We start from the raw sequence: 50460 nt of genomic DNA on the forward strand, positions 1-50460 counted from the left end.
GGCGCTCGACGACATCACCCGTCAGCGTCTGCTGGCCGCGCTGCATTCCGATGCACCGCAAGCCCCACGCGAGCGCCTGACCCCGCCACGGGAAAACCAGGAGCCGCCACGGGACTACGCGCCAAAATCGCCGAACGCTCCCGGCATGCTGGATGAGCATTATGGCTTGAAGAAGTAAGTCATTTTTCAAGCACACAAAAAGCCCGGCTGATCGCTGATCAGCCGGGCTTTTTGTTGGGTGCTCACTCTCAAGCACACCAGAGATCCACTGTGGGAGGGGGCTTGCCCCCGATAGAGGTCTATCAGTTACAGATGCTGTGACTGACCCACAGCCATCGGGGGCAAGCCCCCTCCCACACTGACCGAGTACGACCTTAAGCCGGTTGTTGTTCCCGCAGTTGCCCACCCTCGATCCGCACATGCCGCCCATGGAATCGCTTGAGGCTGCTGCGGTGGCCGACGCTGACGATGCTCAGGCCCGGCAGTTCATCGATCAGCGCTTGATAAAGTGTCGCTTCATCCTCTTCATCCATGGCCGAGGTCGCCTCGTCCATGTACAGCCATTGCGGCGCGAACAACAAGGCACGGGCGAAGGCCAGGCGTTGCTGCTCACCCGGTGAAAGCATGCGCTGCCAGTGGTTGGCTTCATCAAGGCGGTCGACCAGATGCGGCAAGCGGCAGGTTTGCAGCACCTGTGCATAACGTTCTGGCGGGTAGACGCTGTCGTCCTGTGGATAACTCAGTACGGCCTTGAGCGTGCCAATCGGCAAATAAGGCTTTTGCGGCAAGAACAAGTAACGTGCGGCCGGCAGGAGAATGCTGCCGTGGCCCGCCGGCCACAGGTGGCCCATGGCCCGCAACAGCGTACTTTTACCGCTGCCGGAACGCCCGCTGAGCATGACGCGCTGGCCGGGCTCCACGGTCATATCCGCATCAGTGAGCAGGTGACGGCCATCGGCCAGGTCCATGCCCAGGTTCTTCACCACCAAGCGTTCGCCTTCGGGGCGGACATCGATAGCGGGCGTACGTTGCTCGTTATCACTCATCGCCTGGTGGAAGCTCAGCAGACGGTCGCTGGTGGCGCGCCACGACGCCAGTTCCGAATACGCGCTGATAAACCAACTGAAGTTCTCTTGCACGTTGCCGAATGCCGAGTTGATTTGCATCAGCTCGCCCAGCTCGATTTTGCCGGCAAAGTAGCGCGGTGCAGCGACAATAAACGGGAAGATGATCGCGATCTGGCTGTAACCGGCGGTGAAGAAGGTCAGGCGCTTGGACACTTTCATGATGTCCCAGAAGTTATGCCAGACCTTGCCGAAGCGCGCGCTCAAGCGTTGATTTTCATTCGGCTCGCCGTTGTACAAAGCGATGCTCTCGGCATTCTCGCGCACGCGCACCATGGAGAAACGCAGGTCCGCTTCGAAGCGTTGTTGTTGGTTGCTCAGGCCGATCAGGCGACGGCCGATCAGATGCGTCAACCAGCTGCCGACGGCGGCGTACAGCAGCGCACACCAGAACATATAGCCGGGGATGGTGACGCCGAACACTTCGATGCTACCGGACACGCCCCACAGGATGATCGAGAACGACACCAGGCTGACCACGTTGCGCAACAGGCCCAGGCCCAGGCTCAAGGTGCTGGAGGTGAAACTGTTGAGGTCTTCGGAAATCCGCTGGTCCGGGTTATCGGTGTAACCGCCCTGCTCCAGTTGGTAGTAGTTCTTGTCGGCGAGCCAACGTGCGAAGTGTTTTTCGGTCAGCCAGGCACGCCAACGGATCGTCAGCATCTGAGTCAGGTACAGCCGATACACCGCGCCAAGAATCGCCACGGCGGCGATGCCGCCGAAATAGCCGATCAATTGCCAGAAGGCGGCCGTGTCCTTCTTCTCCAGAGCGTTATAGAAATCCTTGTACCAGTGGTTGATCCACACGGAGATGGCCACGCTGAACAGCGACAGGCCGATAACTGCAGCCAGCAACAGCCAGGCCTTGCCCTTCTCTTCACTGCGCCAATAGGGGGTGATCATCGCCCAGGTTCGGCGAAAAAAATGCCCACGCACCGCGTCGTTGACCGCGCAATACTCAGCGTTCTGGTTCATTGTTCAGGCTCGGTAGGAAAAAAATGACAGGCGTTTGAACCGATCTTAGACGATCGGTTCAGGGCTCCGTGCAGCCTGAAGCAGATTGTTCAGACTTCGTTCAGCGCCGTACCGGGCGTTTCTGCAATTTGCGCTGCAGGGTCCGGCGGTGCATGCCCAGGGCGCGGGCAGTGGCGGAAATGTTGCCTTCGTGTTCAGTCAGCACACGCTGGATGTGCTCCCACTGCAAACGGTCCACCGACATCGGGTTTTCCGGCACCAGGGTGTCGAGGTCGGCGTGCTCGGAGAGCAAGGCCGCCAACACATCGTCGGCGTCCGCCGGCTTGCACAGGTAGTTGCAGGCGCCGCGCTTGATCGCCTCGACGGCGGTGGCGATGCTGGAATAACCGGTGAGGATCACTACGCGCATTTCCGGGTCGAGTTCCAACAGCTTGGGCAGCAGCACCAGGCCGGAATCGCCGTCCATTTTCAGGTCGAGCGCGGCGTAGTCCGGCAGGTCGGCCTGGGCAATGGTCAGGCCCTCTTCGGCGGAACCGGCAGTGCTCACGCGAAAACCGCGACGGCTCATGGCCCGCGCCATGACGCGGGTAAAGGTAGCGTCGTCATCTACCAGCAACAGGTGTGGCAGTTCTTCGCCTTCGACTTGGATCTCGTCACTCATCGATATCTCCTCGTGCGACACGCGGCAGGCGCAGCTCGGTAAGCGTGCCACCTTCCTCATGACTATAGAGCTTCACTGAGCCGCCCGCGCGGGTCACGCTGGCCTTGCTCAAAAACAGGCCCAGGCCGAAACCTTTGCCCTTGGTGGTAAAGAAGGGTTTGCCGATCTGCTCGGCAATGGCCAGCGGCACGCCCGCACCGTGGTCACGAATGCTGATGGTCACGTTTTCCGCATCCCAATCCAACTGTACGCCCAAGCCCTCGGGGCAGGCGTCGGCCGCATTGTTCAACAGATTGAGCAGCGCCTGGGTCAGGTCCGGCGGTGGCGCCAGGCGCGGTACGCTGCCCTGCCCCAGCAGATGAAAACGGTAACTGGCTTCGGGGCGCATCAAGTGCCAGCGGTTCAGAGCCTCGTCGAGCCACTGGGTCACATCCTGCATTTGCACCGCCATGCGACGATTGGCTTCGGCAGCGCGCACCAGTTGTTGCAAGGTCAGCTTGCACTGTTTGACCTGTTCGCGCAGCACACCGAGATCTTCTTGCAGTGCGGGGTCGTGGTGATCCTGGGTCATCTCGTTGAGCAGCACGCTCATGGTCGCCAGCGGCGTGCCCAGCTCATGAGCCGCACCGGCCGCCTGAGTGGCGACCGCCAGCAATTGCTGGTCACGCAGCCCCTCTTCACGACGAATGGCGCGCAGTTCTTCCTGGCGGCGCAGTTCCTCGGCCATGCGTGCCGCAAAGAAGGTGATGACCGCGGCGGACAATGCAAAGCTCAGCCACATGCCGTAGATCTGCAGGTTTTCCCGGGCGATGGGGAAGGTTTGCAACGGATAGAACTGTGCCAGCAACAAGGTGTAGAGCGTCAGCGCAATGCCCGACAGCACCACCGAGTAACGCCACGGCAACGTCACGGCGGCAATGGTCAGCGGCACCAGGTAATACGACACGAACGGGTTGGTGGACCCGCCGGAGAAATACAGCAACACACTGTGGATAAACAGGTCACAGGCCAGTTGCAGGGCGTATTCAAGCTCAGTCACAGGCCACGTGGTGCGCAACCGGATCGCGGTGAACGCACACAGCACCGTGGAGAAGCCGAGGGTCACGGCCAATTGCAGCCACGGCAACGGCAGCAGGTCGAACCAGTAGGCAAGCCCGACCGAGCCGGCCTGGGCGGCCAGCACCAAGGTACGAATGAACGTCAGGCGCCAGAGGTTCTGGCGGGTGGCGGAAGTCAGTTTTACGGCGGCGAGCATGAGCTCTCCCGATGAGCGCAGCAGGCGGATCGGCAGGAGTATAAACGAAGCGGACCGCCCGGCACGGCATCTGTGGCTCTTTGACGCAGGCCGGGCAAATGACCGTTCGTCGCCATTCCCCAACTTGTAGCGAATGTGTAAACCCGAAGAACCCGACGCCGCCGTCTACAGTCATACCGAACACGAGTATCCCAACACGACTCTCTCAAGGAATTTACATGTCACGTTTGACTCGCAGTGCAGCTGTTATCACCCTCGGTGTCGCCACCCTGGCCAGCCTTCCGGCCGTGGCCGCCGAAGGGCTGAACTACAACCAGATTTCCCTGCGCGCCGAGGCCAGCCAGGAGGTTGCCCGCGACAAGATGATCGTCACCCTCTACACCGAATCGCAAAACAGCGACCCCGCCAAACTCGCTGCCGAAATCACCACGACCCTGAACACCGCCTTGGGCCAGGCCCGCGAAGTCAAGGGCGTGACCCTGCGCCAGGGCAGCCGCAACAGCTACCCGATCTACGACAGCAAGAACCAGAAGATCACCGGCTGGCGCGAGCGCGCCGAACTGCGCCTGGAAAGCGCGGACTTCCCGGCGCTGTCCAAGCTCACCGGCGAACTGCTCAACACACTGAAAATGGAAAACATGGACTTCGCCATCGCCGATGCCACGCGCAAGGCCAGCGAAGATGCCCTGCTCAAAGACGCCGTGGCTGCCTTCAAGGCCCGTGCGCAACTGGCCACCGATGCACTGGGTGGCAAGGGCTACAAGATCGTCAACCTGAACTTCAATACCAACGGTTACCCGCAACCGTACGCCCGCAATGGCGGGATGATGATGAAAGCGGCGATGATGGATTCGGCACCGACACCGGAAGTCGAAGCCGGCACCAGCCAGGTCACCATGAGCGCGGACGGGGTCATCGAAGTGCTTCAATAACCGACGTTTTCCGACAGCAAGAACGGCGCGGCCTCAGGCTCGCGCCGTTTTTTTTGGGCAAGGGGATACACCCGTTTCGTCATATCCAGCTGTACACCCGATGGAATCAAACCATCGGTTCTCGCGACACAGATACCGCCAAGGCTCGCAGGGAGCGCATTGCCGGCTTGTATTTCACTGACGAGAATCGAACCCCATGCCAGTCTCCCTGAACACGCCCCACCTTGCTCTTATCCCCCCAATTTCCAGGCCACCCACTGCGCAGGCCTCGGCTCAGCCTGCAGTAGCGCAAGCCCCAGCGTCGGTGCACCCCGATGAAACAGCACTACTTGCTGCCTATCTCGCCGCCGTTCAACGCAAGGTCCTCCAGCAAAAAGTCGGATTGGTCACCGTTTCACCTCAGACCACCCTGGGGCAATGGCTGCAAGACTATCGCAATCAATTGGAACACCCTGTCGTAAGCGGCTGGATGCGCGATCAAAACATCGACATCGCGAGCGTGTCGATCAACCCCGCAACCGGAGCCCTCTCCGCCGAAGTCGAGGGCGTCAGGAAAACCTTTCTGCCCCGCGATAATAGTGGCTGGGGCCAGGTTTCAGGCCCGCTGCTGGCCGCTGCGAAGGTTATATGCCCCGTCCCTGGCAGCAGCCTGCAGTTGACCGTTGACGGTGAAACCCTAAAAGTGAAAGTCAAGCTGATCGCCGAGTTCTACGGCAAATACCTGCCTAAAAACGGCACCGAAGCCAGGGCACAGATCAGGCGACTCGAGCACAACAAAGCCTTCGACCCGATCGCCCCCAACGACCCGCTGCGCCCGGCTGCCAGCCGCTCGGCACAGGCGCTGGGCGTGCATAAACAGCATGCCGCGCAGTACTACGCGAGCGCTCCCCAGGCTTTGGCTTTCAAGCGTTTGGCCGTGGATGTCGCCAACAACCTGCCCAATACACGGGCGCAAGCCAAGCTGTGGGCCGAAACGCTGATCTTCCAATTGACGGGCAAACAGGTGGATGCCGATACGATCTACCTGAACCGCTTCAAGACAGCAAACACCCCATTGAGCGCCGAGACAGCCACCGCCACAGGCTGGGAGCACCCAGGCGAAGAACCTTACTCATCGTTGCGCCTGCCGGATGCGCTGCTTGAAAACTTCTCCGAACACGATGGCGTGCCAGGCAGCCTGGATCAGGAGGCCGGCTTGTACCTGGCGGGCCCGGGGCAAAGTGCGAAGGGTGGATATGGCGCGCACAACCAATTTCCCCTGGCTCCCTCCGCACTCATGCACGCCAGTTGGAAGACCGACTTCCAGGCAGGGATGACGCAAAAGATCGACAATTTCTGGAGCGCCCACACCGGGGACTACGAGACGGCAATCAGAGGCGAGTTCGCCTACCAGGCCCGCAAACAGTTGAAGGCTGCGCAAACCTGGCCACCGGCTGAACGCACGCTGCAGGCGCCCGAACACCGTTTCACCCGGGAGGATTACCGCCTGGTAATGGGGGCCGTACCCAACCTGCCGAGTGATGAAAACGCACCGCTCAGCGTTGAACAGCTCAAGACGAAGGCTACCGCCAACGGCCGCGTTCAGGCACATGCGCTGAACATTCACGGGTTCATGTCCAGCGATATCCTGCGCTTCAGCGCTGACGGCGGTCGACAAGTCCTCTACATACCAGGGGCGCAGCCCGCCTTCCTCAGATTCGACTCTCTGGAAAAGCTGAACCAATGGGTGACCGAGCAAACCAGGGATCCCAAAAAACGCGAGGCCTTGGTCGCTCACTTTCCGCTGATCTATCGCCAGGACCATGCGGCAAGTTTTGCCGAGAAAACGATAAGGGGCGTGCTGCCCATACTCTGGCTTACCCATGTGGGTGACAAGAAGGAAGGACTGGACACAATCTTCAAGAAAATGGCGACCGGCACGTTGAAGGGTCCGGCCATCAACGATGGTCATTCACCGATTGAAGGGGATGTGTTTTCCACACTCGCCACCGCCGCTAAAGAACGCATGGCGAGCGACGCTGACGTGGTGATCAAATCCAACAGTGAGGTCATTCGCGATACCTGGCTCAACGACATCACGGTAGCTGCCAGCTTACTGGCCAGACTCGCCCCCATCGCGGCACCGGTGGCCGCCCTTGCCGCCGTCACGGGCCTGGCCGAGGGCGTGCTGGGAACGGAAAAGGCCCTCTCCGGCGACACTGAGGCCGAGCGCAACGACGGTGCGTCCAAAGCCTTTGATGGCTTGCTGAATGTGTTGTTCTCGGTCGGGGCCAGCGGTTCTGTGGAGGACCCGTTCCTGCCGCCGGAAGATCAACCGATTGCTCCCGCCCCGGGCGAAGCCCCTGTGGTTGAAAGCCTGCAACCGCGAGTTCCGGTCAACCGTCTGCAACCCAGCCAAGCCGGTAACATCAGCGAACACGCGGTCGCGAACGGTGAGCAGCTCATCGAAAACGCCACGCGCAATGCCAAGGGTATCTACCAGGTAAAAGATCAGGTTTCAGGCTTGGACCACTGGTTTATCCGGTATACCGACACAACGGGCGTCGGCCGAGTGTATGAGGTCAGAGGCGACTTCAAGCTGAGTCATGATTATGTGCAGATCATCAACCGCGAGACAGGCAAGCCGGTAATGACCGTGCATGCCACGGCGGACGGCGAATGGGCTCGTGGTCTTGGCCCAGGCGGCAAGTGGCCGTGGAACAAACCCTCTGCACCACCGGGAAAAGAGGCCAAGCCCCTGTCGAAAGTCTCTGACGCGTTTGTTGATCTGGAAGGCCGAAAGCTTGAAGGCGCCGAGCAGATCGATGAATACCTGAAAATGGACGACAACATGGCTTACGAATACTCCATTCGTAACGTTGAGGAAAATGGCGTCATAAAATCCAAGATCGGTATTTCCTGGGACTTGGCTGAGGACGACTTTCAAATCTATGCGAGCGAGGCTGCCGGCCCGTCGGATTTCAGTTCAAGCGAGTATTCAGAACAGTTCACCAAAGACCTTCCGCGGTTCAATTACTCCGTGGTGGTCAAGAACGGCCTGACTGATACCCGCACGGTGCTTACGAGCACAGCGCAGGACGGCCTGGAAAATACCGCGGAAAAACTTCGCCAATTTGAAGCGCTGATTCCCAACCCGAAGTTGCGGGCGCGCATTTCCGAAGTGGCTCACCAAGGCTCACTGGCGCCGTCTACAAAGTACTTGAACGACGAGGCCACCGGTCTGTACAGCGGCTTTTACCTGGGTGGGAAAGACACCGAGATCATCATCGAATATGACGCCGTGACCCGCCAAGCCAAGGTCAATTTCGTGGGCAAGAGCACTATCAGCCAACCGGAAACTGAACGCTATAAAATTCCGGAGGTTGAAATCATCACCAAACGTACCCTCACGATCACCGAAAGCAATGAGACCCAAGATGCCGCCAACGTCTACGTTATCGACAAAAAAGCGCCATCCAACATTGAGTTCACGCTTGTACTGAAGTGATCACCTAAACAGCCCCTATCTGACAAACGTCAACGGCGGTAACCTCGGTTGCGCCGTTTTCGTTTGGGCAGCTTATATATGCCTGCCATTTCAGGGGTCTCTATGCAAAGAATCGCCTTCAAACCGCTCCTCCTCGCCGCAGGCCTGCTGGCCTTTATGCCCATCGCCCAGGCGGCGAGCACCCTGGTTTACTGCTCCGAAGCCAGCCCCGCCGGTTTCGACCCCAGCCAATACACCAGCGGTACCGATTTCGATGCCTCTGCTGAAACCGTGTTCAACCGCCTCACGCAATTCAAGCGCGGCGGCACCGAAGTGGAACCCGGCCTGGCGACGAGTTGGGAGGTGTCCAAGGATGGCCTGACATATACCTTCCACCTGCGCGAAGGCGTCAAGTTCCACACCACCGATTTCTTCACGCCCACCCGCGACTTCAATGCGGACGATGTGTTGTTCACCTTCAATCGCCTGCTGGATGCCGAAAGCCCATTTCGCAAGGCGTATCCGTCAGAATCGCCCTACTTCACCGATATGGGCTTGAACACCACGATCAAGAGCGTCGAAAAACTCGACGAACACACCGTGCGTTTCAACCTGAACAACGTCGATGCAGCGCTCGTGCAGAACCTGGCCATGAGTTTCGCCTCGGTGCAATCGGCCGAGTACGCCGCCCAGCTATTAAAGGAAGGCACCGCCTCCGACATCAACCAGAAGCCGGTGGGCACTGGCCCGTTTGTATTCAAGCGCTATCAGAAAGACTCGCAGATCCGCTACGCGGCCAATAAGCAGTATTGGAAGCCCGAGGACGTGAAGCTCGACAACCTGATATTTGCCATCACCCCGGACGCCGCCGCACGCCTGCAGAAACTCAAGGCCGGCGAATGCCAGGTCAGCGGTTACCCGCGCCCCTCCGATATCGAAGTCATGAAGCAGGACCCCAACCTGCGCGTGCTGCAACAAGCCGGTTTCAACCTGGGGTTTCTCGCTTATAACGTGACCCACCCGCCATTGGACCAACTCAAAGTGCGTCAGGCCCTGGATATGGCTATCGACAAGCCAGCCATCATCAAGGCGGTGTACCAGAGCGCCGGACAATTGGCGCAGAACGCCTTGCCTCCAGCGCAGTGGTCTTATGACCCGACCATCAAGGACGCCCCCTACGATCCGACCAAGGCTCGGGCGCTACTAAAAGAAGCAGGGGTTGCACCGGGTACCACCATCAATCTGTGGGCAATGACCGTCCAGCGCGCCTCCAACCCGAACGCGCGGATGTCCGCCCAGATGATCCAGCAGGATTGGGAAAAAATCGGCATCAAAGCCAATATCGTCAGCTATGAGTGGGGCGAATACATCAAGCGCGCCAAAAACGGCGAACACGACGCGATGATTTATGGCTGGACCGGCGACAACGGCGACCCGGATAACTGGCTTGGAGTGCTCTACAGTTGTGCCGCCGTCAAGGGCAGTAATTACGCCAAATGGTGTAACCCTGCCTACGACAAACTCGTGCAGCAGGCCAAGGTCAGCAACGACCGTGAGCAGCGTATAAAGTGGTATCAACAGGCGCAAAAAATTCTTAAGGAACAAGTACCTATAACGCCTATTGCAAACTCGACGGTTTTCCAACCGCTGCGCAAGGAGGTGCGGGACTTCAAGATCAGCCCCTTTGGCCTCACGCCTTTCTATGGTGTCAGCCTGGATAAGTAACAGCTGCGCCCCAACCAAGTGCGCCAGACGCCTTGGTTGGGCATTTTTGGTGCGCACCCTGCACCGAAAAAACCCTCTAAATGTACGCAATTATGTAGAAACTTTCAGATTTGCGACATTCCTGTACGTTCGTACCACACTTTCAGTCTCGCAACGGTTCTGCATCTTGCATTGGGTATGGCCCCTGCATAAGTATCCGCAGGCCGACTCACGAGGTCGCCCTCACCACCAAAAATGACAACAAATCATGAGGCCAACATGCTTAAACACGCAGTCATTCCGTTAATTGTGAGCGCTGGCCTTATGGCCGCAGCCCCTTTCGCCCAAGCGGCGACTAACCTGGTGTTCTGCTCCGAAGGCAGCCCCGCAGGTTTTGACCCGGGCCAGTACACCACCGGAACAGACTTCGATGCCTCGGCCGAAACCATGTTCAACCGCCTGACCCAGTTCGAGCGCGGCGGCACCGCTGTGATTCCTGGGTTGGCCACCAGCTGGGACGTGTCCCCGGATGGCCTGACGTACACCTTCCACCTGCGCGACGGCGTGAAGTTCCATACCACTTCTTACTTCAAACCTACTCGTACCTTCAATGCCGATGACGTGCTCTTCACGTTCAACCGCATGATCAACAAGGACGATCCGTTCCGCAAAGCCTACCCCACCGAGTTCCCGTACTTCACGGACATGGGGATGGACACCAACATCAAGAACATCGAGAAAGTCGATGACCACACCGTCAAGTTCACCCTTGGCACCGTGGACGCCGCCTTCATCCAGAACCTGGCAATGAGTTTCGCGTCGATCCAGTCCGCCGAATACGCCGCGCAGCTGTTGAAGGAAGGCAAGGCCGCCGACATCAACCAGAAGCCGATCGGCACTGGCCCGTTCGTGTTCAAGAGCTACCAGAAAGACTCCAACATCCGCTACACCGGCAACAAGGACTACTGGAAACCGGAAGACGTGAAGATCGACAACCTGATCTTCGCCATTACCACCGACCCGTCGGTGCGTATCCAGAAACTCAAGAAAAACGAGTGCCAGGTCACCCTGTTCCCGCGTCCGGCCGACCTCAAGGCGCTGGGCGAGGACAAGGATCTGAAACTGCCGCACCAGGCCGGTTTCAACCTGGGTTACATCGCTTACAACGTGATGCCGGTCCTCAAGGGCCAGACCGCTCCCAACCCGCTGTCCGACCTGCGGGTACGCGAAGCGCTGGACATGTCGGTGAACAAGCAGCAGATCATCGACTCCGTGTACCAGGGCGCGGGCCAACTGGCCGTCAACGCCATGCCACCGACCCAGTGGTCCTACGACACCACGATCAAGGACGCGAAGTACGATCCTGCCAAAGCCAAGGAACTGCTCAAGGAAGCCGGCGTTAAAGAAGGCACCGAGATCACCCTGTGGGCGATGCCGGTTCAACGTCCGTACAACCCGAACGCCAAGCTGATGGCCGAAATGCTGCAGAACGACTGGAAACAGATCGGGCTGAAGGTCAACATCGTCAGCTACGAGTGGGGCGAGTACATCAAGCGTTCCAAAGGCGGCGAGAACCAGGCCATGATCATTGGCTGGAGCGGCGACAATGGTGACCCGGACAACTGGTTGAACGTACTGTTCGGCTGCGACTCGCTGAACGGCAACAACTTCTCCAAATGGTGCGACAAAAAATTCGACGGCATCGTGAAAGAAGCCAAGGCCACATCGGACGTCGCCAAACGCACCGAGCTGTACAAGCAGGCGCAACATATCCTCAAAGATGCAGTCCCGATGACACCTATCGCGCACTCGACGGTGTATCAACCCATGCGCAACAACGTGCAGGACTTCAAGATCAGCCCATTTGGCTTGAACTCCTTCTACGGCGTCAGCGTAAGCGGCAAGTAAGGATCTATGACGGCGACGCTTCACGGCGTCGCCGTTATTGCATCCACCGAGACACTAGGAAACAGACCACAGCGAACTCATTGCCGTCCTACAGCAATGAACTGCGATCCGTGGCTCCGTTACCTACAAGGTCAGTCAGATTTGACGCATTTACTGCAGGATCCACGACCCATAACGTCGTAGGACCGCAGCAGCTTCATTCTGAGAAAGGCACTTGCTGCGTGTGGGATCAGTGAGGTTTCCCTTAGTCCCGGGAAATGGCTCGCTGGTTGATAACTACAAACAAGGATCGGGATCGTCATGCGCCATACCACCGTTCTATCCGCAATTTTTGGCACCAGCCTGCTGGCTGTGGCCACATTGGGCCAAGCCGCCGACAAGAAGAGCCTGGTGTTCTGCTCTGAAGGCAGCCCGGCAGGGTTTGACACCGCGCAATACACCACCGCCACCGACAACGATGCGGCTGAGCCGTTGTACAACCGCCTGGTTGAGTTCGAAAAGGGTGCGACCAATGTGGTGCCTGGGCTGGCAACCAAGTGGGATATTTCGCCAGACGGCCTGACCTACACCTTTCACCTGCGCGAAGGGGTGAAGTTCCACAGCAACAAGGAGTTCAAGCCGACGCGCGACTTCAACGCCGACGACGTGCTGTTCACCTTCAACCGCATGCTTGACCCCGACCATCCGTTTCGCAAGGCCTACCCCACCGAGTTTCCGTACTTCAACGGGATGAGCCTGAACAAGAACATTGCCAAGGTCGAGAAAACCGACCCGCATACCGTGGTGATGACCCTGAACACGGTCGACGCCGCATTCGTGCAGAACATCGCCATGAGCTTTGCCGCGATCCTTTCGGCCGAATACGCCGAGCAGTTGCTCAAGGAAGGCAAGCCCAGCGACATCAATCAGAAGCCGATCGGTACCGGCCCGTTTGTGTTCCAGCGCTACCAGAAGGATTCACAGATCCGTTATGTGGCGAACAAACAGTATTGGGACCCGAGCCGGGTCAAGCTCGACCAACTGATCTTCGCCATCAACACCGACGCCTCGGTACGCGTGCAAAAACTCAAGGCCGGCGAATGCCAGGTGACCCTGCACCCGCGCCCGGCCGATGTCGACGCGCTCAAGGCTGACCCGAAACTGCAACTGCTGACCAAACCCGGCTTCAACCTCGGCTACATCGCCTACAACGTGCGCCACAAACCTTTCGACCAGCTCGAAGTGCGCCAGGCTCTGGACATGGCGGTGAACAAGCAAAGCATTCTGAACGCGGTGTACCAGGGCGCCGGGCAACTGGCCGTCAACGCGATGCCCCCAACCCAGTGGTCCTACGACGACAGCATCAAGGACGCCGCCTACAACCCGGAAAAAGCCAAGGAATTGCTCAAGGCTGCCGGCGTGAAGGAAGGCACCGAGGTCACCCTGTGGGCCATGCCGGTACAACGGCCGTATAACCCCAATGCCAAGCTGATGGCCGAGATGCTGCAAAGCGACTGGGCCAAGATCGGCCTCAAGGTCAAGATCGTCAGCTACGAGTGGGGCGAGTACATCAAGCGCACCAAGAACGGTGAGCACGATATCAGCCTGATCGGTTGGACCGGCGACAACGGTGACCCGGACAACTGGCTGGGCACCCTCTACAGCTGCGACGCCATCGGCGGGAACAACTACTCCATGTGGTGTGACCCGGCGTACGACAAGCTGATCAAGCAAGCCAAGGTCGTCACCGACCGTGAACAAAGGACTGTTCTGTACAAACAGGCGCAGCAACTGCTTAAAGCGCAGGTGCCGATCACGCCAGTCGCCCACTCGACGGTCAACCAGCCGTTAAGCGCCAAAGTCGAAGACTTCAAGGTAAGCCCTTTCGGCCGCAACGTATTCTCGGGCGTCAGTCTCAACCCATAAAAATAAATAACCGGATTGCGCAGAGCGGGAACGGCTCTGCTGCAAACGCGCAGCCTTTTGTTGGGATTTTTCCTACGCCAAACGTTTGCAAAAGCTTGAACGAGTTACACACCAATAGCCGGTTCACCTAAAAAGACCGGCATAAAAAGAGAACCAAAGGAGCTCCACCCATGAAATTGAGCAGCAAAGCGCTTCTGGCCCTGGCCATCAGCAGCATCACGGCAACCGCCTTCGCTGAAACCCAGAGCCAGGACTTCGTTCCAACCACATTGGCCGGCACCAGCGCCCAAAGCGAGGCCAAGGGCTTTATCGACGGAGCAAGCCTGGGCGGTACCACCCGTAACTGGTTTTCCAACGAAAACAAATTCCGTGGCGGTAAATTCTCCTATGAGAAACATGGTGAAACCCGCACTGACGCCTACCGCACCAACTGGGTACAAGGCACCATTCTCAACGGTACTTCGGGCTTTACCCAGGGCACCATCGGCGTAAGCACCGAAGTTGCCGTCTACAACGCTCTGGTTCTGGATCGCAGCAAGCGCGACATCAAGGGTGGTTCCAACCGCACGCTGGCCGACTCCAACGGCGACGCCGTTGACCAGTGGAGCAAACTGGGCCTGGCCAACGTCAAGTTCCGTGCTTCGAACACCACACTGACGGCCGGTCGCCAGAACTTCAGCAGCGGAATCGTCGACACCATCGGCAACCGTGCGCTGCCTTCGAGCTTTGAAGGTATTTCGATCGACAGCCAGGAATTCAGCAACCTGTCGTTCCAAGGCGGTGTTTTCGATCGCGTGTCGCCACGTACCGAACAAAGCCTGTCGAAGTTCCGTTCCGAGTATGGTAACGGCCAGACCACCGACAAGGTGAAAACCCTGGGCTTCAACTACCAGCCGTTCAAGAGCCTGAAAACCAGCGTATTCGCGGCTAACGTCGAGGACTTTTGGAACCAGTACTATGTCGGCGCCACTCACGAGCTGGGCGACAGCAGCGTCCTGGGCCTGACCACCGGCCTGAACTACTATAAAACCACCGATACCGGCAGCAAGAAGATGGGCAAGATCGACAACGACACTTACTCGTTGTCTCTGGGCCTGACTCACCAAGCCCACAGCCTGACCTTCGCCTACCAGGCCATCAACGGTGACGAATACTTCGACTACCTGCACGAAACCAACGGCATCTACCTGGCCAACTCCCTGACGTCCGACTTCAACGGACCGAACGAGAAGTCCTTCCAGATCGCCTATGGCCTCAACATGGCTGAATACGGCGTGCCGGGCCTGAAGTTCAACGTCTACTCGGCTCGCGGCTGGGGCATCGACGGTACTCACTACACCGGCACCGCTTACGGTGAATCGGGCGTACGTCGCAGCGACCTGCGCCTGATGGACGGCGAAACCCACCAGGAATATGGCGTGGGCGCGTCCTACGCGATCCAGAGCGGCTCACTCAAGGCAACCACCATTCGTGGCACCTACGTGACCCACCGCGCCAGTGAAAACCAGGCTGACGGCAACATCCGTGAATTCCGCCTGGTCACCACCATCCCGTTCAACATTCTTTAATTAGCGCCAGGTACACGGCGGGCTCAGGACGAGCCTGCCGTCTACGCTTGTCTGGCTCCATCGATTGCAGAGGGTTCTGAATGAAAATGCTCCCGTTACAAGCCGCCATGGCCGCCGCGCTGCTGAGCGTGGCGATCGGCGTTTCGGCCAAACCGCTGGTGGTCTGCACCGAAGCCAGCCCGGAAGGTTTTGACCCGGTGTTGTACACCACCGCCGTAACCCTCGACGCCGCTGCGGAAACCATGTTCAATCGCCTGGTGGACTTCAAGCCCGGCACCACCGAAGTGGTTCCTGCACTGGCCAAGGCCCTGCCGGAAATCAGTGCCGATGGCCTGACCTACACCTTTCACCTGCGTGACGACGTCAAGTTCCACACCACCGACTATTTCAAACCCACGCGCAACCTGAACGCCGACGACGTACTTTGGAGCTTCCAGCGCCAGCTGGACCCGAATCATCCTTGGCACAACAAGTCCGCTGTGGGCTACCCATACTTCGAAAGCATGGGTTTCAAGGAACTGCTCAAGAGCGTAGAGAAGACCGACGACCACACCGTCGTCTTTACCCTGACCCGCCCTGAGGCACCGTTCCTGGCCGACCTGGCTATGGGGTTTTCATCGATTCACTCCGCCGAATATGCCGACCAGTTGCTCAAGTCCGGCAAGACCGATGACCTGAACGCCAAGCCGATCGGCACCGGGCCGTTCATCTTCACGCGCTATGCCAAAGACGCCCAGGTGCGCTTCAAGGCCAACCCGGAGTACTTCCGTGGCAAGCCGCCGGCTGATCCGCTGATTCTGGCAATTACCACCGATAACAACGTGCGCCTGCAGAAACTCAAGGCCAACGAATGCCAGGTCGCGCTGTATCCCAAGCCCGACGATATCCCGAGCATCAAGAAAGACCCGAACCTGAAAGTCGATGAACTGGCGGCGATGACCACCGCGTACACCGCCATGAACACCACGCACAAGTACATGAGCGATGCGCGGGTACGCCACGCGATCAACATCGCGTTCGACAAGAAAGGCTACAACGAATCGCTGTACGGCAAAGGCAATGCCGTCGACGCCACCGGCCCGTATCCGCCGACCTTGCTGGGTTTCAACGACAAGTTGAAGAACCCGCCACGCGACCTCGACAAAGCCCGCGCCCTGCTCAAGGAAGCCGGCGTGCCGGAAGGTACCGAGTTCACCCTGTTCACCCGTAACGGCGGCGGCCCGACCAACCCTAACCCGCTGCTCGGCGCCCAGCGCATGCAAGCGGATCTGGCCCAGATCGGCCTGAAGGTCAATATCAAGGTCATGGAATGGGGCGAAATGCTCAAGCGCGCCAAAGCCGGCGAGCACGACATGGTGTCGGCCGGCTGGGCGGGGGATAACGGGGACCCGGATAACTTCCTCACCCCGAACCTGAGTTGCGACGCGGCAAAAAACGGCGAAAACTACGCGCGTTGGTGCAACAAAGAGTTCCAGGACTTGATCGACAAGGCCCGTGCCAATGCTGAACCGACCCAGCGCGCGGCACTCTATGAACAAGCAATGGATGTTTTCGAGAAAGACCAACCGTGGATCCCCATGGCCTATCCGAAAATGTTCACCGCCATGCGCAAGAACGTCGAGGGTTATACCCAAAGCCCTCTGACGACCAATAACTTCGCCACTACCCAGGTGAAGTAATAAGAAAAACGCTCGGTGCCGTCGACATCGACGGCGCCGGACCTGCCTAACCGGCTGATTGAGGTACACACCAAGATGTTTAGTTTTATTGCCCGCCGACTGGGGTTATTGATCCCCACGTTTTTCGGCATCACGTTGCTGACATTTGCGTTGATTCGCATGATCCCTGGCGACCCCGTCGAAGTGATGATGGGCGAGCGGCGCGTCGACCCGGAGATGCATGCACAGGCAATGGAACGCCTCGGTCTTAACAAACCGTTGTATGCGCAATATTTTGACTATGTGGGCAAGCTTGCCCAGGGCGACCTCGGCGAATCGTTGCGCACCCGCACCAGCGTGTGGACCGAGTTCACCTCCCTTTTCCCGGCGACCCTGGAACTGTCCATGGCCGCCCTACTGTTCGCCGGTGTCCTGGGCCTGTTGGCCGGGGTGATCGCGGCCTTGAAGCGAGGATCCCTGTTCGACCATGGGGTGATGGGCATCTCCCTAGCGGGATATTCGATGCCGATCTTCTGGTGGGGCCTGATCCTGATCATGTTTTTCTCGGTCAGCCTGGGCTGGACCCCGGTTTCCGGGCGTATCGACCTGCTCTACGACATCGAGCCGCGCACCGGCTTCATGCTGATCGACACCCTGCTGGCTGACGAGCCGGACGCCTTCTTCGACGCGCTGCACCACCTGATCCTGCCGGCCATCGTGCTCGGCACCATCCCGCTGGCGGTCATCGCGCGGATGACCCGCTCCTCCATGCTCGAAGTCTTGCGCGAGGACTATATCCGCACCGCCAAGGCCAAGGGCCTGTCGCCAACGCGCGTGGTCTTCGTGCACGGCCTGCGCAACGCGCTGATCCCGGTATTGACCGTGGTCGGCCTGCAAGTGGGCACGCTGCTGGCCGGTGCGGTATTGACCGAAACCATCTTCTCGTGGCCCGGCATCGGCAAATGGCTGATCGAAGCCATTGGCGCACGGGACTACCCGGTGGTGCAAAACGGCATCCTGTTGATCGCCTGTCTGGTGATCCTGGTGAACTTCGTGGTGGATATCCTCTACGGCTTCGCCAACCCACGCATCCGTCACCAGCGCTGAGATCATGACCATGACCACACCTACTCAAGTGTCAGCAGTCGATCAAAGCCTGCTGTACCCATCGCCGTACAAAGAATTCTGGCAAGCCTTCTCCAAGAACAAAGGCGCGGTTGCCGGCCTGCTGTTCATGTTGCTGATCGTGTTCTGCGCGATCTTCGCGCCGTGGGTGGCGCCGCATAACCCGAGCGAGCAATACCGCGACTTCCTGCTGACCCCGCCGGCCTGGCTGGAAGGCGGCCAGATGCAGTTCCTGCTCGGCACCGACGAACTGGGCCGTGACTTGCTCTCGCGCCTGATCCAGGGCTCACGCCTGTCGCTGCTGATCGGCTTGTCGTCGGTGGTGATGTCGCTGATCCCGGGCATCCTGCTGGGTCTGTTCGCCGGGTTCTTCCCGCGCGTGCTCGGCCCGACCATCATGCGTCTGATGGACATCATGCTGGCCCTGCCATCGCTGCTGCTGGCCGTTGCCATTGTCGCGATCCTCGGCCCTGGCCTGATCAACACCGTGATCGCTATCGCCATCGTGTCGCTGCCGTCCTACGTGCGCCTGACCCGCGCAGCGGTGATGGGCGAACTGAACCGCGACTACGTGACCGCTGCCCGCCTCGCCGGTGCCGGCCTGCCACGCCTGATGTTCATCACGGTGCTGCCTAACTGCATGGCGCCGCTGATCGTACAGGCCACGCTGAGTTTCTCCTCCGCGATCCTCGACGCCGCAGCCCTGGGCTTCCTCGGCCTTGGCGTACAACCGCCAACTCCGGAGTGGGGCACCATGCTGGCCTCGGCGCGCGACTACATCGAACGTGCCTGGTGGGTCGTGAGCCTGCCGGGGTTGACCATTTTGCTCAGCGTGCTGGCAATCAACTTGATGGGCGACGGCCTGCGCGATGCGCTGGACCCGAAACTCAAGAACGCCGCCTGAGGAGATTCCCATGTCACTGTTAGAAATCAAGAATCTCAACGTCCGCTTCGGCGACAAGACCGCCGTACCGGTGGTCGATGGCCTCGACCTCAAGGTCGACAAAGGCGAAGTACTGGCGATCGTTGGCGAGTCAGGCTCGGGTAAATCCGTGACCATGATGGCGCTGATGGGGCTGATCGAGCACCCGGGCATCGTGACCGCCGACGCGCTGACCTTTGACGGCAAGGACATGCTCAAGCTGAGCAACCGTCAGCGTCGCCAGATCGTCGGCAAGGACCTGGCCATGGTCTTCCAGGACCCGATGACCGCGCTGAACCCCAGCTACACCGTGGGTTTCCAGATTGAAGAAGTGTTGCGCCTGCACCTGAAGATGTCCGGCAAGCAAGCGCGCAAACGGGCTATCGAGTTGCTGCAAAAAGTGGAAATTCCAGGCGCCGCCAGCCGCATGGATGCCTACCCGCACCAACTGTCCGGCGGTATGAGCCAGCGTGTGGCAATCGCCATGGCGATCGCCGGCGAACCCAAGCTGCTGATCGCCGACGAACCGACCACCGCACTGGACGTGACTATCCAGGCGCAGATCATGGACCTGCTGCTGGCCCTGCAAAAAGAGCAGAACATGGGCCTGGTGCTGATCACCCACGACTTGGCGGTGGTGGCTGAAACCGCCCAGCGCGTGTGCGTGATGTACGCCGGCCAAGCGGTTGAAGTCGGCCAGGTGCCGCAGTTGTTCGATATTCCGGCGCATCCCTACAGCGAAGCGCTGCTCAAGGCGATTCCCGAGCACAGCCTCGGCGCCACGCGCCTGGCCACGCTGCCGGGTATCGTGCCCGGCCGCTATGACCGCCCGCAGGGTTGCCTGCTGTCGCCGCGCTGCCCGTACGTGCAGGACTCCTGCCGTACCCAGCGCCCAGGCCTTGACCCGAAAAGCCACAGCCTCGCCCGCTGCTTCTACCCGCTGAACCAGGAGGTGGCGTAATGGCCGTCGTTCTTACTGCCCGCGACCTGACCCGTCACTACGAAGTGTCCCGCGGCCTGTTCAAGGGCCACGCTACAGTGCGCGCCCTCAATGGCGTGTCCTTCGAGCTGGAAGCCGGCAAGACCCTCGCCGTGGTAGGCGAGTCGGGTTGCGGCAAATCCACCCTGGCGCGTGCGCTGACACTGATTGAAGAGCCGTCTTCAGGCTCGCTGAAAATCGCCGGCCAGGAAGTGGCGGGCGCCGACAAGGCCCAGCGCAAGCAACTGCGCAAAGACGTGCAGATGGTCTTCCAGAGCCCGTACGCCTCGTTGAACCCACGCCAGAAAGTCGGCGATCAACTGGCCGAGCCGTTGCTGATCAACACCAACCTGTCGGCCGCCGAGCGCCGTGAGAAAGTGCAGGCGATGATGAAGCAAGTGGGCCTGCGCCCTGAGCATTATCAACGCTACCCGCACATGTTCTCCGGTGGCCAGCGCCAGCGTATCGCCCTGGCCCGGGCAATGATGCTGCAACCCAAAGTGCTGGTGGCGGATGAACCGACTTCCGCACTGGACGTGTCGATCCAGGCGCAGGTGCTCAACCTGTTCATGGACCTGCAGCAGGAGTTCAACACCGCGTACGTGTTCATCTCCCACAACCTGGCGGTGGTGCAGCACGTCGCCGACGACGTGATGGTGATGTACCTCGGCCGCCCGGTGGAAGTGGGCCCCAAGGCCGACATCTACGCGCGCCCACTGCACCCCTACACCCAGGCGCTGCTGTCGGCCACCCCGACCATCCACCCGGACCCGAACAAGCCGAAGATCAAGATCGTCGGCGAGCTGCCCAACCCGCTGAACCCGCCGCCTGGCTGCGCCTTCCACAAGCGCTGCCCGTATGCGACCGCACGTTGCAGCAGCGAGGAACCGCAGTTGCGCGCCCTGGATAACCGCCAGGTGGCGTGCCACTACGCGGAGCAGTTCGTCGCCTGACCACGTAATAAAAATGCCCTGGGCGGTTTGGCCCAGGGCATTGCAGGCGTTCTACCGCCCCGCCCGTCAGATTGCGCATCAGTCTGGCAGGTGGGGCTTTTTTTCAGGTCGACTCAGGTATCGCTGTCACCGTCGCTGTCGTCGCTGTCATCGGGCGGGGCTTGCTGGTCGTCGTCATCCTTGGAGCCGCCCTGGTCTTCATCACCGGGTTCCGATTCACTCTTGGCCAGCTGCAAACCGCCGGTTTGCACCGTATTGGCCGCCACAAACCCCGGGACCTGGCTCTGCACAGCCGTATTGGCCCATGCAGACGAAATGCCCAGGGACAACATCACCAGCACTTTTAGCATCAGCACTAAACGTTGAAAGATAGTCATGGTCGATTTCCGTCCAGTCAGTGAATCATGTGCGCCAGCGTTCGGCCGGCGCTGTGGATCAAGCTAGTTGCGCTACAGGGTTTAAGCCACTTGTGCCTCAGGTATCGCCGTCATCGTAGGTTCCACTGTCCTCGCCTTCGTTGTAAGGGTTTTCCGCATCTTCCTTAGGCGCGGGTTGGGCCTGGGGCTGCCAACCACCGGAGTTGACCTCCTTCTGCTTTTTCTTGCTCACCGCCCCGGTGTCCTTCCACTGGGGGGTGCCTGCATCCGCCAGGGCCCAGGTGGCGCACAGCCCCAAGGCGCCCAGCAGCACCAGTTGAATGGCACGTTGAGTTATACGCACGGGCGTCTCCTGATCCGTCGGTGAGAGAATGAAATAGTTGAAACGCTAGACCGGATGTGGGCTTCTCGCCAATTCGACCGCCGAGTGGAGATCAAGCCGCCATCCACATCGGCTTTTGCAGCGGCCATGAAAAAGGGCGAAGCCATCACAGCTTCGCCCTTTCTCTACCGCTCAGACCTTAATGGTGTTCGCGGGTCGCACGGAATTTCACGTCCGGCCAGCGCTCTTCCATCAGCGCCAGGTTGACCCGGGTCGGGGCCAGGTAGGTCAGGTGACCGCCGCCGTCCATCGCCAGGTTTTCCACGGCCTTGTTGGAGAACTCTTCCAACTTCTTCTTATCGCTGCAATCGATCCAGCGCGCGGAGTACACGGTGATCGGCTCGTAGGAGCATTCGACCTTGTATTCCTCTTTCAAGCGGCTGGCCACCACATCGAACTGCAGCACACCGACGGCGCCGAGAATGATGTCGTTGCTGCGCTCGGGGAAGAACACCTGGGTCGCGCCTTCTTCCGCCAATTGCTGCAAACCTTGGCGCAACTGCTTGGATTTCAGCGGATCGCGCAGGCGTACGCGGCGGAACAGCTCCGGGGCGAAGTGCGGGATACCGGTGAAGCCCAGCGCTTCGCCTTCGGTGAAGGTGTCGCCGATCTGGATGGTGCCGTGGTTGTGCAGGCCAATGATATCGCCGGCGTAGGCTTCTTCGAGTTGTTCACGCTCGGAGGAGAAGAACGTCAGGGCGTCGCCGATGCGTACGTCCTTGCCGGTGCGCACATGGCGCATCTTCATGCCTTTTTCGTATTTGCCGGAGCAGATACGCATGAAGGCGATACGGTCACGGTGCTTGGGGTCCATGTTCGCCTGGATCTTGAACACGAAGCCCGAGAACTTCTCTTCAACCGGCTCCACGGTGCGCTCGTTGGCCACACGCGGCAGCGGGCGCGGGGCCCAGTCCACCACGGCGTCGAGCACGTGGTCGACGCCGAAGTTGCCCAGGGCGGTGCCGAAGAATACAGGCGTCAGCTGGCCGTCGAGGAATTCCTGCTGGTTGAATTCGTGGCAGGCGCCCTGCACCAGTTCCAGCTGGTCGACGAAACGGTCGTACTCGTCGCCCAGATGAGCGCGGGCTTCGTCCGAATCCAGCTTCTCGATGATCTTGGTTTCGGTACGTTCGTGACCGTGGCCGGCGGTGTAGACAATGATGTAGTCGTCGGCCAGGTGGTACACGCCCTTGAAGTCGCGGTAGCAACCGATCGGCCAGGTGATCGGCGCGGCCTTGATCTTCAGGACAGCTTCGATTTCATCGAGCAGTTCGATGGGGTCGCGGATATCACGGTCGAGCTTGTTGATGAAGCTGACGATGGGCGTGTCACGCAGCCGGCAGACGTCCATCAGGGCGATGGTCCGTGGCTCGACACCTTTACCGCCGTCGAGGACCATCAGCGCCGAGTCCACCGCCGTCAGGGTGCGGTAGGTATCTTCGGAGAAGTCTTCGTGGCCGGGGGTATCGAGCAGGTTGACCATGTGGTCGCGATACGGGAACTGCATGACCGACGTGGTAATGGAAATACCCCGTTGTTTTTCCATTTCCATCCAGTCGGAGGTGGCATGGCGGTCGGATTTGCGAGATTTCACCGTGCCGGCCACCGCGATTGCCTTGCCCATCAGCAGGAGCTTCTCGGTGATGGTGGTTTTACCGGCATCGGGGTGGGAAATAATGGCGAAAGTGCGGCGTTTCGCGACTTCGGCGGCCTGGTGGGTCATGGGAAATCGCCTGGCAGGTGAGTCAAAAAAGGGCGGCGAGTATAGCGCAAACCCCGTGGCCCGGACCACCGTTCACCCGATGAGGGGTGGCTAAATACTGCCAAGTATGGAACCTTTAAAAAGGTAGAGACGTCCATTCCCCTGTTATCGCGCTCGTACCAGGGGCTGAAAAATCAGCAAGTTAGCCTGACGAGGCTGCGCTCATGGCTCGATCGCATACCGCGTTGACGGTATCGGCGAGCTGCTTTTCGCCAACGCATTCGAAGACAGCCAGCAATGGCATTGCCGCCACGGAATGTGTTCGCCGACAGAAGAAAAAAAGGAGTCCGCCTGTGGCTATTCGCTATGGCAAAGGGCTGATAGGAGGCGTGGTTGTCGTCGCGCTCCTGGCCCTGCTGGTCCACTGGATCGGCATCAACACGATCGAACTGTACCGCGACGATTTGTTGTTTTACCTGCAAGCTCACCTGATCCTCGTTCTTGTCTCCATGCTGGCCGCCCTCGTTGTGGGCATCCCCGCCGGTATCCTGCTCAGTCGACCGAACATGGTCGGGCGCGCAGAACGCTTCATGCAGATATTCAACATCGGCAATACCGTCCCTCCCCTGGCCGTACTGGCCATCGCCCTCGGCGTCCTCGGCATTGGCAGCGGCCCGGCCATCTTCGCGTTGTTCCTGGCCTCCCTCCTGCCCATCGTGCGCAACACCTACGAAGGCCTCAAAAACGTCCAGGGATCCCTGAAAGAAGCCGCCACCGGCATCGGCATGACGCCGCGCCAGGTGTTGTTTCGTGTGGAATTGCCCAATGCCGTGCCGATCATCATCGGTGGCGTGCGCGTGGCCCTGGCGATCAACGTCGGCACCGCACCGCTGGCGTTCCTGATCGGCGCCAACAGCCTGGGCAGCCTGATCTTCCCCGGCATCGCCCTGAACAATCAGCCGCAACTGCTGCTCGGCGCCGCATGCACCGCGCTGCTGGCGTTGCTGCTTGACGGCCTGGTGACCCTGACCAGCCGCCTCTGGCTGGAACGCGGGCTGCGCGCGTCTTAAGGAACCGACATGAAAACACTGACCTTGATACTGAGTTGCGTCCTGCTGTGTGCAGGTTTCGCACAGGCGGCGGAAAAGCCCGTCATTCGCATCGGCGCCCGGGTGTTCACCGAACAGACCCTGCTTGCCGAAATCACCTCCCAATACCTGCGCACCAAAGGCTATGACACCCGCGTCACCGGCGGCCTGGGCAGCAACCTGGCACGCAGCGCCCAGGAAAGCGGGCAACTGGACCTGATCTGGGAATACACCGGCGTGTCGCTGGTGGCCTACAACCACATCGACGAGAAACTCGACAGCGAACAATCCTACGCACGGGTTAAAGAACTCGACGCGAAAAAAGGCCTGGCCTGGCTGGCACCGTCGCGTTTCAGCAATACCTACGCCCTGGCGCTGCCGGAGAAGGTTGCCGAGGAACACCCTCAAATCAACAGCATCAGCGACCTGACCCAAGCCTTGGCACAAGACGCCAAGGAAAACCGCCTGGTGGCCCTGGACACCGAGTTCGCCAACCGCTCCGACGGCCTGGCCGGCATGGTCAAGCTGTATGACATGAACCTGACGCGCAAAAACACTCGGCAGATGGACGCGGGCCTGGTCTACACCGCGCTGCGCAATGGCCAGGTGTTCGCCGGGTTGGTCTACACCACCGACGGGCGCCTGAACGCCTTCAAATTGAAGCTGCTGGAAGACGACAAGCACTACTTCCCGGACTACACCGCAGCCCCGGTGGTTCGTCAGGTTTATCTCGACGCCCATCCGCAATTGGCGGCGGAACTCAAGCCGCTGGCCGCCCTGTTCGACGATGAAACCATGCGCCAACTGAATGCGCGAGTCGACGTCGACCATGAGAGCCCATCCGCCGTGGCCGCCGATTTCCTGCGCCAACATCCAATCAACTAAATAGGAGAAGACATGGAATTCCTGAACGCCTTTTCCCATCTTGATTGGGCCCAAGTCCTGCACCTGACCTGGCAGCACATCACCCTTGTCGGCATTGCCGTGATCCTCGCGATCCTCATTGGCGTGCCGTTGGGCATCCTGATGACGCGCTTCCCGTCCCTCGCCGGCCCGTTGCAGGCCAGCGCCACGGTCTTACTGACCGTGCCGTCCATCGCCCTGTTCGGCCTACTGCTGCCGTTCTACTCCAAGTTCGGCCAGGGCCTGGGGCCGATGCCGGCAATCACGGCGGTGTTCCTCTACTCCCTGCTGCCGATCATGCGTAACACCTACCTGGCCCTCACCGGCGTCGAGCCGGGCATTCGTGAGGCCGCACGCGGCATCGGCATGACCTTCGGCCAGCGCCTGCGTATGGTCGAATTGCCCATCGCCGTACCGGTGATCCTCGCCGGTGTACGCACCGCCGTGGTGATGAACATCGGTGTGATGACCATCGCCGCCACCATCGGCGCCGGCGGCCTGGGTGTACTGATTCTGGCTTCCATCAGCCGCAGCGATATGTCGATGCTGATTGTCGGCGCCGTACTGGTCAGCCTCCTGGCCATTTTCGCCGACCTGCTTCTGCAATGGCTGCAACGCTCGCTGACTCCAAAAGGATTGCTCAAATGATCGAACTCCAAAACCTGTCCAAGTCCTTCCAAAGCAACGGCAAGACCATCACTGCCGTCAACGATGTCAGCCTGACCGTCAATGAAGGCGAAATCTGCGTATTCCTCGGCCCGTCGGGTTGCGGCAAGAGCACCACGCTGAAGATGATCAACCGCCTGATCAAACCGACTTCGGGCAGGATTCTGATCAACGGCGAAGACACCACCGACCTCGACGAAGTGACCCTGCGTCGCAACATCGGCTATGTGATCCAGCAGATCGGTTTGTTCCCCAACATGACCATCGAGGAAAACATCGTGGTGGTGCCCAGGCTGCTCGGCTGGGACAAGCAGAAATGCCACGACCGCGCCCGCGAGCTGATGAGCATGATCAAGCTGGAACCCAAGCAGTACCTGCACCGCTACCCGCGTGAATTGTCCGGCGGCCAGCAACAGCGGATCGGTGTGATCCGCGCCTTGGCGGCCGATGCGCCGTTGCTGCTGATGGATGAGCCGTTCGGCGCGGTCGACCCGATCAACCGCGAGATGATCCAGAACGAGTTCTTCGAGATGCAACGGGCGTTGAACAAGACGGTGATCATGGTCAGTCACGACATCGACGAGGCGATAAAGCTGGGTGACAAGATCGCGATCTTCCGCGCCGGCAAGCTCCTGCAGATCGACCATCCGGACACCCTGCTGGCCCACCCGGCCGACGAGTTCGTCAGCAATTTCGTAGGCCAGGACAGCACCCTCAAGCGCCTGCTGCTGGTGAAGGCCGAGGACGCAGCGGACAACGCTCCATCGGTGAGCCCGGAGACTCCGGTGGCCGATGCGCTGGAACTGATGGATGAGCATGACCGTCGTTACGTGGTGGTCACTTGCGCCGAGAACAAGGCGCTGGGGTATGTACGACGTCGCGACCTGCACCGTCAGACCGGCACCTGCGGCCAATACCTGCGCGAGTTCAACGCCACCGCCGCGTATGACGAGCATTTGCGCATCCTGCTGTCGCGCATGTACGAATTCAACCGCTCATGGTTGCCGGTCATGGATGCAGAGCGGGTGTTCCTCGGTGAAGTGACCCAGGAGTCGATTGCCGAGTACCTGAGTTCCGGTAAGTCGCGCGGCGGCAAAACCAGCATCGTCTCCCCTGCCGAGACCGCACTGGCTTGACCTGACACAACGCGGTTAAAACTGTGGGAGGGGGCTTGCTCCCGATGGCGGTGTGACAGCTACCGATAAGCTGACTGACACACTGCTATCGGGAGCAAGCCCCCTCCCACACTGATCGTTCCCACGCTCTGCGTGGGAATGCCGCCCGTGACGCTCTGCGTCCCGCCGCTCCTGACGCAGAGCGTCATCGGATGCGTTCCCACGCAGAGCGTGGGGACGATCATTCTTGGCCCATCCAGGGAACATCAATCCGTCACACCGGTCGGTTACATAAGTAGCTGCACGGGGTGCCGCGACGAACGCGTGCAAAAACGCGACATTTTTAGTTGATCTATAGCCCCTCACGTCCTAAAGTTCGCGCCGAACGTCCATGCTGGAAACGATCCATCCGGCTCAAGTACTGACGACGAGACAGCAAGGCCAAGGGAAGCGGTTGATCCCATGGCCTTTTTGCTTTCGGCGACATGCCTTGGGAAGTAGGCGAACCAAAGTGGGGATACGGAGGACGTTCATTTGCACCCATTGCTAATTTCAGTTTGCCCTTAGGAGTTCCCAGCATGTCGATCCAGGTCGAAGATTATTTCGCGCGCGCCACTTTTGACAAAATGAAGGCGTTCGCCGACAAGCAAGAAACCCCGTTCGTGGTGATCGACACCGCGATGATCAGCCAGGCCTACGATGACCTGCGCGCCGGTTTCGAATTCGCCAAGGTCTATTACGCGGTCAAGGCCAACCCAGCCGTCGAAATCATCGACCTGTTGAAAGACAAAGGGTCGAGCTTCGACATCGCCTCGATCTACGAGCTGGACAAGGTACTGGGCCGCGGCGTCAGCCCGGACCGTATCAGCTACGGCAACACCATCAAGAAATCCAAGGACATCCGCTACTTCTTTGAAAAGGGTGTGCGCCTGTTCTCCACCGACTCCGAAGCCGACCTGCGCAACATCGCCAAGGCTGCGCCGGGTTCGAAAGTGTATGTTCGTATCCTCACCGAAGGCTCGACCACGGCCGACTGGCCTCTGTCGCGTAAATTCGGCTGCCAGACCGACATGGCCATGGACCTGCTGATCCTCGCCCGCGACCTGGGCCTGGTGCCGTACGGCATCTCGTTCCACGTGGGTTCGCAGCAGCGCGACATCAGCGTCTGGGACGCAGCGATTGCCAAGGTCAAAGTGATCTTCGAGCGTCTGAAAGAAGAAGACGGCATCCACCTCAAGCTGATCAACATGGGCGGCGGCTTCCCGGCCAACTACATCACCCGCACCAACAGCCTGGAAACCTACGCGGAAGAAATCATCCGCTTCCTCAAGGAAGACTTCGGCGACGACCTGCCGGAAATTATCCTGGAGCCAGGGCGCTCGTTGATTGCCAACGCCGGTATCCTGGTCAGCGAAGTGGTGCTGGTGGCGCGTAAATCCCGTACTGCCGTCGAGCGTTGGGTGTACACCGACGTGGGCAAGTTCTCCGGCCTGATCGAAACCATGGACGAAGCCATCAAGTTCCCGATCTGGACCGAGAAGAAAGGCGAGATGGAAGAAGTGGTCATCGCCGGTCCTACCTGCGACAGCGCCGATATCATGTACGAAAACTACAAATATGGCCTGCCGCTGAACCTGGCGATCGGTGATCGCCTGTACTGGCTGTCGACCGGTGCGTACACCACCAGCTACAGCGCGGTTGAATTCAACGGCTTCCCACCGTTGAAGTCTTACTACGTGTAAGCCCGCCGCACACAAAAAACCCATGACAGGTCATGGGTTTTTTTATGCCTCAAGACAAGCTGGCGGCGCGTTGCCGGTAGGCTTGCGCCATTGCGCGGACCTGCGGATCATTGGCCGCCGCCAACGCCTTGTGCGCCGTCAGCAAAAACTTGCGATTGCCGCCCGCCAATGCTTTGCGCAGCCAACCCAACGCTTCATCGATTTGCGCTCTATCAGCCAGCACCGCCGCGTAACTGAATTGCCCGCGAAAATCACCGCCCTCGGCGGAGCGGCGGTACCACTCGACGGCGGCGTCCAGATCCCTTGGGCAACACTGCCCGTCTTCCAGATAACGGCCCACCAGATTCATGGATTTGGCATGGCCCTGCTCTGCCGCCAGGCGATACAGCCTCAACGCTTGCCGTCGGTCTTCAGCAACACCTCGGCCGGTCGCCAGCAGATTGGCATAGTTGTACTGGCCCCAATCCAACCCAGCCTGCGCCGCCAGGCGATATTCCCGCGCAGCCGCCGCCTCGTCGATGGCACAGCCCCAACCATGCTCCAGGCAACGCCCGGCCATGTTGCGCGCCATTAAATGGCCGCGCTTGGCTGCAATCTGAAACCAGCGCAATGCCAGCGCTTCATCCCGCGCAATACCGCGCCCTTCCAGCAGGATCTGCCCCAGCAACGCCTGCGCGTCAGTCACACCTTCCTTCGCCGCCATCAGGATCGCCTGGGCCGCGCGCACCGGGGAGTCGTCGAGCATGCTTTGCAGTTGCTCGACGTTGAGCACCTCCTCGCGGCGCAATAAAAAACTCATGTCAGACCTCGACCCAGCGACGCAACAGGTTGTGGTAGGTGCCGGTCAGTTGGATCAGGGCCGGGTGGTCGGGGACGTCGCGGGTCAGTTGCTGGATGGCACCGTCCATCTCGAACAGCAAGGTGCGCTGACTGTCTTCACGCACCAGGCTCTGGGTCCAGAAGAACGAGGCATAACGCGCACCGCGGGTCACGGCGTTGACTTTATGCAGGCTGGAGCCGGGGTACAGGACCATGTCACCGGCCGGCAACTTGACCCGTTGCAGGCCGAAGGTGTCCTGGATTTCCAATTCGCCGCCGTCGTACTCATCCGGGTCGCTGAAAAACAGGGTAGACGACAGGTCGGTGCGCACCCGCTCGTGACTGCCCCGCGCCTGGCGCACGGCGTTGTCGATATGGAAGTCGAAACTGCCGCCGGCGGTGTAACAGTTAAGCAACGGCGGGAAGACCTTGTGCGGCAACGCGGCGGACATGAACAGCGGGTTTTTCCACAACCGCTCCAGCATTGCGGCGCCAATTTCCTTGGCCAGCGGGTGGCCTTCGGGCAATTGCAGGTTGTGCTTGGCTTTGGCGGACTGGTGCCCGGCAGTGATCTTGCCGTCGGCCCATTCGGTGGTTTCCAGGGCCTGGCGAATGCGCTGCACTTCCTCACGAGAGAACAGGCCGGGTATGTGCAGCAGCATGGGGCAGCCCCTGAATACGGAAAGGCGCTAATGGTATTGATTCTTATCCTCCATGTAAAACACCCAGACGAATGAGTGCGTGGAAACCGTAAAGCAAAAGTGTAAAGAATGTAAATTAAATGCGAATAGCAATGTATCGCAATTGATAGAAAGTCTTGTTGAGCCTATATTCCGCGGCCTCACATCCTTGGGGAAGGACACGTCATGTCGCGCACCACTACAAAAACACCGGCCAGTTCACCACGCATGCTGGCATCGGCCATCGGCGTCGCCCTCACTGCCGGCTCTGTCGCCCACCTGGCGCAAGCGGCTGAAGCCACTGAACCCAAAGGCGAGCGCAACAGCATCTCCCTGGGTGCCACCAGCATCACCGGCCAGGAACAGGACAACACCTCCTACCAGGTGGAAAAGGCCTCCTCGCAGAAGTACACCGCCCCGCTGGTGGACACCCCGCGATCGGTCACTGTAGTGCCGCAACAAGTCCTGAAAGACACCGCCGCCACGTCGCTGCAAGATGCCCTGCGCACCGTACCGGGGATTACCTTCGGTGCCGGTGAAGGCGGCAACCCTCAAGGCGACCGTCCCTTCATCCGTGGTTTTGACGCCCAGGGCGACACCTATCTGGACGGCGTGCGCGACACCGGCGGCCAGAGCCGCGAGATCTTCGACATCGAGTCGATTGAAGTCAGCAAAGGTCCGAACTCGTCCTTCGGCGGTCGCGGCTCGGCCGGCGGCAGCCTCAACCTGGTCAGCAAGACGCCCCAGGCACGGGACTTCACCAACGGTGGCTTCACCTACGGCTCCGACCAGACCCGCCGCTACGTACTCGACGTGAACCGCCAGTTCCTCGACAACGCCGCGTTCCGCCTGAACCTGATGAGCCACGAGCAGAATGTGGCCGGCCGCGATGCGATCAATTACGACCGTTGGGGTGTAGCGCCGTCGCTGACTTTCGGCCTGGGCACACCGACCCGCGTCAACCTCAGCTACTACCACATGGAAAGCGATGATCTGCCGGATTCGGGCATGCCCTATGGCTACAGCAACAGCGGCGCCAAAGCCGTCCATGTACACGACAAACCCACCGACGGCGGCAACAGCAGCAACTTCTACGGCTTGAAAGACCGCGACTTCCGCAAAACCCGCGCCGACATCAGCACGTTCTCCGTCGAGCACGACTTGAACGACAACATGACGCTGAAAAACACCCTGCGCCACGGCAGCACCGGCCAGGATTACATCCTCACCCAGCCCGACGACAGCCAGCACAACGTCAACCAGTTCGGCACCGTGTGGCGTCGCGCGAACACTCGCGTTTCCACCACCGAAACCACCACCAACCAGACCGACCTGTTTGGTAATTTCCAACTGGCGGGCATGAAGCACTCCTACTCCACCGGCCTGGAATTCACCGGGGAAGAAACCCGCGTCAGCGGCTACACCGTGTCACCCAACGCCAACCCGAGCGGCGGCTGCAAACCCGGCCTGGTCGGCAGCAGCGGCGGGAGTTGCACCTCCCTGGGCAACCCCAACCCGGACGACGCCTGGACCGGTAGCGCCACACGCAACTACATGGGCACCAATACCAAAGCCACCAGCCGCGCGGCGTACGTATTCGATACCATCGAACTCGACCCGAAATGGTTGCTGAACATGGGCCTGCGTTACGATACCTTCGACACCGTGGCCAATAGCAATGCCACCAACGGCCGCAGCAAAATCAAGAACGACAGCCAGTTCTTCAACTGGCAGGCGGGCCTGGTCTGGAAGCCGATGGAGAACGGCAGCATTTACACCTCTTACGCCACCTCGGCATCGCCAGCCGGCGGCCTGGTGGGTGAAGGTGCCGATGGCAACCCACTGTCGGCCGGTGCAGCCACCAGCGACCTGAAGCCAGAAGAAACCGTCAACTACGAGCTGGGTACCAAGTGGGACCTGTTCCACAACCGCCTGTCCCTGACCGCGGCGGTATTTCGCACCGAGAAGAAAAACACGCGAATCCTGGTGGATTCGATGACCTACCAGAACGCCGGTGAGTCCCGTGTTGACGGCCTGGAGCTGTCCGCCAGCGGCAAGCTCACCGACCAATGGCAAGTGTTCGCGGGCTACAGCTACCTGAAAAGCGAGCTGGTCGACGCAGGTCTCAACGGCCGCAACGGTGTCGTCAGCACCGGCTCGAACAAAGGCAATGAAATGCCCAACACGCCGAAGAACACCTTCAGCCTGTGGACCACCTACGACATCACCCCAAAACTGACCATCGGCGGCGGTGCGTTCTACGTCGATCAGGTTTACGGCGATGCGGCCAACACCGTGTACGTACCGTCCTACACCCGCTACGACGCCATGGCCAGTTACAAGCTGACCAAGAACATCGACCTGCAATTGAACGTGCAAAACCTGACCGACAAGACCTATTACGACAAAGCCTACGCGGCGCACTTCGCCAACCAGGCGGCCGGTCGTACGGCGCTGTTGACCACCAGCTTCCACTTCTAAAAGCGGTCAACGCCCTGCCAAAAGCCCCACGTATCGGATGCGTGGGGCTTTTGCATGTAAAAAAGAATGTTTCTCGACAACTCACGGCATAATGCGCGCCGTGACGAACAAATCCAGATGAGCGAGGCAGTCAGACGTGTTGAAGAAAACCCTGTTTCAGTTGCACTGGTTCTTCGGCATTACGGCCGGGCTGGTGCTGGCGTTGATGGGGATCACTGGGGCTGCGGTTTCGTTTCAGGATGAAATCCTGCGGGCGCTCAACCCCAGGGTACTGACCGTGGAAAAACGCGAGGCCGGCGTGCTGCCTCCCGCCGAGCTGGTGCGCAAGCTCGAAGCCCGTGAGGGCAAGAGCGTGTCGATGCTGTGGGTGGAAACCGAAAGCGGCAATGCCGCCCGCGTGTACTTCACCGCGCCACCGGGTGAGCGGCGTGGCCAGATGCGCTACTTCGACCCGTACACCGGCGATGACAGGAGCGATGCCGTCGGCCAGGATGTGCTCGGCTTCACTCTGCAACTGCACCGTTTCCTCGCCATGGGCGAAACCGGGCGCAACATCACCGGCGCCTGCACGCTGATCCTGGTGTTCTTTTGCCTCTCCGGCCTGTACCTGCGCTGGCCACGCCAAGTGGCGAACTGGCGTGCCTGGCTGACCTTGGACTGGCGCAAAAAGGGTCGCAGTTTCAACTGGGACCTGCACTCGGTGTTCGGCACCTGGTGCCTGTTGTTCTACCTGTTTTCGGCGCTGACCGGCCTGTATTGGTCCTACGACTGGTACAGGCAGGGCCTCACCAGCCTGCTGTCGGACGCCCCGCATAACGAGCGCGTGCGCAAGCGCGGCCCGGCGCCTCAAGGTCCGGCCCCGGAGGCCAACTACGACGCCATCTGGAGCAGCATCTACGCGAATGCCGGCCCCGACTTGAGCGCCTACAACATTCGTATGCCGGCCGTCGCCGGGCAGCCGGCCACCGTCTACTACCTGCTTAGCTCATCGCCGCATGACCGGGCGTTGAACCAGATCGATCTGGACCCGGTCACCGGCGAGGTCCAATCCCACGACCAGTACGCGGCCCAATCCCTCAAGTCCCAGTGGCTCACCAGCATCTATGCGCTGCACACCGGCAGCTACTTTGGCCTGACCGGCAGGATCATCCTCACCGTCGCTTCGTTGTCGATGCCGCTGTTCTTTATCACGGGCTGGCTGCTGTACCTCGACCGGCGCCGCAAAAAACGCCAGGTGCGCGATGCGCGCAAGGGCCTGGGCGCCAACCCGGGCAACGCCCCAGCCTGGTTGATCGGTTTTGCCAGCCAGAGCGGCTTTGCCGAGCAGCTGGCCTGGCAAACGGCCGGGCAATTGCAGGCCGCCGGGGTGCCAGTGAAGGTGCAACCTTTGGGTAGCGTCAGCCAAAGCGACTTGAGCCAGTCGGAAAATGCACTGTTCGTAGTCAGCACCTTCGGTGATGGTGAAGCGCCAGACAGCGCCCGTGGTTTTGAGCGCAACGTGCTCGGCCAGGACCTGTCCCTCAAAGGCCTGAACTACTCGGTACTGGCCCTGGGCGATCGTCAATATGAACACTTCTGCGGCTTTGCCCGACGCCTGCATTTCTGGCTGACCCATCAGGGCGGCAATGCCTTATTTGCCCCGGTGGAAGTCGACAGCGGCGATACCGCAGCCCTGTCGACCTGGCAACAGCAACTGGGCCAACTCACCGGCCACGCGCCTGCAGCGGCCTGGCAGGCCGCACCGTATGAAAACTGGACCCTCAGCCAACGCACCCTGCTCAATCGCGACAGCGTCGGCGCCAGCATCTACCTGCTGGGCCTGACACCGCCGTCGCCGCAAACCTGGCTGGCGGGCGACCTGGTGGAAGTGCTGCCGCGCAACAGCCTGGGGGCCGTTGAACACTTCCTTGAGGGCATGGGCCTGGCCGGTGACGACAGCGTGGTTATCGATGGCTTGGCGCAACCCCTCGAACAGGCTCTGGCCACCCGCCAATTACCGACCCACCGTGCGCACCTGGTCGGCCTGCACGCCCAGGCGCTGGTGAACGCGCTGGTGCCCCTGGGCATGCGTGAATACTCCATCGCCTCGATTGCCAGCGACGGCGTGCTGGAACTGATCGTGCGCCAGGAACGTCATCCCGACGGCAGCCTGGGGCTCGGCTCGGGCTGGTTGACCGAGCACGCAGCAATCGGCTCGGGCATCAGCCTGCGCTTGCGGCGTAACAGCGGCTTTCACTTGCCACAAACCCCGGTGCCGCTGATTCTGCTGGGCAACGGCACAGGCCTCGCGGGCCTGCGCAGCTTGCTCAAAGCGCGTATTACCGATGGCCAGCAGCGCAACTGGCTGCTGTTCGGCGAACGCAATATCAAGCACGATTTCCTCTGCCGAGACGAGTTGCATGGCTGGCTGGCCAGCGGCGATCTGGCCCTGCTCGACCTGGCGTTTTCCCGAGATCAGGCAGAGAAAATCTATGTACAGGACCGACTGCGTGAGTCGGCAGACGTACTGCGCAAATGGCTGGCCGATGGCGCAGCCATTTATGTGTGCGGCAGTTTGCAGGGGATGGCAGCAGGCGTGGACCAGGTGCTGCACGACGTGCTCGGCCGTGAAGCGGTGGAACGCTTGATTGAGCAAGGCCGCTATCGTCGAGACGTCTACTGACCCTCGAAAGCCGATGGAGATCCAAATGTGGGAGGGGGCTTGCTCCCGATAGGCCGCGCAGCGGCCTCAAAAATGGGCCTGCTACGCAGTCCATCGGGAGCAAGTCGAATCGTCGCACCGCCCCTCCCACAATGACCGAGTTAAGCCTTAACTGACTGGCATTAGGGCTTGCCCGCTCACTACAGACCCACCAACAAGTCAGGCGGGTTGGAGTTTTTGCTGGAATACGGACACGCCATCCAGGTCGCGCAAAGTCACCGTCAGCTCCGCCGTCTGCCCATCAATCTGCACTTCGCCAAAAAACTGGAACCCGGCAAACGGCGAGCTGTTCTGCGCAGCTGGAGCCTTCTGGAAAACCACCTCAGGGCCGAACGTCTTGTCCAGTGGGTTTGGCCCGAAACTGCCCGCGTTCAATGGCCCGGCGACAAACTCCCAGAACGGCTCGAAATCCTGGAACGCCGCGCGATCCGGGTGATAGTGATGCGCCGCGCAGTAATGCACATCAGCCGTCAGCCACACGTGGTTGCGGACCTGCTGTGCCCTTAAAAAGCCCAACAACTCGGCCACTTCCAGCTCGCGGCCTTGCGGTGCGCCCGGGTCATTGTTGGCGATGGCTTCCCAGCGCGGTACGCCTGGGCTGACCTCACCATCCGGCACGCCGAGGCCGATGGGCATGTCGGCGGCGATGACTTTCCATTGCGCCTGGGACGCTTTGAGCTCACGTTTGAGCCAATCCAGTTGTTCACGCCCCATAAAGGGTTTTTCGCCGCCCAGGTTGTCGTCGTTAGGCCCGCGATAACTGCGCATATCCAGCACGAACACATCCAGCAGCGGACCGTAGCTGAGCTTGCGGTAAATGCGCCCGCCGCCGTCGGCGCTTTGTCGGCGCATCGGCGAATATTCCAGCCAGGCCTGACGCGCACGCCCCACCAGCGTGTTGATGTCCTTGACCTGATAACGCTCGTCCAATTGCTTGCTCGGCGACCAGTTGTTGACCACTTCGTGATCGTCCCATTGCCAGATCTGCGGCACCTCGGCATTGAAGCGGCGCACATTTTCGTCCATCAGGTTGTAACGATAATTGCCGCGGTAGTCATCGAGGGTTTCAGCAACCTTGCTCTTGGCCTCGGTGGTGATGTTGCGCCAGATACGCCCGTCCTCGACCGTGAGTTGCGCCGGCACCGGGCCGTCGGCGTAGATGGTGTCGCCGCTGTGGATAAAGAAGTCCGGCAGGCGCAGGCGCATGGCTTCGTAGATACGCATGCCGCCGATGTCCGGATTGATGCCGAAGCCTTGGCCAACGGTATCGCCGCTCCATACAAAGCGAATGTCGCGACGCTGTTGCGGCACACTGCGCAGGTGGCCGAACCAGGGCTCGCTGGCGACACCGGTCTGGGCATCCTCGAAGTGCACGCGGTAGAAAATCGCCTGATCGACCGGCAGCCCGGTCAGCTCGACGCGAGCGGTAAAGTCACTGCGCTGGTCGGCCAGAGGGGAAACAAAACGACGGGGGTTGCTGAACACGCTGCGGGTGTCCCACTCCACCACCATCCTGGCCGGGCGATCACTGCGGCTCCAGATCATGGCGCGGTCGCCGAGCAAGTCACCGGACTGCACCCCATCGGTGAGTTGCGGGCGGTCCTTGACCGAAGCAATCACTGCCGGGGCCAGGCCCGGCAACAGAATGCCGGCGCCGACGGCTTGCATCACACGGCGACGGCCGAGATCGAAGTGGCTCATGCAGGTGCCCTCTTGAGTATCAAAAGGGCCACTAAAGCATGCGCTTATGACACCGTTGCGACAGCCACCGGCGCCGCGTCCGGACGCTTGATCAACGCATAGACCAGACCGGTCATCAGGCTGCCGGCCACAATCGCCAGCAGGTACAGCAATGCATGGTTCATCGCATTCGGAATCACCAGCACAAACAAGCCGCCGTGAGGCGCCGCGAGTTTGCAGCCAAAATACATCGACAGCGCACCGGTCAAGGCACCACCGGCGACGCTCGCCGGGATCACCCGCAGCGGGTCTTTGGCGGCGAACGGGATCGCGCCCTCAGAGATAAAGCACAACCCTAGAATCATCGCGGCCTTGCCGGCTTCGCGTTCGGTCTGGGCGAACTTGCGTCGCGCCAGGAACGTCGCGATGCCCATGCCGATCGGCGGCACCATGCCTGCGGCCATGGTCGCAGCCATAGGCGCCCCGCTCTGCGCCGCCAACAGGCCGACGGAAAACGCATACGCGGCCTTGTTGATCGGCCCGCCCAGGTCGACACACATCATGCCGCCCAACAGAATGCCGAGCAGCACCGCGTTGGTGGTGCCCATGGTGCTGAGAAAATCGGTCAAGCCCGTGAGCATGCGCGCCACCGGCGGGCCGACCAGATAAATCATCACCAGCCCGGTGAACAGACTGGCCAGCAACGGGATGATCAGGATCGGCTTGAGCGCCTCCAGGCTCTGCGGCAACTGCACCGCGCGGGTGATCAACTTGACGCAGTAACCGGCCAGGAAACCGGCAAAAATGCCGCCGATAAACCCGGCCCCCAGCGTGCCCGCGAGCAAGCCGCCGATCATGCCGGGCGCCAGGCCCGGACGGTCGGCAATCGAGTAGGCGATGTAGCCCGCCAGCAACGGCACCATCAGCATGAAGGCTTGGTCGCCGACGATCTTGAGGGCCGAGGCCAAGGTGCCTTTTTCTTCGAAGGCATGGATGCCGAAAACGAACGACAAGGCGATCAGTAACCCGCCCGCCACCACCATCGGCAACATGAACGACACACCCGTGAGCAGGTGTTTGTACACCCCGGTTTTTTCCGGCTTGGCCACCGCGCCACTGGCGGCGTTTTCCACCGCGCCTTCGGCCAGGGCGTTGTTGAGGGTCGCTTCGGATTGCTTGAGGGCGATGCCAGTCCCACAACGGTAGATCTTCTTGCCGGCGAAGCGCTCGGTGGCGACTTCGATGTCCGCCGCGAGCAACACCACATCGGCATTGGCGATAGCTTCCGGGCTCAGGGGGGTGCGGGCACCGACCGAACCTTGAGTCTCGACCTGCAAGTCATAACCCAAGCGCTTGGCGGTTTGCTGCAAGGCTTCGGCGGCCATGAAGGTGTGTGCGACGCCGGTGGGGCATGCGGTAATCGCGACGATACGCGGCGCGTTTTTTACCGCCTGTTGTGTCTCGACGTACACCTGGGCTTCTTCGGCGCCTAGGCGCAACACCGCCTCGACATCGGCCAAGGCTTGAGCAGGCGTACTTTGGAACACGCGTTTGCCGACAAACCGTTGCATGTCGACCGGCGTGCTGCTGACCAGCAGCACCCACTCGGCGGCATCGATCGTCGCCTGGGACAACTGGCGCTCCGGGCGTGCGACGTCCACCACTTCGACGCTGGTGCTCCAACCCTGGCGTTGCGCGGCGGCGTCCAACAAGCGAGCACACAGCACACTGGTGACCATGCCGTTCGGGCAGGCGGTAACAATGGCTAACTTCATCACAAACCCTCTTATTGTTCTGTCAGCGCGCGCACATCGACGCCGCTTTCCAGACGCGCCAACTGCGCGTCATCGCTGATGCCGAAACCGATCTGCGTGACCGCCATGGCGGCAATCGCGGTGGCGCGGCGCAGGGTCTGCTCGGGCGCGTCGCCGCTGAGCAAACCGTGCAGCATGCCGGCCAGCAGCGAGTCGCCGGCGCCGACGGTACTGGCGACGCTGACCTTGGGCGGCGTGGCGTGCAACGCCACGCCCGGGCTGTACCAGTTCACGCCGGCGGCGCCATCGGAAACCACCACATGCTCCACGCCTTGCCGATGCAGGCGGCTGATGGTGTCTGCGGCGTTATCCAGGGCTTCGGCCAGCTCTTCAGTGTTGGGCTTGACCAACCAGGGACCGGCTTGCAAACCCGCACGCAGGGCTTCGCCGCTGGTGTCCAGGGCCACCTTCAAGCCGAGGTCCTTCAATGTTGCGAGCAAGCCTTGGAACCACTGCACACTGACACCACGCGGCAAACTGCCGGCAACCACCACGGCGTCATGGCCGGGCGCAATCAAGGCAAGCTGATTGAGCAGCGCCAACTGCGCCTGCTCGCTGACCTCTGGCCCCGGGGCATTGATGTCAGTGACCCGGCCGCCCTGTTCGGCGATCTTGATGTTGCTGCGGGTTTCGCCCGGTACGCGGATAAACGCATCGGCAAAACCGCGCCGCGCAATCAGCGCCTCGAAGGCTTGGGGGTTGTCTTCACCGAGAAAGCCGCCGACGGTGACTTGGTGGCCCAAATCGGCCAACACCTGAGCCACGTTCACCCCCTTGCCGGCAGCGTGGGTGAGCAGAGGCTCGCTGCGGTTGACGGCGCCCGGTTCCAGGCACGCCAGGCGCACCGTGAGGTCGAGCGCCGGGTTCAGCGTCAGGGTCAGAATCTTCGCCATTTACACGGCCTCCACAAGGGCACGCACGTCGGCGGGCGAGCCCAGCGCGAGTGCTTTTTGCGCCAGGCCCTGGGCCTCGCTCAGACTGAATTCCCGCACCCGCGCCTTCACTTCTGGAATGCTGCGGGCCGAAACGCTCAATTCATCCACACCCAGGCCGACCAGCACCGGCACCGCCAGCGGGTCGGCCGCCAGTTCGCCGCACACGCCAACCCACTTGCCGCGGGCATGGGCGGCACGCACGGTGATGTCGATCAATTGCAATACGGCGGGATGCAAGCCATCTGCCTGGGCCGACAGCGTCGGGTGGCCGCGGTCGATGGCCAGGGTGTACTGGGTCAGGTCGTTGGTGCCGACACTGAAGAAGTCCACTTCCTTGGCCAGTACCGGCGCCAGCAACGCAGCGGACGGCACTTCGATCATGATGCCCAACTGCAAATCCGCCACCGGGATTTCCAGGCGCAGGCGCTCGGTCATTTCCCGGGCGGCACGCCATTCGTCCACGCTGCCGACCATGGGAAACATGATGCGCAGCGGGCGGTTGTCCGCCGAGCGCAGCAACGCCCGCAACTGGGCTTCCATGATCTGTGGGCGCTGCAAGGTCAGACGAATGCCGCGCACGCCGAGGAAGGGGTTTTCTTCCTGGGCAATCGGCCAATAGGGCAGCGGTTTGTCCCCTCCCACATCCAGGGTGCGCACCACCAGCGGGCGCCCGGCGAGGCCGTCGAGCACGCGACGGTACTCCGCTTCCTGGGTGGCTTCATCCGGCGCCTGCGGGTGGGCCATGAAAATCAGCTCGGTGCGCAGCAGCCCGATACCTTCGGCCCCCTGCTCCACCGCACTGGCAACCCCAGCGCTTTCGCCGATGTTGGCGAAGACTTCCACGCCATGGCCGTCGCGGGTCAGTGCCGGTTGATGGCGCTGGGCCGCTGCGGCTTGCAGGCGCTGTTCGCGGGTATCGCGCTCGACCACGGCACGTTGCAGGGTGCTGGCGTCGGGGTCGACATGCAGGCGGCCGCGCTGGCCGTCCAGTAACAATGGCGTTCCGGACGCCAGCAGCAAGACTGCCGAACCGGCCCCCACCAGCGCGGGAATGCCCAGCGCGCGCGCAACAATTGCGCTGTGGGCCGTAGCGCCGCCCCGGGCCGTCAGGATGCCGGCGACACGCGATGGATCGAGGCGCGCCACATCCGACGGCCCCACTTCGTCCATCACCAGAATGTACGGCTCGCTGGGTTCCTGGGCGGTTTCCACGCCACACAACTGCGCGAGCACCCGGCGACCGATATCCCGCAAGTCGGCGGCGCGCTCCGCGAGCAAGGCGTCCTGCAGCGACTCCTGCTGCCTGGCGGCCGCCTCAATCACGCTCATCCACGCAGCCTGTGCGCTCTCGCCTTGTTTTAGGCGGGTGTCGACTTCGTCGGTCAGTTCCGGGTCGTCGAGCATTTCCTGGTGGGTAATGAAGATCTCGCGGATAGCCTTGGCCTGGCTACGCTCGATCAAACCCTGGATATCGCGGCGTACATCAGCCAGGGCCTGGTGCAGGCGCTGGCGTTCAATGGCCGAAGATTCGCCGCGCAGTGGGTAATCGAACACTTGCTGGATCTGGATATGGGCCGGGCCGATGGCGATGCCGGGGGCAGCCGCAATCGCCTGGACCTGGCTGCCGGACAGCGGCGCATTGATCACCGGCTCACTGTCGAGCACTGGCGCAGGGGCGCTTACAGTCGGCAGCGGTTCGACCTCTTCGCCAAGGCCCTCTTCTACCGCCGCCAGCAAGGCAGGCAACGCATCACCGGCAATCGTCGGTTCGGCGACAAACTCCAGCACCTGGCCACGGCGTGCGCCCAGGCTCAAGAGTTTGCTCAGGCTTTTCACCGACACGGCACCCACCGGGCCATCGACGATGCGTACGCGGATATCACCGTCGAAGCTTTTCGCCAATTGCGCGAGGATCTTGGCCGGACGCGCATGCAGGCCATGGGCGTTGGCCAGGGGAATGCTAGCGCTGGGCCAGTCGGCAGGCAGTTCGCCACCGAGCGCTTCGAGCACGGCACGGCTGCTGGTCGCGCGGCCCAGCTCCTGGCCGCGACCTTCAATCAGCAACGCGCACAGGCGCTCCAGCAACGTCTGGTGTGCTTCGCCCAGGCTTGCCAGGCAGAACAGGCCGTGCAGCGGCTGGCCAAGATAACGCATGGGTTTGTCCGGGGTGACGAACGCCAGGCCCGGACGCTTGACCGTTTGCTCGCTGTGCAACCACCACAGGCCATCACCCAGGGGCAGCGCGTCGACTTGCTGCAATACGGCGGCGAAACCATTGCTGACACAGTCGGCCTGGCGCAACAGCCGGGCACCGCGCCAAACCAGCTCTTCAAAGTCATCGGCGGACACGCCCAGGCTGATCATCTGTGCATCCAGCGCCAGCTCCTGCGGCGCGCCTTGCAGCAGTTTCAGCAAGGCTTCGGCGGAACCGGCGCGGCGCAGCGCCTGGCCGAGGTCGGTCTCGCCGAGGGCGCGGGTCAGCAATTGCAGCAGGCGCAGGTGTTCATCGGATTTGGCGGCAATGCCGATGGCCAGGTAAACGATCTGGCCGTCACCCCAGTCCACCCCTTCGGGGAACTGCAGCAAGCGCACGCCGGTAGAAAACACCTGATCGCGAGTCTCGGGAGTGCCGTGGGGAATGGCGATGCCTTGGCCGAGAAAGGTCGAGCCTTGGGCTTCACGGGCTTGCAAGCCACTGAGGTAACCCTCGGCGACCAGGCCATCGGCCACCAATTTGTCAGCGAGCAAATGCAAGGCGGCAGATTTATCCACAGCCACCTGGCCCATGGATATCTGCTCTACAGTGAGCTCCAGCATGCCGTTCTCCTAGTTAGTGCAAGGCGTGCACTAGGTATTGTTTTGAATAAATCAGCGCAATGTGTTCAAAAATAACTGACTGAGTGGTCAATTGGCAGTAGCCACTTAGTCACGAACGTCGTAAAAATACGCCAGCTGAAACGTTTAATCTAGAATTTATGGCAGGTTACGCGGTAATTGCGCAAGCTTGAAGGGCCGCTCGGCATTTGAGCTCAGGCATGGGCCACGCGCTGGAATCGGTTACGATTAGACAAAATGTCGGGGCGAGCTCCAAAAAACAAGGAAATCCCGGTTTGAAACTCAGTGATATCGCACGCCTGGCCGGTGTGTCCGTAACCACCGCCAGCTATGTCATCAATGGCAAGGCCGAACAGCAACGCATCAGTAATGCCACCGTCGAGCGGGTGCGTGCAGTGGTTGAAGCCCATGGCTTTACTCCCAACCCCCAGGCGGCCGGGCTGCGCAGCCGGCATACGCGCACCTTGGGCTTCATCCTGCCGGACCTGGAAAACCCCAGTTACGCACGTATCGCCAAGCTGCTGGAGCAAGGGGCGCGGGCACGGGGCTATCAATTGCTGATCGCCAGTTCCGACGATGAAGCCGACAGCGAGCGCCAGTTGCTGCAACTGTTCCGCGCGCGGCGCTGCGATGCATTGTTTGTCGCCAGTTGTCTGCCGGCCAGCGACGACAGCTACCGTGAGCTACAAGCCAAGGGTCTGCCGGTGATCGCCATCGACCGGGTCATGGAGCCTGCGCAGTTCTGCTCGGTGGTCAGCGACGACCGCAAGGCCTGCCAGCAACTGACCAGTAGCCTGTTGCTGCCGCTGCCCAAGCAGATTGCGCTGATCGGTGCCCACCCAGAGCTGAGCATCAGCCAGGAACGTGCCGCAGGCTTTCGTGAAGCCCTCAAAGGGTTTGCCGGCGAGGTGATCGTCGAACACGGCGAGGCCTTCAGCCGCGATTGCGGCCGTCAGTTGATGGAGCAACTCCTGCAGCGCTTGGGGCACTTGCCCGATGCGCTGGTGACCACTTCCTACGTGCTGCTGCAAGGCGTATTCGACGCACTGCATGATTTCCCCCTTAAGTCCCGGCCATTGCGCCTGGGCACGTTCGGTGACACCCAACTGCTGGACTTCCTGCCGTTGCCGGTCAACGCCATGGCCCAACAACATCAATTGATCGCCGATACCGCCCTGCGCCTGGCGCTGGCGGCGATTGAAGACGAGCAGTATCAGCCTGGCGTGCACGCCATCGGCCGGACCTTCAAGCAGCGCATTCACGAGGCTTGAACGTGAAGCTGATCGACACCCATACCCACCTGGACTTCCCGGATTTCGATGATGATCGCCGGGCAGTCCTCACCCACAGCCGCCAACTCGGCGTGCAGCGCATGGTGGTGTTGGGGGTGTATCAGCAGAATTGGCAGCGGCTGTGGGATCTGGTGCAAACAGATGACGGCTTATTCGCCGCCTTCGGCCTGCATCCGGTGTATCTCGATGAGCACCGCCCCGCCGACCTGGAGGAATTGGGCGATTGGCTGAACCGCCTGCATGGCCACCGGCAACTGTGCGCCGTCGGCGAGATCGGCCTGGATTACTTCCTTGAGCAACTGGATCGCGAGCGCCAGCAAAGCCTGTTCGAAGCCCAACTGAAACTGGCGGTGGACTTCCAGCTCCCGGCCCTGCTGCACGTTCGCCGTAGCCACGCGACGGTCATCGCCACGCTCAAGCGCATTCGCCTGCCACGCGGCGGCATCATCCACGCGTTCGCCGGCAGCGCCGAAGAGGCCCGCGAATACATCAAGCTCGGTTTCAAACTGGGCCTGGGCGGCGCCGCCACCTGGCCCCAGGCACTGCGCATGCACAAGGTGCTCGCTCAACTGCCCCTAGAGGCGGTCGTGCTGGAAACCGATTCACCGGATATGGCGCCGGTCATGTACCCGGGCCAGCGCAACAGCCCGCAACACCTGCCGGACATCTGCATCGCCCTGGCTGAACGCATGGGTATCGACGCGTCACGCCTGGCCGAGGCGAGCACACGCAACGCGTGCCAGCTGTTCAATTGGCAGCCGGCTGACAGCCTGTAGATTCAAGGTGATCTTTTGCCGGTGGCGGGCGTAACGCACGCTCAGGCAATGCACCAACACCGTCGCCAGTGAAATATTGAACTGCCCGACCACACTGAGCAGCCCCACCCACTCCGCCACCAGCGCCATCAGCAAGGTCGCGCAGGTCAGAATGACCATGCCGGGACGCACCAGCGCCCAATGGTCCAACGCTCGGAATTGACGCAGTTGCTTGTGGCAACACAGCTGCAGGCACGCGTGACAGTACCTGCAGTCAAAGGGCTCATCGATGGCAATGGCATTCAACTGCCAAGGCTTGAGCTCGAATGTCATTTCACAGTGAGCACAATGCCCTTTGATGCCGATGACAGCGGTCATGACTGTGCCTCCACGAGACGGTTACTAGGTGATACAAACTTCTCACCGATTCACCTCACAATGAAGGCCGACAGGGAAAACAAGACAAGCACCACACCGCAAAAATCTTATTCCTACACGAAAGCCCTACACACGAAACGCACCGCCCCTGCGGGACTGTGTCAGGGCAACACGGTCCAGATAGCAAACCCGGCGTACCACAACACCGCCGCACGCAGCAGCAGTTCCCACAACTGATCCAGGCTATTGATACCGTCGACGCCCACCACGGGCGCAGGGATTTCTGCGGCCACCAGGCCGACTTTTTCCAGCAGTTGTGCGGCGCTGATATCCCAATTCAGCAGCTCGTGCAGCATCACCCGGCTGACCGCTACGAAATTACCGACCAAGGCAAAACTGGCCGCCAGCAGGCGTACCGGCACCCAGTCGAACGCGTGCCGCAGTTGCCCGGCGCGCTCGGCCACCAACGGGTTCTGGCTGTATTCATTGGCCAGCGCCAGCAAGCGATAAGCCAACGCCGCCACCGGGCCCAACAGGAAATACCAGAAAATCACCGCAAAAAAGCTCTGATAGGCCTGCCAGAGCAGATGCCCCTGAACCCGCTCCAGTAACTGCTCGCCGCTGTCGGCGCCGATGCTCAGGTCACGCTCGGCCACGTGCTCGGCAGCCTGCAGGTCACCGCGGCGCCAGGCATCGCGGAAAGGTCCGAGCTGCGCCAATAGATCGCCACGCCCCAGGCTATAGATCACCACCAGCAAGTGCACCGGCAAAGCCAACAAGCCGTAGGCCACCGGCTCCAGCACCAGCAACAACAGCGCCAGCAACAGTACCGGCAGCAATACCAGCAACAACAGAATCAGCCAGGGTCGCTTGCCCATCCTGGGGCTCGACTCCAACTTGGCCAGCTCACGCAACCAGCCACCATCGCGCTGCAACCGCTGGCGCAGGGCCGAGAACTTCTCGATCCACACCGCCAGAACCAACACCAGGAAACTCATCGTGCGTGTCCTCCATCCTGCAGGGCGCTGCGAAAGCGCGTCCAATCAAAAGCCGGGCCGGGGTCGGTCTTGCGACCCGGGGCGATATCGCTATGACCGCAAATACGCGAGTGCGTTATGTCGGGATAAGCCGCCAACAACTGGCGTGTCAGTTCGATCAGCGAATCATACTGGGCATCGGTAAAAGGCAGCTCGTCCGTTCCCTCCAACTCGATCCCCAGGGAAAAATCGTTGCAGACCTCACGCCCCTCGAAACTGGAAACCCCGGCATGCCACGCCCGGTCACGGCACGAGACAAATTGCGTCACTGTGCCGTCACGCTCAATCAGAAAATGCGCAGATACCCGTAGGGCGGCAATCCCTTCAAAATAGGGATGCTCCGTAACATCGAGGCGATTCTGGAAAAATTCCTGCACCTTGCCCGTGGCAAACTGCGCAGGTGGCAAGCTGATGTTATGCACCACCAACAGCGAGATTTCACCAGCCGGGCGCTCGTTGAAGTTGGGCGAAGGGCAATGACGGATGCCCTGGCACCAACCGCTGGCGGGGTCCAACTGCATACTGGCTCCTTGAATGAGACGAAGTGTTACCAGTATGCCGCGTTCCGCCCTGCGGTTGCGATCACTTGCCGCGATTGAGTTGACGCAGGTTACCGATCACCGAAGCCAACGCACGATCAAACAGCAAGCCCTCGTCCAACGTGCGCAGTACACCCTGCTTGAAAGCCATGGCCAACTGCGCAGCACTCTTCTCCAGCACCTTGAGCCCGGAGCGACCGACAAAAATATAGGTATTGGTCGGTGCCATGATCGCCGTCAGCTTGCAACGCAGGGTGCTGGCCGCGCTGGTCTGGAACTCGAACCAGCTTCCCAGCCGCAACTGATAGACCTTGAGCAGGTCCGGGTCATCATTGGGCAAGTTCGCGGCCGGATCAGACGCCCCGGCACCGAGTACGAAGGGCTCGCGCACTTCAACCAACGTCTCGACCCCCTCGCCACCGAAAGACTGCACATGCATGGCTTGCAACCGATCGAAGAATTCGCGCGTGCTGAAGGGATCGAACGCGGCACTGGTCAGGCCGTCGCGCAATGCCTTGAGCAGCCCGGGCAACTGCTCCAGCAGGTGGCGACCGGCCTCGGTGTCCTTCTGCAGCCCCACGCTCCAGATCAATTCATCCATGGTGCGCAGCCCCGCCTGCCATTGCACCGACTGCTCGCCGTGCTTGAGATTGGCCAGCAACAGCACCTGGCTCCAGGCTTGCTGGATAAATTGCACCACCGCCTGGGGCAACACCTTGCCCAGCAAGCGCCGGTTGAGCACCTCGGCCACACGTTGACGAGCGGCGTCAGCCCGCACACGCCCTTCTTCGGCAACGTAAGTGTGTTGTTCAAGTAGCTCGCTGCGGCGACGCTCATCCGAGATAAACGCAGTGAACTGCGTCAGCAACTCGGAAAAAATCGTCATGTCGTCGACGAAATCATTCAGCAAGCGCTGCACCACCTGCTCGATATGCAGGTACAGGCTGTCGCGCTGATAGTCATCCCGTGGGCTCCAGCTCATGGCGGCAGCGGCTATTTCATTTAGCAAGCGTCGCGCCGGATGGCTGGTACGGCTGAAGAAGCTCTTGTCCAGCACCGCCACTTTCAGCATCGGAATCTGCAAACGACCGATCAGTGCCTTGAAGGCATCAGGCACGGTGCGGTCACTGAGGATGTATTCGAACAGCAGCGCGACCAGGTTGATCACATCCTCATCGGCGTCTTCCACCACACGGGATTTGCCGCTTTTGACGCTGACCCGGGTCAACAGCTGTTCAAGCTGGTTACGCAGGTCAAAATCGTCTTCGGCCTCGGGCTCCGGCACGTACTGTTGCAGGTGAGAAAGCAGACGCAGCAGGTCGCGGGAGGCAATCGGTTGCGGCTCGGCGCTGGCTTCCAGGGTGGGGGCAACGCTGCCACGAACCGCCGCCAGCAGCTTCTGCAAAGCGGCAAAGGCTTCCTGGCCACTGTCATCGCCCGCAGGCTCCATGGATGGCGAGCGCTCCTCGCGCTGCTGGTCACGCGACGCCCGCCCGCCGGGTCGGCGCGAGGGTACCGCCTTGAGCTCGGGCAATACCCCGGTGGCAACCAACAGTTGATTCGCGCCGCCGTACAACAGGTCGGCGTCACTGAGCACGTATTTTTCAAAGAGCTTGAGCATGATCAGCTTGACGCGAATCTCCACGCCCAGGCTGCGCCCCGCCTGCAAAAAGAACTCGCACAGCAGGGCCGGCCCCAAGGGGTTTTCACGCTCGTCCAGTGGCTTGCCCAGCAAAGCACTCAAGCGGGCCGTCAGTTGCCCCAGCGCCAGGCCGTCACGGTGGTGTACCCGCCCCAACATGGCCTCCAGCGCCACGGCCTTTTCCAGTGCATCGCCGGACTTAGCGACGCCGGTTTCGTATGACACCCTCGGCACCAGCTGCACGTCACCGCGCCCGACCTGCCCCAGATGGGCGAAGGCGGCAAACAGCTGCTCCATGAATACGCGCTCGAAATTCTTGCGTTTGAGCCGCAGGTCGCGCATGGCTTCAAAGAATATGTGGTGGTCAGCGTTACTGCGGGCCTTGTCGGCCATCTCGAACAGGGTGTCGTCGGCGTTGTCGAACAGCTCCTGCAACCCTTGTTGCAGCTGTTGCGCGGCCTTGTCACGCACCTGCAGCAACACCACAGGCAGGCGCGCGAGCGGCGATGGCGTGGCCTGTGCCTTGTTGATCGGCACCACCTTTCCGTCATTGTGCATCCTGGCCTCCTGAAACGGTGGAGTTGAAAATATCGAGGGCAGGCCTGGGCGGGCACTGCAAATATCCCGGCATCACCCCTACGTCAAAGCTATGACGCCAATTGCAAGGCGCTGGATTATCTTGCAAGTGAGGGCCGTTGCGCCAGCAAACTCTGCCATTGCGTGGCAAATGAGTAGTGAGCCTGGGTTCGGGCGCGTGCTGGCCCTATAATCCCTGCACTTTGTTTGTGGAGCCTGTTATGCCGAATCTCCGTCTTGCCGACCTCACCGCCGAAATCGAAGCCAACGTGCGCCGTGCACTGCTGGAAGATATCGGCAGCGGCGATATCACCGCGCAATTGATCCCGGCCGAACGGCTGGCCAAAGCCACGATCATTACCCGTGATGCGGCGGTTATCGCCGGTACCGCCTGGGTAGACGCGGTATTCCGCCAGCTCGACCCGCGCGTCGCCGTACATTGGCAGGTGGCCGACGGAGATCGCGTCAGCCCCAACCAGGCGTTGTTTCATCTCGAAGGCCCGGCGCGCTCGCTGCTCAGTGGTGAGCGCTGCGCGCTGAACTTCCTGCAAATGCTGTCAGGCGTAGCCACGCGGGCTCAGTACCTGGCGGACTTTGTCGCGAGTACCCAGGTCAAGCTGCTCGACACCCGCAAAACCTTGCCGGGCCTGCGCTTGGCGCAGAAGTACGCAGTGACCTGCGGCGGCTGTCACAACCACCGTATCGGTCTGTATGACGCGTTCCTGATCAAGGAAAACCATATCGCTGCGTGTGGCGGCATTGCCCAGGCAATTGCGGCCGCCCACAAGATCGCCCCGGGCAAGCCGGTGGAAATCGAAGTGGAAAGCCTGGAAGAACTGCGTGAAGCACTGGCGGCGAATGCCGACATCATCATGCTCGACGAATTGAGCCTGGATGACATGCGTGAAGCCGTGCGACTGAACGCCGGCAAGGCCAAGCTGGAAGCCAGCGGTGGGATCAATGAAAGCACCCTGCTGCCTATCGCTGAAACCGGAGTGGACTACATCTCCATCGGCGCGATGACCAAGGATGTAAAGGCGGTGGATTTGTCGATGCGACTGAGCATCTGACCTCCCCCGGAATGTTGTAGTGAGCGGGCTTGCCCCGCGCTGGGGGGCGCAGCCGCCCCAAACCCAGGCGCCTCGGTCCTTCTGAAACACCGCAGCGCCCCGATTGGGGCGGCTGC

At 60.8% G+C, this 50460-nt stretch carries 38 protein-coding genes (1 of these 38 running past the window's edge); 22 read left to right on the forward strand and 16 right to left on the reverse strand.

The window, feature by feature from the left end:
- Positions 1-178, forward strand: the 3' end of a protein-coding gene (locus tag ACQRBT_RS04980; RefSeq protein ID WP_060754907.1) for a YhcB family protein. Its footprint begins 260 nt before the window's first position; 178 of the gene's 438 nt are visible here — the last part of the coding sequence; its start codon lies off the left edge, out of view; it ends in the stop codon at positions 176-178.
- A 196-nt stretch (positions 179-374) separates the two neighbouring features.
- Here the strand turns inward: ACQRBT_RS04980 and ACQRBT_RS04985 are convergent, their stop codons facing one another.
- The 3 genes from ACQRBT_RS04985 to ACQRBT_RS04995 form a co-directional block, all read right to left on the reverse strand.
- Complete coding sequence (locus ACQRBT_RS04985) at positions 375-2099, reverse strand: ABC transporter ATP-binding protein/permease (RefSeq protein ID WP_104995514.1); 1725 nt, start codon at positions 2097-2099, stop codon at positions 375-377.
- Between the two features lie 100 nt (positions 2100-2199).
- A complete protein-coding gene (locus ACQRBT_RS04990) occupies positions 2200-2760 on the reverse strand; it encodes a response regulator transcription factor (RefSeq protein ID WP_003171731.1) in 561 nt (186 codons plus the stop codon).
- The gene (locus tag ACQRBT_RS04995; protein ID WP_090366785.1) at positions 2753-4015 is read right to left on the reverse strand and encodes an ATP-binding protein; all 1263 of its coding nucleotides are present in this window, start codon (positions 4013-4015) and stop codon (positions 2753-2755) included. The genes ACQRBT_RS04990 and ACQRBT_RS04995 overlap by 8 nt, the downstream gene beginning before the upstream one ends.
- A gap of 218 nt (positions 4016-4233) precedes the next feature.
- Here ACQRBT_RS04995 and ACQRBT_RS05000 point away from each other — a divergent pair, with 218 nt between their 5' ends.
- The 11 genes from ACQRBT_RS05000 to ACQRBT_RS05050 all read left to right on the forward strand — a co-directional run bounded on the left by ACQRBT_RS05000 (position 4234) and on the right by ACQRBT_RS05050 (position 21135).
- Entirely contained in the window at positions 4234-4947 is a 714-nt protein-coding gene (locus ACQRBT_RS05000; RefSeq protein ID WP_060754904.1) for an SIMPL domain-containing protein, read from the forward strand.
- 196 nt (positions 4948-5143) lie between these two features.
- On the forward strand, positions 5144-8434 hold the full coding sequence (locus tag ACQRBT_RS05005) for a dermonecrotic toxin domain-containing protein (RefSeq protein ID WP_412047010.1): 3291 nt from the start codon (positions 5144-5146) through the stop codon (positions 8432-8434).
- 102 nt (positions 8435-8536) lie between these two features.
- On the forward strand, positions 8537-10138 hold the full coding sequence (locus ACQRBT_RS05010) for an ABC transporter substrate-binding protein (RefSeq protein ID WP_060754902.1): 1602 nt from the start codon (positions 8537-8539) through the stop codon (positions 10136-10138).
- 258 nt (positions 10139-10396) lie between these two features.
- Positions 10397-12025 (forward strand): ABC transporter substrate-binding protein, encoded by a 1629-nt coding sequence (locus ACQRBT_RS05015; RefSeq protein ID WP_412047009.1) that lies wholly within the window; start codon positions 10397-10399, stop codon positions 12023-12025.
- 300 nt (positions 12026-12325) lie between these two features.
- On the forward strand, positions 12326-13930 hold the full coding sequence (locus tag ACQRBT_RS05020; RefSeq protein WP_412047008.1) for an ABC transporter substrate-binding protein: 1605 nt from the start codon (positions 12326-12328) through the stop codon (positions 13928-13930).
- Positions 13931-14100: 170 nt separating this feature from the next.
- On the forward strand, positions 14101-15498 hold the full coding sequence (locus ACQRBT_RS05025; RefSeq protein ID WP_060754899.1) for an OprD family outer membrane porin: 1398 nt from the start codon (positions 14101-14103) through the stop codon (positions 15496-15498).
- Between the two features lie 80 nt (positions 15499-15578).
- Positions 15579-17177: an ABC transporter substrate-binding protein gene (locus ACQRBT_RS05030; RefSeq protein ID WP_412047007.1), complete on the forward strand. Its 1599-nt coding sequence runs from the start codon at positions 15579-15581 to the stop codon at positions 17175-17177.
- A 75-nt stretch (positions 17178-17252) separates the two neighbouring features.
- Positions 17253-18263 carry an ABC transporter permease subunit gene (locus ACQRBT_RS05035; protein ID WP_060754897.1) on the forward strand — a complete coding sequence of 337 codons (1011 nt, stop codon included), beginning with the start codon at positions 17253-17255 and terminating at the stop codon, positions 18261-18263.
- Positions 18264-18273: 10 nt separating this feature from the next.
- Positions 18274-19185, forward strand: a complete 912-nt coding sequence (locus tag ACQRBT_RS05040) for an ABC transporter permease subunit (RefSeq protein WP_060754896.1) — start codon at positions 18274-18276, stop codon at positions 19183-19185.
- A gap of 10 nt (positions 19186-19195) precedes the next feature.
- The gene (locus ACQRBT_RS05045) at positions 19196-20164 is read left to right on the forward strand and encodes an ABC transporter ATP-binding protein (protein ID WP_412047006.1); all 969 of its coding nucleotides are present in this window, start codon (positions 19196-19198) and stop codon (positions 20162-20164) included.
- On the forward strand, positions 20164-21135 hold the full coding sequence (locus ACQRBT_RS05050) for a peptide ABC transporter ATP-binding protein (RefSeq protein WP_090366801.1): 972 nt from the start codon (positions 20164-20166) through the stop codon (positions 21133-21135). The genes ACQRBT_RS05045 and ACQRBT_RS05050 overlap by 1 nt, the downstream gene beginning before the upstream one ends.
- A gap of 113 nt (positions 21136-21248) precedes the next feature.
- On the opposite strand, the gene ACQRBT_RS05055 is transcribed toward ACQRBT_RS05050, so the two are convergent.
- The 3 genes from ACQRBT_RS05055 to ACQRBT_RS05065 form a co-directional block, all read right to left on the reverse strand.
- Positions 21249-21512, reverse strand: coding sequence for a hypothetical protein (locus tag ACQRBT_RS05055; RefSeq protein WP_060754893.1), 264 nt, complete (start codon positions 21510-21512; stop codon positions 21249-21251).
- Positions 21513-21609: 97 nt separating this feature from the next.
- Positions 21610-21855, reverse strand: coding sequence for a hypothetical protein (locus ACQRBT_RS05060; protein WP_060754892.1), 246 nt, complete (start codon positions 21853-21855; stop codon positions 21610-21612).
- 178 nt (positions 21856-22033) lie between these two features.
- A complete protein-coding gene (locus ACQRBT_RS05065; protein WP_060754891.1) occupies positions 22034-23617 on the reverse strand; it encodes a peptide chain release factor 3 in 1584 nt (527 codons plus the stop codon).
- Between the two features lie 332 nt (positions 23618-23949).
- On the opposite strand from ACQRBT_RS05065, the gene ACQRBT_RS05070 reads away from it, so the two are divergent.
- The 5 genes from ACQRBT_RS05070 to ACQRBT_RS05090 all read left to right on the forward strand — a co-directional run bounded on the left by ACQRBT_RS05070 (position 23950) and on the right by ACQRBT_RS05090 (position 29110).
- On the forward strand, positions 23950-24666 hold the full coding sequence (locus ACQRBT_RS05070) for an ABC transporter permease (RefSeq protein ID WP_198761568.1): 717 nt from the start codon (positions 23950-23952) through the stop codon (positions 24664-24666).
- A 9-nt stretch (positions 24667-24675) separates the two neighbouring features.
- The gene (locus ACQRBT_RS05075) at positions 24676-25569 is read left to right on the forward strand and encodes a glycine betaine ABC transporter substrate-binding protein (RefSeq protein ID WP_412047005.1); all 894 of its coding nucleotides are present in this window, start codon (positions 24676-24678) and stop codon (positions 25567-25569) included.
- Positions 25570-25581: 12 nt separating this feature from the next.
- Positions 25582-26235: an ABC transporter permease gene (locus ACQRBT_RS05080; protein WP_060754889.1), complete on the forward strand. Its 654-nt coding sequence runs from the start codon at positions 25582-25584 to the stop codon at positions 26233-26235.
- A complete protein-coding gene (locus ACQRBT_RS05085) occupies positions 26232-27389 on the forward strand; it encodes a betaine/proline/choline family ABC transporter ATP-binding protein (protein ID WP_104995501.1) in 1158 nt (385 codons plus the stop codon). Before ACQRBT_RS05080 ends, ACQRBT_RS05085 begins: the two co-directional genes overlap by 4 nt.
- 557 nt (positions 27390-27946) lie before the next feature.
- Positions 27947-29110 (forward strand): type III PLP-dependent enzyme, encoded by a 1164-nt coding sequence (locus ACQRBT_RS05090; RefSeq protein ID WP_060754887.1) that lies wholly within the window; start codon positions 27947-27949, stop codon positions 29108-29110.
- Positions 29111-29159: 49 nt separating this feature from the next.
- Here the strand turns inward: ACQRBT_RS05090 and ACQRBT_RS05095 are convergent, their stop codons facing one another.
- Together ACQRBT_RS05095 and ACQRBT_RS05100 are read right to left on the reverse strand one after the other, a co-directional pair.
- The gene (locus tag ACQRBT_RS05095) at positions 29160-29909 is read right to left on the reverse strand and encodes a tetratricopeptide repeat protein (RefSeq protein ID WP_412047004.1); all 750 of its coding nucleotides are present in this window, start codon (positions 29907-29909) and stop codon (positions 29160-29162) included.
- A gap of 1 nt (position 29910) precedes the next feature.
- Positions 29911-30591 (reverse strand): Fe2+-dependent dioxygenase, encoded by a 681-nt coding sequence (locus ACQRBT_RS05100; RefSeq protein ID WP_025856255.1) that lies wholly within the window; start codon positions 30589-30591, stop codon positions 29911-29913.
- 204 nt (positions 30592-30795) lie between these two features.
- Here ACQRBT_RS05100 and ACQRBT_RS05105 point away from each other — a divergent pair, with 204 nt between their 5' ends.
- Together ACQRBT_RS05105 and ACQRBT_RS05110 are read left to right on the forward strand one after the other, a co-directional pair.
- Positions 30796-33090 carry a TonB-dependent receptor gene (locus ACQRBT_RS05105; RefSeq protein WP_244697498.1) on the forward strand — a complete coding sequence of 765 codons (2295 nt, stop codon included), beginning with the start codon at positions 30796-30798 and terminating at the stop codon, positions 33088-33090.
- Positions 33091-33226: 136 nt separating this feature from the next.
- Complete coding sequence (locus ACQRBT_RS05110) at positions 33227-35752, forward strand: PepSY domain-containing protein (protein WP_412047003.1); 2526 nt, start codon at positions 33227-33229, stop codon at positions 35750-35752.
- A gap of 198 nt (positions 35753-35950) precedes the next feature.
- Here ACQRBT_RS05110 and ACQRBT_RS05115 read toward each other — a convergent pair whose 3' ends face one another.
- The 4 genes from ACQRBT_RS05115 to ptsP are packed head-to-tail and all read right to left on the reverse strand — an operon-like array spanning position 35951 to position 43037.
- Positions 35951-37492 (reverse strand): alkaline phosphatase D family protein, encoded by a 1542-nt coding sequence (locus ACQRBT_RS05115; protein WP_060754883.1) that lies wholly within the window; start codon positions 37490-37492, stop codon positions 35951-35953.
- Positions 37493-37536: 44 nt separating this feature from the next.
- Positions 37537-39246, reverse strand: coding sequence for a PTS fructose-like transporter subunit IIB (locus ACQRBT_RS05120; protein ID WP_104995496.1), 1710 nt, complete (start codon positions 39244-39246; stop codon positions 37537-37539).
- 11 nt (positions 39247-39257) lie between these two features.
- On the reverse strand, positions 39258-40178 hold the full coding sequence (gene pfkB / locus ACQRBT_RS05125) for a 1-phosphofructokinase (RefSeq protein ID WP_412047002.1): 921 nt from the start codon (positions 40176-40178) through the stop codon (positions 39258-39260).
- Complete coding sequence (ptsP, locus tag ACQRBT_RS05130; RefSeq protein WP_412047001.1) at positions 40179-43037, reverse strand: phosphoenolpyruvate--protein phosphotransferase; 2859 nt, start codon at positions 43035-43037, stop codon at positions 40179-40181.
- A gap of 293 nt (positions 43038-43330) precedes the next feature.
- Here ptsP and cra point away from each other — a divergent pair, with 293 nt between their 5' ends.
- Together cra and ACQRBT_RS05140 are read left to right on the forward strand one after the other, a co-directional pair.
- Positions 43331-44326 (forward strand): catabolite repressor/activator, encoded by a 996-nt coding sequence (cra, locus tag ACQRBT_RS05135; protein WP_060754879.1) that lies wholly within the window; start codon positions 43331-43333, stop codon positions 44324-44326.
- Positions 44327-44328: 2 nt separating this feature from the next.
- Positions 44329-45123 (forward strand): TatD family hydrolase, encoded by a 795-nt coding sequence (locus ACQRBT_RS05140; protein WP_412047000.1) that lies wholly within the window; start codon positions 44329-44331, stop codon positions 45121-45123.
- Here ACQRBT_RS05140 and ACQRBT_RS05145 read toward each other — a convergent pair.
- The 4 genes from ACQRBT_RS05145 to ACQRBT_RS05160 form a co-directional block, all read right to left on the reverse strand.
- On the reverse strand, positions 45052-45480 hold the full coding sequence (locus ACQRBT_RS05145) for a hypothetical protein (protein WP_104995492.1): 429 nt from the start codon (positions 45478-45480) through the stop codon (positions 45052-45054). The two genes, ACQRBT_RS05140 and ACQRBT_RS05145, sit on opposite strands and share 72 nt — an antisense overlap.
- Positions 45481-45641: 161 nt before the next feature.
- On the reverse strand, positions 45642-46478 hold the full coding sequence (ampE, locus tag ACQRBT_RS05150) for a regulatory signaling modulator protein AmpE (protein ID WP_060754876.1): 837 nt from the start codon (positions 46476-46478) through the stop codon (positions 45642-45644).
- Complete coding sequence (gene ampD / locus ACQRBT_RS05155; RefSeq protein ID WP_205345142.1) at positions 46475-47038, reverse strand: 1,6-anhydro-N-acetylmuramyl-L-alanine amidase AmpD; 564 nt, start codon at positions 47036-47038, stop codon at positions 46475-46477. Before ampD ends, ampE begins: the two co-directional genes overlap by 4 nt.
- Positions 47039-47099: 61 nt before the next feature.
- Positions 47100-49256 carry a DUF1631 domain-containing protein gene (locus ACQRBT_RS05160; RefSeq protein ID WP_412046999.1) on the reverse strand — a complete coding sequence of 719 codons (2157 nt, stop codon included), beginning with the start codon at positions 49254-49256 and terminating at the stop codon, positions 47100-47102.
- A gap of 239 nt (positions 49257-49495) precedes the next feature.
- Here ACQRBT_RS05160 and nadC point away from each other — a divergent pair, with 239 nt between their 5' ends.
- The gene (gene nadC / locus ACQRBT_RS05165; RefSeq protein WP_412046998.1) at positions 49496-50344 is read left to right on the forward strand and encodes a carboxylating nicotinate-nucleotide diphosphorylase; all 849 of its coding nucleotides are present in this window, start codon (positions 49496-49498) and stop codon (positions 50342-50344) included.
- Positions 50345-50460 lie beyond the last annotated feature (116 nt).

It is taken from the genome of Pseudomonas sp. R19M (assembly GCF_050312585.1).
GTDB lineage: Bacteria > Pseudomonadota > Gammaproteobacteria > Pseudomonadales > Pseudomonadaceae > Aquipseudomonas > Aquipseudomonas palleroniana.

Excerpts from the sequence above, each read along its gene's own strand:
- ACQRBT_RS05015 (WP_412047009.1), top strand. The coding sequence starts at position 10,397 with ATGCTTAAACACGCAGTCATTCCGTTAATTGTGAGCGCTGGCCTTATG.
- ACQRBT_RS05120 (WP_104995496.1), bottom strand. The coding sequence starts at position 39,246 with ATGAAGTTAGCCATTGTTACCGCCTGCCCGAACGGCATGGTCACCAGT.
- ACQRBT_RS05005 (WP_412047010.1), top strand. The coding sequence starts at position 5,144 with ATGCCAGTCTCCCTGAACACGCCCCACCTTGCTCTTATCCCCCCAATT.
- ACQRBT_RS05105 (WP_244697498.1), top strand. The coding sequence starts at position 30,796 with ATGTCGCGCACCACTACAAAAACACCGGCCAGTTCACCACGCATGCTG.
- ACQRBT_RS05000 (WP_060754904.1), top strand. The coding sequence starts at position 4,234 with ATGTCACGTTTGACTCGCAGTGCAGCTGTTATCACCCTCGGTGTCGCC.
- ACQRBT_RS04985 (WP_104995514.1), bottom strand. The coding sequence starts at position 2,099 with ATGAACCAGAACGCTGAGTATTGCGCGGTCAACGACGCGGTGCGTGGG.
- ACQRBT_RS05145 (WP_104995492.1), bottom strand. The coding sequence starts at position 45,480 with ATGACCGCTGTCATCGGCATCAAAGGGCATTGTGCTCACTGTGAAATG.
- ACQRBT_RS05020 (WP_412047008.1), top strand. The coding sequence starts at position 12,326 with ATGCGCCATACCACCGTTCTATCCGCAATTTTTGGCACCAGCCTGCTG.
- ACQRBT_RS05040 (WP_060754896.1), top strand. The coding sequence starts at position 18,274 with ATGACCACACCTACTCAAGTGTCAGCAGTCGATCAAAGCCTGCTGTAC.
- ampE (WP_060754876.1), bottom strand. The coding sequence starts at position 46,478 with ATGAGTTTCCTGGTGTTGGTTCTGGCGGTGTGGATCGAGAAGTTCTCG.
- ACQRBT_RS04995 (WP_090366785.1), bottom strand. The coding sequence starts at position 4,015 with ATGCTCGCCGCCGTAAAACTGACTTCCGCCACCCGCCAGAACCTCTGG.
- ACQRBT_RS05055 (WP_060754893.1), bottom strand. The coding sequence starts at position 21,512 with ATGACTATCTTTCAACGTTTAGTGCTGATGCTAAAAGTGCTGGTGATG.
- ACQRBT_RS05065 (WP_060754891.1), bottom strand. The coding sequence starts at position 23,617 with ATGACCCACCAGGCCGCCGAAGTCGCGAAACGCCGCACTTTCGCCATT.
- ACQRBT_RS05080 (WP_060754889.1), top strand. The coding sequence starts at position 25,582 with ATGGAATTCCTGAACGCCTTTTCCCATCTTGATTGGGCCCAAGTCCTG.
- ACQRBT_RS05075 (WP_412047005.1), top strand. The coding sequence starts at position 24,676 with ATGAAAACACTGACCTTGATACTGAGTTGCGTCCTGCTGTGTGCAGGT.
- ACQRBT_RS05085 (WP_104995501.1), top strand. The coding sequence starts at position 26,232 with ATGATCGAACTCCAAAACCTGTCCAAGTCCTTCCAAAGCAACGGCAAG.
- ACQRBT_RS05010 (WP_060754902.1), top strand. The coding sequence starts at position 8,537 with ATGCAAAGAATCGCCTTCAAACCGCTCCTCCTCGCCGCAGGCCTGCTG.
- ACQRBT_RS05035 (WP_060754897.1), top strand. The coding sequence starts at position 17,253 with ATGTTTAGTTTTATTGCCCGCCGACTGGGGTTATTGATCCCCACGTTT.
- ACQRBT_RS05100 (WP_025856255.1), bottom strand. The coding sequence starts at position 30,591 with ATGCTGCTGCACATACCCGGCCTGTTCTCTCGTGAGGAAGTGCAGCGC.
- ACQRBT_RS05115 (WP_060754883.1), bottom strand. The coding sequence starts at position 37,492 with ATGAGCCACTTCGATCTCGGCCGTCGCCGTGTGATGCAAGCCGTCGGC.
- pfkB (WP_412047002.1), bottom strand. The coding sequence starts at position 40,178 with ATGGCGAAGATTCTGACCCTGACGCTGAACCCGGCGCTCGACCTCACG.
- ptsP (WP_412047001.1), bottom strand. The coding sequence starts at position 43,037 with ATGCTGGAGCTCACTGTAGAGCAGATATCCATGGGCCAGGTGGCTGTG.
- ACQRBT_RS05090 (WP_060754887.1), top strand. The coding sequence starts at position 27,947 with ATGTCGATCCAGGTCGAAGATTATTTCGCGCGCGCCACTTTTGACAAA.
- nadC (WP_412046998.1), top strand. The coding sequence starts at position 49,496 with ATGCCGAATCTCCGTCTTGCCGACCTCACCGCCGAAATCGAAGCCAAC.
- ACQRBT_RS05030 (WP_412047007.1), top strand. The coding sequence starts at position 15,579 with ATGAAAATGCTCCCGTTACAAGCCGCCATGGCCGCCGCGCTGCTGAGC.
- ampD (WP_205345142.1), bottom strand. The coding sequence starts at position 47,038 with ATGCAGTTGGACCCCGCCAGCGGTTGGTGCCAGGGCATCCGTCATTGC.
- ACQRBT_RS05025 (WP_060754899.1), top strand. The coding sequence starts at position 14,101 with ATGAAATTGAGCAGCAAAGCGCTTCTGGCCCTGGCCATCAGCAGCATC.
- ACQRBT_RS05050 (WP_090366801.1), top strand. The coding sequence starts at position 20,164 with ATGGCCGTCGTTCTTACTGCCCGCGACCTGACCCGTCACTACGAAGTG.
- ACQRBT_RS04990 (WP_003171731.1), bottom strand. The coding sequence starts at position 2,760 with ATGAGTGACGAGATCCAAGTCGAAGGCGAAGAACTGCCACACCTGTTG.
- ACQRBT_RS05160 (WP_412046999.1), bottom strand. The coding sequence starts at position 49,256 with ATGCACAATGACGGAAAGGTGGTGCCGATCAACAAGGCACAGGCCACG.
- ACQRBT_RS05095 (WP_412047004.1), bottom strand. The coding sequence starts at position 29,909 with ATGAGTTTTTTATTGCGCCGCGAGGAGGTGCTCAACGTCGAGCAACTG.
- ACQRBT_RS05045 (WP_412047006.1), top strand. The coding sequence starts at position 19,196 with ATGTCACTGTTAGAAATCAAGAATCTCAACGTCCGCTTCGGCGACAAG.